Origin of the sequence: Burkholderia sp. WTPI3, assembly GCF_021483755.1 — a bacterium.
GTDB lineage: Bacteria > Pseudomonadota > Gammaproteobacteria > Burkholderiales > Burkholderiaceae > Burkholderia.
Genome location: NZ_JAGIXF010000023.1, coordinates 1 through 55,484, shown reverse-complemented (window position 1 = coordinate 55,484; position 55,484 = coordinate 1). Strand labels below are relative to the sequence as shown.

Genomic DNA, 55,484 nt, shown 5'->3' with positions numbered 1-55,484 from the left:
CCCGATCATGATGACGTCGGGTCCCGAACGTAGCATCGAGCGCAAAGCGCGATGGAACGTTATGTTGCCCCCGATCTGGCGCTGCTTGATCGGCCCGATGCCGCGCAGCGCGATCTCCACCGGGTTTTCGGCCGTGTCGATCGCTCGCGTACCGTCGTTCAGCACGCCCAGCATGGCGTTCAGCAGCGTCGTCTTGCCCGAGCCCGTAGGCCCTGTGACAAGTATCAGTCCGCTCGGCTCTCTCAGCGCGCGAAGAATCACGCGGTAGAGCGCATAAGACAGGCCCAGCTGATCGAGCTTTGGTGCGCGCTGGGAATCGAGCAACCGGTTGATGAACCCGTAGCCGTTATAGGTACGGGTGTATTCCACTCGGATATCAACCAAATAGGACGGCGCATCGTCAAACGGCTTGAGCCCGTGCCGAGCTGCGAACCGCGGTGGTAACTCCATTTCGAAGCGGGTTGATGCGATTTCGGGGGTCGATGCGCCCTGAGAGGTGCCGGTCAACTGGAACATCTTGTTTTCCCAGTGCCGCCCTTCCTTGCCCGGATACTTGAACATGAAGTTCACCATACCCCCCGGCAACCGAACGTGAACGTGGATCACGGGCGCGTCCCGATGCCCCCGTCCCTCGATATGGACGTCCTCGGCCCGCTCTATGATCGACCAGACAAAGAGGTTCCGGATTGCGAGTTCAATCGGCGCCTGTTCGTTGTTTCCTTCCCGGATCATCATGATGTTGCGTCGCTCATCGACCGAGAGTTCGTCGAGCCCGGCCACTTCCGGGATCTTCTGCAGCAGCATTCCGTCCTTAAATTCCATCGCTCGTCACCCCGTTCAGGTCTCTGCGCCGGACACTGTGTCGCGTATTCATTGCGTCGCAGAATTAAATTTGAGTCCGCAAGATAACTGATTATAATTAAGGTAACATGCCCTCTCAACAGAACGATGCACAACAAGGTCACGCGCTCACGGGGTTCACTTCGCCATCTGTCTGTCATGTGTCTGGTAGCGCTCACGGCTGAAGGAGCAAGCGCCCAGGTGCAGCCGCTCACACCGGACAACGTGAAGGGCTTTGCGGAGTCCACCTTCAGCTCGCCGGCGTTCAGCCAGCTCGAATCGAACTATCAGCAGCAGAACAAGTCCGTCATCCAGAGCGTGACGGACCAGGTCGTGGCGAGGGCGAAAGCGATGCTTCCCAAAGCGAAGGCGCTAGGAGAGCGTCTCAAGTACGGCAGCCACAACGTCGTCAGCAATGATGGCGAGACAATGATCGTGTGGATGATCGATGCTACCAACACGCCGATGCCTCAGCGGGGCGCGCTCCTGGCCAAGCTCGCAGCACTCGCCGACCAGAATGTTCCCGAAGCATTGACCTTCGAAGGCTTCGTCTCGGAGTACGGGCTGTTTGGGATTCCCCAGAATGTCCCGCGCGCGCTCCAGTTCTATCGTTCTGCCGCCGCGCTGAACTACCAACCGGCCATATACGATCTCGCCATTGCCTCGGCCTATGGCAAAGGGGAGCGTCCGGATCTTTCGAACGCACTCGGCTATCTCGCGCGCGCCTCGACGATCGCACCCGACAACTCGTACCGCATCTGCGGATTCGGCGCGTTTCTCAGCTACCGCATAGGCGATCGCGAGCAGGCGATGCGCTATGCGCGATCGTGCTGGTCCGATCTCGCTGGCATACCTCGGGCACTTTACGACGGCAGCGCAACCGAAAGCCAGCGCATCTCCTTGCTGCGGGAGTCGATCGCGACGGGAATCGATGACGGCTACCCTCTGCTCGAACAGGTGACCCGTCAGGCGGGCGCTGACCCGCAATATCTGGCGTGCAAGTACATGCTCGTCAATCGCTATCGCCGCAGCCTGAATGGCAACAATCTGCGCGACGACGCCATTAAGTGCTATCAGCAGAGTGGCAACGCGGCTGCCGACCCCAAGCAGGCACTGATCAGATACAACACGGTCGTGCCCGGGATCATCGGATTCGTGCCGACCGAGATTCGCGCGCTCGAAAAGGAACGCACGTCGAATCACTTTCACTATGCGTGGAGCGTGCCGTACCTGCCCTTCCGTCAGCAGGACGTCGATCAGTTCGCCCCATTTGTCAGCCATACCAAGCAATAAGGACGGGAATCAATGAGACTGACCATCTCAGCCATGGCCATCAGCTTGATCGCATTCTTGGCCGCGGATGTTGCGCACGCCGACGACTCACCCTCGAGTGTTTTTACGCAGGCGATCGTTGACGGGGCAGCTAGCGCGCCCCTCGCGAGCGACGGCAAGTTCGCACCTGCCATCGCCGCAATCAGGAAGCGGACCGGGGACAACGGGACCGTGGTGATCTTCGTTCGGAGGGTCGCTAAATTTGAGCAGCAGCCGCAGTGCGGACGCGTGGCCTATATCGTCGGGCAACCCAGCGCCCACGTCCTCTACTCGGACATGGCCGGCCAGTTCAACATATGCGCCGACGGCGACCCGCCGTTGCGTATGTGTAAGGGCCAACCGGACAAGCTCGTTCCGCCAACAGCCATCTGCCCGGACCTCTCCCGTCCCGTCGACACTCCAGAAGTGGCGGCCGCTATCCAGACCGCGATCGCCGCCGGCGGCATGACCCCGCAGCAGGCCTCGCAGGCCGTCCGCAGGGCGCAGACGAAGGCGGTGCCTACGAAGGCTGGAGCGTCGCAATGAAGCGCCTCCTGCCCTTCGTGCTCGCGCTTTGGATGTCGGCCGCCTTCGCTCAAAGCGCGTCCGACGTAGCCAACGGGACGGCCTTTGCAAACTCGATCGCGCCAACCTCGCCGCAGCAGATCGTTAATCCGTCTGGCGTGAACACAAGCACGTGGGGCTCGCAAACGGGTGTCAGCACTTCCGTGCCCTCCGGGCTCGGTGGCTTCTCCAATCCCAACACCACGTCTAACGCCCTCACTGCAGCCCAGAGCTCGAGCCTAGCGTCCTATGGACGTCAGGCCGAATCGTATTGCGCGAGCTACACCCCGGGGAGCGACCCCTACGAGAATCAGTATTGCGCCGCCGTCAACTTTCTGAACGAGCAGTGCATGACACCCACGACGGGCGAACAGTCGGTACTCGGCGCAACGGCGAGCCAGTTCGGCTCGTCTGCCAACTGCGCCGGCACCTATGGCGCCGGTCAGTCGCAGTATGGCTACGGGAACCAGGTCACCCCAAGCGACCCAATGTTCCAGGTGACCGGCAATCTGGCGAACACCGCGACCAGCACGCTCACGCAGAACTGCTCGAGCCAGACGGTCGTCACCCAGCCGGCGCAGTACGCGAACAACACCTGTGTCGTTTCAACGAACGAGGACGATAACAGTTGCTCGCAGTATCTGAGTGCGACGATTACCAACACCGTGACGCAGGCGATTTCGGTCGACTCGTGCCAGAACGGAGGCACGCTCGTCAATGGCGAGTGCCAGCACACCTACGTCTACGAGCCGTCCATCTCGTGCCCGGCCGGCTATGTGCAGGCCGGCAGTAACCAGTGCGTGCAGACCAATATCCTTGCGGGCACCGCCTCATGCCCATCGGGTATGACGATGGTGACGCTCACGAACACGGCCGGCCAGCAGTCCCAGGCTTGCGAAGGCCTCAACTTCCCGTTCAACGCCTGCCCCGCGACGTATGACGGCATGCCGCTCATTACCTGTGCCTTCACGGTCGGCTTTTACCTGCCGCTCGATTCGTGCCCGAATGGCTACACGTGGAACGGCAGCGAGTGCATCCAGACGATCACCGTCGGGGCGAACTACACCTGCCCGAGCGGTGGCTCGCTGCAGGGCCAGTCGTGCGTCTCGACTACCACCACCTCGCCAACGGTGACCTACAGCTGTCCGAGTGGCCAGTCGCTCAGCGGTACGAACTGCATCAAGCAATCTGTCACCACGACGTGGACGGATACCTGCACCCAGTACGAACAGAGTGCGGGCGTCTCGCTGCCCACGCCCACCAATTAAGGATACCTGCGTGACATCGAATCACCGTTCCTGGTTCCCGGCCGTGGCTACGCTCCTCGCACTGCTGACGCACCCACCGGCCGCGCTTGCGCAAACCTACGCGGCGGGTGCCTGCTCGCTGGTTCCCGGTTCCCAGACCTGCGTCGATACGACTCCCTGCAAGACTAGCCCAACCGGCCAGCAACTCTGTCTTTCGACCGCGTCGCTGCCTTCGGGTGCGCTGCAGGTGCCTTACAGCTGCTGGCAATACTCCTACAACTACGCGTGCCAGGGCACGACTACCGACACGTGCGCGCAGTACCGCAATGATCCGTCGTGCGGCGTCGTTAAAAGCGTCTGCAACGACACGATTGCAGAGACCGGCAAGTGCGACGAGTGGACCTACACCTACCAGTGCCAAACACAACCGCAGCAGACCGCGCAGCAACTTAACTGCACGAGCGGCTTATTCAATGACAGCGGGTTTCCGACGCCCGCGAACGGAAATAACTCGTTTTTGACCGGCGCCCTCGGCCTAGAGATGCTAGGCGAGGCGCAGACCTATACGGACGGGAACAGCATTTTTGCCGGCGTTGCCGAGAGCTGCCGCAAGGGATACGAAGGCATCCAGAACTGCTGCAAGAGCACGCCGGGTGCGCAATCAAACAGTGTCGTGATGTCGGCCGCGATCGGCGCAGCCGGATCGGTCGTGAAGTATGCCGGCGAGAAGCTGATCGATCTCGCTTCTCCGTATGTCTTCGACGCGATGTACACGAACGGCATTTTCACGCAGGCGCTGACCGAGAACTTCACCACGGCGTTCTCGCTGAACGCGGCGAACGGCGGCGGCACGCTTGGCACCAATCTCGCGGCCAATGGCGTGTCCGTGGGCGCCTTCGGCTTCACGGTTGGATTCGGGACAATGAGCGGCGGCCTGTTCGGCGCAAACATGCAGCTCGCGTCATTTGGGTCAGACGGCTACCTCGCCTTCAACCCTTATGTCTTCGCCGCTGAAGTCGCTATTCAGATCATCACGCAGCTCATGAACTGCTCCCAGGCGGAGCAGATGCTTGCCCTGCACAAAGGCGCGGGCTTGAGCACGTTCATCAACGAGACCTGCGCCAAGAGCGTGCTCGGGGCGTGCATCCAGTATGCCGACAATTACTGTTCGTTCAATTCGGTACTGGCCGAGATTATCAATATCCAGGGCAAGACGCAGTTGGGATTGCCGCTCGCGGGCTGCGGTGGACTCACGCCGGCGCAAATCAGCTCGATCGACTTTTCGAAGATCGACTTCAGTGCCTTCACGAACCAGATGATGCAGCAGGCCGAACAGAACCTGCCAACCAATATCAGCGGTAACTACACCCCGATCGAGCAGAACAGCTCGAGCGGGTCAGCACAATCCAGCACCAACTCCGTTCTCCCATCCTATCCATCGAACTAGAGCTGAACATGTCCAAATTCAAGCAGATCCTGACCAAGGTATTGACCGCGATCGGCGCGGTCGCACTTGTCGCATCGCTCGCCTTTTCTGGGCTCACTTATGTCCAGAAGCGCAACCTCGCCGCACAGTACAAGACCCAGTCCGACAAGCTCGCCACGCTGGACGGGCAGGTGAAGGCGCTTACCCAACAGAAGCAGGATGCCGAGGCAAAGGCCAAGTCGCTCGGCGACCAGCTCGCAGCGTTGCTGCCCGAAAACAGTTCGCTGAAGGAAAATATGGGCGCCTTTGCGGAGCAGGCCACCATATGCGAAAAGATTCGCCGGACCCTCAAGCTCGGAACCTGAAGAATGAGACCAACGAAAAAGACGTTACAGGCCTTAGTGGCCGCGCTCGCCGCAGCGTTACCGCTCGCGAGCAGCGCGCAGCCCGTTGAACTGGACACCCCTTCCGCACACATCATCGTTGTCCGGCCCATCGATCTCTGGTCTGGCGACACGTCCGCACAAGCTGACACCCTCGCTGCGCTACACGACCGTCAGGTATCGTACGACGTCGTCCTCGACGGCACACGCTACCGGGGAAGCCCGCTCGTGCTCCAAGGCGTGAGCGACAATCCGGTCACGCTCGGCGTGGAGGCGGACCTCAAGGCCCAGAAAACGGAGCTTGTGCGCAAGTCGGCGTATCTCTTTCACGTGCTCGATGCGACGCCACTGGTGCCGGCGGACTACCCGAAGTTTGCGAAGGCGCAGCTCGACTATCGTCAGTTGCTTGTTCTGCACGAAGGGGACCCGAACACCTTACCGTCGCGCGTGAGGGCGCGCGACATCGCGGGCGACGTGCTGTCGATCGGAGCACTCTTCATCCCCGGGCACGCGCTGGGCACCGCCGTTGGCGCCAACGCGATGATGAACTCCGGCTTCGCCGAGGAGATCGGAAACTTGCCGCGACCGGCTCGGGCAGCCATGATCCCTGCCGCACTCCCGACGCTCGACACCACAACCTACCAGCAGATCGATGTGCGGCGCGTTGACTTCAAGCCGGATACGCCAGGCGAAATCATCATCGCTTACAAGACGGCCAAGACCCCCGAGGTCGAACAGGAAGCTCTCGTCAAGGCGATCGTCACGCTCGCCGGCGCAGACACGACCCCGGATGCGGTAGCCGCCGCTCGCAAGGCAGATTTCGAGGAACGCGTCTCGATGTGGGACGCATGTGTTGCAAACGGTAATTGCCAAAAGGAGGCATCGAATGACCACTGAAGCAAACAAGGAAACGCTGAACCAGAAACTGGCTCGCAAGAACGCATGGCTGACCAAGCTCGCATTTGTCGCGATCGGTCTCGCCGTGGTGATCACGCTGGCCCGCGGTCACTTCTGATCGTGTCCGGAAGCGAAAACGGCCCGCTCAATGCGGGCCGTTTTTATGAGGCGTCCGTCCGGGGATCAGAACTGTAGGAGATTGCCGCGCGCCTGCTGCTTGTCGATCTCCCGCTCCTTGCGAGGCTCGGCCCCCACGGGCGCCTCGCGCACGCGGTCGGGACGCGACGTCTGGGTTTGCGTACGCGCCTGCTCTTGACCGACGTTCTTTCCTTGCATTGGCTGCGGCGCAGCCACCTTTTCGAAGTCGACCGCAGTGGTCTTTCCCACTTCCTTGCCGGCGTTCTTCAGCATCGCGTCGCGGGCCTCAGTGACGATCTCGGTGTTGTCGCGCGCGCGCGATGCCGCGACGTATGCCGCCTCGCGATTGAACACCTTTGCGCCGGTAAGACTGACAGCGATGATCTCGCGATCGTTCGTGGCGCCCTGCTCCTTGTACGAGGTGTGGGCGTAAGCGTGGTCAATAAACCGGATATCGTCATTTGTCAGATACGACTCGTCGCCGGTTGTGGTCCATCGAACCTTGGCGCCCTTCTCGTCGATGGACGTTATGACGCCTGGCGTACCGTTATCAATGCGCTTCAGCGCCTGTTCTGGTAGCCGAATGATCGCGCGCGTTTCGACCCGATCTCCGGCCGAGAACAAGCGAGTCTCGCGAACGGCGGGCGAAAAGTAGTCCTGTCGCTGCGGATTGATTTCGACTTCCTTGCCGAGACGGTTGACGGCGAAGACCCGATTTTTGTCGACGTCGTAGCGTGTGACACGCAACACATCGCCCCTCTCGACTCCAATCTCCCGATACGTCTTCCGGTAGATTAGTGTGTCCACCTTCTTTTCGCGAAGCATGACGGCGTGCCGCTGCTCGGCGCCGGTCAGCTTCGGATCGTCCAGATGCGGCTTCTCAAACCCCACTTGAGAGACGAGTCCGCGACTGGCGAGCAATGCGTGGATCTCGCTGTTGATGGCCTTGCGGTCGCGGTTGGTAATCGCGACAACGCCGACCCTCGGGTGTTCGACCCCGCGCTGCTTGAGTGCTTCCAGGTTGTCGAGGTAGCGCTCCGCGACCTTGACGGCGAGGTCCCCCTTCTCGACTTCGAGCATGTCGAGCATCCCGATCGCGTCGCTGTAGCGGCCTGCCTTCATTTCCATGATGGCCTGCTGCGACTGTGCGGTGGCATTGACAAAGCGGCGCGTCTCCTCCAGCACTGACACGTTCATGCCAGCTTTCTGCGCCTGCTCAAAAGCGCGGCCAGCCGCCACGCTGCCGTGTTGCTTCATGTCGCCCTGGAACACAACCCGCGCGCCGATCTCCCGCGCAAGACTCGCAATCTTTTCGGTGTCGAAGGCGCCGGTCAGGGACGATTCGTCCATCACGATCAACGTCTTTTTTCCGTCCACATTGCCGTACCGGCGGAGATTGGCAAGCTCAGCCTCCTTTACCAGAAGTTCGTGGCGCAACTCGGCGCCTGCGCTCTCCCGCTGGAGATAGAGGGTGTGGCGCGCCGCGATCGCCTCAACGGTCCCAACCTGCTCAAAGGTGGAAAGTCGCCGCCCGAGCGACGCGCCGACGTTGACCACCGCGCCCTTCACCGCGGCCCGCGCGCGCTCACCGAACGTCTCGGCCGACTGCCGGGCTTCCATCGCGTCGGCTCGCCGGCTCGCCGCTAACTCCGTCAACGCAGCGCCAATCGCATTGCGGAGATTGTCGGGCGACTTGAATACCTCGCCACGTTGATGGTCAAAGGTATAGCGGTTGGTCCCAAAGTCGATGTCTGAGCCCTTGACGCTCAACCGGCGTGACTCGAGGCGCTGGGCGTCGGTGTCGCGGATGGTCTCCCGGGTAGCGAGGGCCTCGCGCAACTCCCCAAGGCGCAGTTCGAGCGCGCGAATCTGCGTCTCCCGGGTTGCGAAGTAGGCGGCCACTGTGCTGCTTTTGATGCCGCTCGACGCTTCCAGCTCCTTCGCCGCAGCAGCCGACGTGGCCATCCCGATCATTTCCCATCCGGTGGCCTGCGTCACGTCGTTGGCGAAAGCGAGGGCCGCGGTCTTTCCCGTGCCGGCCTCGCCCTGGACACCCTGGAACGAATCCGGGTGCATGAGTACGTTGCGCGCCGCGATCACCTGTTCGTCCGAGAGCTTGAAGGGTTTGCCGGTCTCCTGCTCTTTCTTTGCCTCGAAGGCTTTCAGCGCGGCGTCGAACTCAGCCGGATTCGTGAGAATCACGTTGCCCTCGCCCTTTCCGGACTGGATGAATTCCGCGAGGCGCATCTCGCTGTCGATGGCGCGATGGGTCGTGTACAGCTCGCTCCCGTCCTCGGCGGTCCCGCGCGGCACGATCATGTGGTTTCGGATGTGCTGCTCGACGGCCGCTTCAACGTCTCCGATCATGCCTCGGCTGAAGCGCACGGCGTCGATTTCGAGGTCGATCAGCGAGAAAGACTGCTCGCGCTCTGTGAGGTGTTCGATCGCCCACGACACCGCTCGCATCGCCGCCGAGTTCGCCTCCAGCTCAGCGCCCTCGCGTGTCGCCTCGCGGGCCTGCGCCCCTCGTCCCGGTCGCATCGCCGTCCCTGACGGCGTATTTGCTTGCGAACCGGCCGGCGTCACGCCCATCTCAGCCGATCGTCCGTCGCTGCCGGCGCTTTGCTCGCGGACAGCCCTGCGGCTCCGTTCGAGAGCGGCCTGCACGACCGCGCGAACGTCGATCCCCGCAGTCCGTGCGGTGTCCTCCCAGATCTCCTGAAGGACCTCGCGCGGATGCTCCTGCTTCGCGGCCCGGCTATCGAGCTTCGCGACGCGCCGGGAATCGAAACTGGCCTCGCCCGGGTCGATACCGCGCTTCAGCAAGGCGTCCCGGACTTGTGCCGCTCGTGTGCTGTACGCTTCCACGTGCTCGCGGGTGAACCCCTTGATCTCGAAGTCGACGCCGTTTTCTGCGTATTCAAGTTCGTACCCGAGTGCCTTCAGCCCGCCGGCGAGCTCGGCCTTGTAGATTACGTCGCCCTGCGCACGCAGCTTCAGGAGCATGTCATTCGTCAGGCTCCGCCAGGTCTTGCGCTTCTCGTCGTACACCGCGGACACGATCACGTTGTGGCTGTGAATCTGTGGCTCGTTCTCCCGGTTGGTCTCGTGCAGAACGCTCGCATACAGGAGATTCCCAGCGCGCTCGTGCCGGTTTCGGCCGTTGTCGTCCTTCACCCGGATAATCGACGCGTGCTTCTCAAACCACTCCATCGTCCGGGCGTTTGCGACGAGGTGGGCGGCGACAATCCGGTCGTCCCCGCCGACGAGGCCGGCAATCGAGACGCTCTTCGGGGGCGCAACCGTAAAGTCCATCCCAGGACGCCGGTTCTCCCCCTTGGCGTTCCGCGCGAGGTTTTCTTCCTTGCCGGTCTCCGGGTTGACCAGCCTGCCGCTCAGAAACTTGACGAAATCCTCCTTCTCGACCGCCTCGCCCCGGATTCCAAGAATTTCTGCCGCTCGACCCTCCCAGCGAGCCGTTGCCCGCTCGTTTATATAGTAGTTATCGGCCTTCTGTCCTGCTTCCTGACTGAACGATTTATCGTGGTATCGGGCCGCGTCGCCTGCGCTCTTGATGTGTTGCATTGAGATCATGTCAGGCCCCGTCGCGGCCGTAAAAGGCGCTCGCCGTGAACCCGGTCTCGCCTGGATGCAGCGCAAGGTTCACGCTGACCTCCTCGCTGGAAAGACGTGCCTGATGTTCATATTCGTTCGCGGATAGCACAACGGTGCGAACGGTCTTACCGTGCGCCTGAAGGTATATCCTGAGATTCGGATAGAGCGAGGTGGGCTGATTGGCGGTCAGCGTCAGGCCAACCTTGGCATAGCCTGGACCGTGCTCAATGACGCGAAGTCCGGACACGGCCACCTTGACGATGCTTTCGCCCGGGGGCAGGAATTTGACCGCGCGGATGCCCGCGAGGTCCGCGTCCTGCAATACCGGTTCGCCTGTATCGTTGCCCGAGACCCAGGTGCCGGCGGCTGAGCGCAATTGAGGAAAAAAGACCCAGAGAAGCGCTATCCCTATCGCGGCGAATGTCAGCATCCATTTGATAAATAGGCCTTTCACTAGAAGAGCCCCCCCTCGTCATCGTTCTGGGTCGCCTGACCGGTGCCCGCCGCTTCCGCGACTGATTCCCGTCGCGCCTCGTCGGCCCGGACGATTTCCCCGGTTTCCATGTCTGTGACGACCCATTTTCCCGTAGCCTCGACCGCTTTCTTTGCTTCTGCTGCGCGTTCGGCCTCCGCCTTTTTCGCCTCGGCTTCGGCTCTCACACTGGCGAGCGCATCCTGCCCCTCGGCGACCTTAATCTTGAAGCGCGGATCTCGAGGCGGATCGTCCTGACGCGCCTTGAAGCGATTAGCGCGCGCCCACGGTCGATACCATTTCGGGAGCCAGTGCCGGTAATCCACGAGCGTTGATGGGTAGTCGCCGGCCATCTGAACATACGCGGTACAGTTCTTGAGCCGGCCGATCTTCGAGGGCATAACGAGCCACTTCTCCTGCTGCCCCTGATTGACCTGCCCCCCGTCGCGCCAGTCGGTTACGGCAATTGCATTGCCGTTGGAAACCACTTCCATGTCCATGCGTCCAAGTCGCCGCGCCATTCGGTCCATCATTTCGGGCTCGTTGGCACGAAGCATTACCGACGTGTTAAATCCGTTCATCAGCGTCCTCGCCCGCTCGTGCCCGATCGACGTTACGTACTGGGTATCCGCCTGGATACCGGTTACCACGCAGACGCCGTATTTCCGATGCGTCGCCTGCGTTTCGTCGAGCTTGATATCTCCAAGTACGTGCACTTCATCAAGGAAATACCAGTAGCGGTCATAGTGGACGATTTCCCGCTTGGCCGCGATGATCCCGAACGAGATCGCCAGCAGCAGTCGGTACAGCGGAGCGAACATCGCCTTCGTGTCGTCCGTGCTGACGATAAAAAAGCGCGCATCGTCGTCTGCCTCGAAAAACTCGCGCAACGTCCATTCACCGTCGGGCACCGCTGCGATGCCGTCCAGGTAAATTGCGATCGAGCTGATCACGCCCTGCCGTTGCCCTTTCGAATCGCCGCCGACAGCCGAGCTGGCCACGGACTCCTTGATCAGCAGTTCAAGCTCGTCATCCGGCATGGCCAAAATGGCCTCAGCGATGGTTCGGGTGTAAACCGCACCGCGCTGCCTCAACCGCAATGTCATGACGGAGAACAGGGCTCGGGCCGCATCCTCAAAGAACGCATTGGCGCCGTGTACGACGCCGGCCTTCGGCGGTAAAAAGGCGTGCGCAAGCGTGTTGGCGTCGTAGGTGTGTTGCAGCTCCTTAAAGATCGACCATCGAACCGATCCCAACATGGACGGATTGAAGAAGAAGTCCTTTCCCGGCCGATAGTAGGCGCGGAAGTATTCGCCGCTCTGGTCGTAAATGATGGCCTTGCGCTGGGCTGCAAAAACCTGTTGCATCAGGTCGTGGATGCCAAGCGACTTCCCGGTCCCCTGGGCACCCATGAACTGAATGCCCTGCATCGGCGCCGATTTCGGTAGCGCCACGTCGAGGATGGTGTACGGCCCCGGCTCCTCCTTCCTGACCAGCTTAGAAAGCTCCCGCGGTTCAACCAGCTCCTCGACGCCGTCGACCCGTTTGTTCTCCCGCGCGCGCTTTCCGAGACGGCTGAGCGACATCCAGACCGAGGCATAACCGAGCACGCCGCAGATGGCGCTCGCCAGCATCACATATCCAAATACCTGAACCTGCCGAGACAGATCGGCTGTCACCGTCCGGTATTGAGCCGGTGTTAGCAGCTGCACCTCCTCACCGTCTGCTTTGACGACCGTGAGGACTTCCGGGTCCCCCGACTGGTCCCGCAGCACCCACTTTCGGGGGGTGTCCGCATTGACCATGTGAGACATGATATTTTGCTTGACCACGTCGATGTCCCGCGGGGACAGACTTGCGCCCCAGAGCACGACAGGCACAACGACACCGGGAAGCGCCCCAGTCCAGAGCGACATTGAAACGGCATGCACCGTGAGCTTCACGCGGGTCAGAAATAGCGCCCTACCTGCGCCGGCGTTGGATATGACCTTGTCGATCATTCTGCCTCCCGGACATGAAGCTCGCCAAGACGCGCCTCGTCAACTAGCTCAAAGTGCGCCACTTCGCCTGGAAGAAGAGCCAGCAACGAGTCGGACCGTGCGCCGAAGCTGTCGCGCCAGCTGCGGTCGGCCATGCGGAGAAAATCGCATGCTCGCACCTGTCCCTTTCGGTCGATCAGAATCACGTCGCACGCGGACACCAGCTCGTCCTCGGGCCGACGATATTCGAAATACAGCATCGTCGACGCCCGGTCCCGTGAGGTATAGGTGCGGCAGGAAGCGTGGTATTCGCCGGCCTGAAGCTGCCCGGCGTGGTTGACTGACTGAAACTGGACTGGCAGAAACATAGCGTCACTCCCCGTTGAATTTCCCATCGTCGTACGCGCGATCGATATTGCGTCCCTGCTTGATCGCTTCGCGAATGTGACCGCGCACCTGGTCTTTGATGTTTTCGGGCATCGGGTTCGCCAGCCCCGGCGGAATGGCTGAGGAGGCGAGCGCCCCAGCGGTGAGTACGCTTTGCTTTTCCAGCGTGTTCTGGAGCCGGGCAACCTCGGCACGTAGCGTCTCGATCTGCGCAAGAAGAACCTCGTGCTTGCGGTCATAACCCGCAATGGTGTCGCGCAGGTACAGGCGGGCGAGCGCGTTATGAGTGATCTTTCGTCGCTTCGCCTCTTCCTTCAGGTGCTCAAACTCGTCCCAATCGACGCGGTAGTGAACTGACGGCTTCACGGTTGCTGGTCTCTCTCACTAGAAGTTGATTTCACGGAGAGTGGTGCATTTTGCACCACTATCTATCTCCCGGATTCTGTTCGAAATTCTACATTTTTATTTTACTCAGTGCCATGGATGTGTATTATTTTTGGTGCATGAAAAAGCGCGATAAATCATGTGCTTGCGATGGTTTTGACGTGTGCACGGTACGTGCGTAATGTCTGTCCTTCTGGGAGGGGCGGTTTTGGCTTTTCCTGCTGCAACGGAATATCGGGAAAAGGCGGGCCCCTACCCCGTCGGGGCATTCCGGGGAATTGATTTTTTGGCGTGAGGAAGCGAAGATGCACCGCGCACGCATTACGGAATGCCCCGACAACAACCTCACTATGGGATGAATGTGATGACCGAGAAAGTCAACTCTGACAAGAAGCCCCGTGGACGGCGACCGGCAGTATCGATCGCTGAGAGAATCGCCGAAACCGAGAAGCTGCTGGTGACGCTTCGGGAACAGCAGAGACGCGAGGAACGGGAAAACATTGAAAGGAACAGGAAGGCGATTCTCGATCTGTTCAAGGCCGAGCGTCTTGACCTGATACCGGTCGACGAATGGAAGAAGGTCGTGCCGCAACTGCGCGCACTCGTCGGCGCTGGATCGACTGGCGGAAGCCCGGCGACCAGTGCCGACAGTGCGCGCGCAGGACAGCAGGAGCAAGCCAAGGCCGCGTAGGGTTTTCCACAAATCCACGGCACCGAACGGACGGCCGCGATTGTCCATAAATCGCAGGAGCCGTCCGCCGCGGGAGTTGTCCACAACGGTGTTTGTTGTGGGCAACTCGTCACCGCGGGGTGCGGTGGAGCTTGTGGGAAACTCGGCGGTGTTAGCAGCACGGCGGTAGGAGCGAGACGGCGGCTGGGTGCGAAGGGTGCAACGGACGTTGCCGCCCGAGCGGCCAGCCGCCATTCCTTTTGTTCGGCATCCGCCGGCGATTGCGACGCAGGAGCAATCGCCCAGGCCAGCATGACCTATTCCGGGCGGGAAAAGGCCGGAATCACTTTAGCGGCGACATGGAACGGCACCGGCTGTCGCGCAACGAAGCCGCGCACGCGTATATCACGGCATGTTGGGTACAGTCGGCGTAGGAACGCGAAGCGTTCCGGAGCGTGGAGTCGCGAGCAGCGGCATTGCATCGCAATGCGCTGCGCAGCGGACTTTCGTTCGGGAGATCAGGCGAGAGGCGCGTGAGCGCCGGGAGCCGGATCGGACGGACCAGTTTTGAGCAATTCATTGCTCAAAACCGCGAGTGCTTTGCCCGGCGCGGGCGGGGTGGCTTCGAAGCGCAGCGCAGAAGCCGCCCCGCCCGCGCCGGCCGCAAAAAACCCACTCACCGAGACCGGTGGGCAGATTTTCGCATGCGCAATTTTTCGGCCTAGCCTAACCCTGCCCGGTATATCGCCTCGGCGCAGCGCGCGTCGGCAAAGCCTTTCTGCCGGCGCGACGCGAGCAACGGAGCGCCGCGAATAAGCTCCGGCATCAGAAGGTCTGGATAGGCATCGAATCCGGTCTGATACACCAGCTCGGCGGCCCGCGCGAGGTCGCTCTCGTCTCCATCTGGGCCGGTCGCGGCGGACTCGTCCGCAATGGTCGATTGCGCCCAAAGCACCCGCGCGACGAGCGCCTTCATGCGGCCGCAGGCCGCATCATTCTAGGGGGTTGGATGTCCGAAAGCGCCTGCGTCCCTTTCGGACTCCCGCGCAAGCGGGCGTATTGTTGGTCATGCCGCTTACGGCACTGGATGGCGGCGCTGCCTTGGCAATGCGGCCACGCCGAACCGTCACCCAGCCGTGCCCTTTGATCGACAGCAAGCCGGCTCGGCACTCGTGAATGGCGACGATGCAGAGTTCGACCGTCTTTGCGCTAAGCCCTGCATTCATACCTCAGTGCCCCCGATCCACTCTGAGCCGATAAATGCGTTTGCACCGAACGCCTCTGTAACGCACTCGCATGCTCGCGGACTGTCAAGCAGATCGACAACCCGCTCAATTGTCCACGCGCCGTCTGCGGGGATTTCGAGTAACGTCACGCCGGCCAGGTTGCGCAGAATGAGCGGCTGGATCACGTCAGCTGCGCTGCCGTCAGCCTGCAGACTTCCGTCAATCGTCGGAACGATCTTCACACCGCAGCGCGTCGGGTAGATCACGTGATTCTCCTTTTTCGCCTAGTAGCCCAGCCAGTCGAGAACGTCCTTGGCCGGATATTCGTTGCGGTCGCCAACCTCGGCGAGAAAGGCGGCGAAGGCGCCCTCGCAGTCGTGTTTCTCAATCTCGGCCTTCGCTTCATCGCGCGTAACAATCATCTCGCACGCGTCCTCGTAGATATATGCCGCCATGTCTAGTTCCTTCAAAACCGGTATCCGGTTTACACGGTTGATTTTGGCAAAAACTGCCTGCTCAAGACCGACCGCGTCAGTGTTGATATGTCAGCCGACCGTGGTTAGTGCCTCGTCGCTTTCTCAGCGACAACGTCGATCATCTGTGGACCATTCGGACCGCTTGCACAGACCTGACGCGTTCCATCCGGATAGTTCAGGATGTCGCCCAACGCCATTGGCACGTTCGCATAGACACAGCCAGTCTGTCCTAGTGCGGTGAGCTTCGCGCCCGTGGTAACTCCCGATTGTTCCGTGACAGAGTAGGTCGCCGAAAACGCGACGGCGGGTACAACGAACAGCATGGCGACAGCAAGTTTCTTCATCATTGAATCTCCTGGTTAAAAAATTCCGACTTGTTGCCTGTATTACGTGAGCGCGCCTTGCAGGGCTGCGACCTGCGCAGCAGTCAGGGTGGCTGCTTCGATTGCGTTCTCGCGGCGGAAAATCATCAGCGCGTAGACATCCGCGAGTGCGCGCGCCTCGACACAGAGCGTCGGGCTTTCGTTCTGCCCTTCCGGTGCCGGGTGACGCGCGCGCCAGATGTTGATTGCTCGTTCGATCTGGTCGATAGTGATTTTCGACATGTTGTGGCTCCCTATAACGCTGTCAGAATCCGACCTGGTCCCAATGTGCGACCATCTGCTGAAATGCACCACGTCGCCGTCTAAGGAACCGAAGCATTCGGGCGATGGACGCGCGTCTGAGGGCGTTCTGTTGCAGCGCGTGCGGACCGCCGCAATGCAGCTCCTCCTCTTCGTCGCGATTGCTAACCGCTTCAACCATATAGCCCTTCGCGATCGCGCGAAGAGCGGCATTGCCCCGGAAATGAATCGCAATCAGGTCAAACTCACGCCATGGCTCGTCGGCATCAAAGTGAAACGCATACAGCGCCAGATTCATACCGACCTCGTACCACTGACCTCGGCGCAGATACGGAATGGACATATCGTATCGGCTAGGAGGATGGCTGGCGGACCCGATAGACTCCTCAAGTTTCCGGTAGACCTTGTATGAGTAAGGATGTTGAACGGGATTGGGAATCGGCCGCTTCTCGTCGCGATTGCGATTCGGTCTGAATTTTCGATCGTCCATGCTTGGCTCCATCAGATGAGATGTCGGGCTGCCCCGGTCACCCGAGGCGGGATTCGGCTAGCGCTTACAGGGGCATTGGCGACCACTTGTTCGGGGCGTGGCGGTACAGCGTGACCCGCTTGGGCTTACCGTCGATAACCGTCTCGACACGAATGGCGCGCACGTCGTCTTCCTCCCGACGCCACCGATGCAGCACGCGGATTTCCGCGTTCAGGTCACAGCCCAGAAAGAAAGCGGCGATGCGGCGAAGAAGGTTCGATTTCATGTGTGCTCCGTGCGGTTTAAAGGTTTCAGGCTGACCGGGACCCAAGATTCCGAGTCCCTTCGTAGGGGTTGTTTCTGCCCGACCGGCAGCTGCTTCCGTGCTGCCGCCAGTCCCCTGAGTTCGTCGTCCCGGCGACATAAGGAGACCGCCGCCGCGGACGGGCAAGGGCGTGCCCGGAGGCCGCATGCGGAGCGCAGCCCGCAGGGCGAGCACCGAACGGGCGAGGACACGGCGAAGCGAACCCTTGCCTGGCCGTGGTGGTGGTCTACTGTCGCGGAAAGGGACGGCGAACTCAGGGGACTGGCGACGGTGGCGGCACGTCGCGCGAGGGCAGAAACGCCGCGCGGCGAGCGCCCATATGCGGCCGTAGGCCGCATCACTTCAGGGGGTTGGAAGTCCAGAAGGGGCTCTTGCCCCTTCTGGTCGGCGGAGCCGAAAGGCAAGCGATGAAAGCCCGCAGGGTCGAGACCCGGAACGGGGCTCGATGACCGGCCCGCGCAGCGGGCTGGGCACGCCGTAGCGGTTTCCGGGCTCTGCCCGGAAATGCCCCGCCCTGGGGTTTGAACTCGGCATGAGCATGCCGGAGCTGTGAGCTAGGTCCGGTACGTCGGGACGAATTGCTCCGTCAGCAGAGCCTGATAGACCGACAGTTGATGTTGCAGCGGCGTATCATCAAATCGCGACGGCGGCGTCTTTGACCTTGCCCGGCTCGATGGACATCGGCCAGCCGGGGAGTTTGCGGAGTGCGATGCAGGTAACCGCGCGACGCTGCACGTCTCCAGGAAGCTGCATCACCAATTCGGTGACGCAGGAGGAAAAGCGACTCGAACCTGCATGGTCGTCTTGACCACGCAGCTTTCGATGCCGACTTTTCCAATCCAGCGCCATTCCCTCAACCAGCAGCCTCATCGGCGTGTAAGGCTGCCCGTTGTGCTCGACGAGCAACAGTTCGGCACCGTGAAACGGAGTTGACTTGCGGCATTGCTCTAGCGCGTTTCATCAGCCCCCCAATTTGTAAACGCCGTGGATGCGGTGTAGTATGAACGTGCGATCATCGCAAGTGGTGATCGGGGAAAATAGCAAATGGCTAGTATTGTTCGCACATGAGCAAAGACACCAAGGCACCCAGCCGATCGGCCGATCAGTTCGTTGTCCGCCTCCCCGATGGGATGAGGGATCGCATCGCTGAAATGGCGAGGCGAAACAATCGTTCAATGAACGCGGAAATCGTTGCGCGCCTCTCTGAGTCCTTCCAAACGGCAGGAGCACGAGTTCTTGAATACGGTCCACAGATGACCGGCCTCCAGCTTGAAGTTGAAAAAGTGGAAGCCGAAAACAAGCATCTCACGGACCAGATAGAACTTATGCGACAGCTACTGGGAGTGCAAAAGGCATTGCTGAAAAACGCTGGCTCGTATCTTCAAGCGACAATTAAGACCTATCCGAAGGGCTCAAACAACGTGCTTGATTCGCTGTTAGAAATCTGGGCGCATTTCGGATCTGCACTTGAAAAAATGGACTGGAGCGAGATCGCCGAATCGACGAATGCAATCAATGAGACGGGGTCATTTTCAACGTGCTGCTGACACCACTGCGAGACACGCACGGGTAGCGATGCTTTCACGCGATCGGAGAGGAGCTGGGCGACACTCACGGCAACGTGAAGCGCACCGAGAACACGCGTGGACCCGGCTGCCGATTGCGCGCACGAGTCCATCCGTGGGCGTTCTGTCAGATCGGGTGGCATAGCGCGAATCTCGATTGGAAGTGCCGCTCAAACCCGGCTGCGCTATTGGCGTCGTTCCACTCGATCACCGCGTCCTCGCTGTTGTGGAGCGCACCGGCCTCGGTGTAGTTGATGCTGCCAGTCTGCACGCTTCGCCCGTCGAGGACCATCATCTTGTCGTGTGTCAGCCGGTAGGCGTCGACGGCGCAGACCGTCGCGCCGGCGCGCTGCAAGTAGGCTAGTCCACGACGGATGTAGCCATCGCGGTCGTTCGCGATGCTCTCACCGTAATCCACGACGACTGTCACCTGAACGCCGGCGCGGGCCTTGTCGGCCAGCGCCGCGAGGAGCGGTCGGTAGGTCATCACGTAGGGATTACGTGTATCGACTGACGGGCTGAGTAGACGCCGTACAGCACGAGCCCCATGCCGTCATCATCGGGAGAGAATGCGTACCAGTTGACACGCTGCGCGGGCGCGGCGGCCGTGTGTGAGAGGCGTGCCGCCTCGATCTGCGATGACCAGGGCGAAGACAGCGCCGGCACGCTGAAAGCGAGGCCGGACGCGGCGATTGCAGCTGCGAGCGCGAGTTTGCACATGGTTGGGTTGCTTCCTCCATGCTTTCCAGCTTATCGGCTTGTGCCACGATTACTTAATCAACTGCATCCCTGCAACCTTCGAGGCCGTCGCGTCGAAAGTAACCGTGTACTCGCACCCGGCTACATGCCCGGAACGCTCGATCAGGCAGTCCGCGAAATCCGCCTTTGCGGATGCAGCGAAAACGCGAAGGGCCTTTCGCACCGTGTCAGCACCTTCAACGACCAGTTCCTTGGTGCCGATCATCGAGTCGATGATGTCCTTCATCTGCTCGCGTTCGACGCCATAGCAGCGCCCAAGTACCCACACGACTTCGACCAGTGCGACCTGCGAAACGTACCCCGGCCGCTCGGTTGACAAGGACTCCATCAGCGCCGTCGCCTTCTTCGACTGAACGGCGTCGTCCTGTGCGAAGTAGCGGACCAAAACGTTCGTATCCAGTCCGATCATCGCGAGGATGCCCCTTGCTCGGCGATGGCCCGGTTCATGTCCTCGATCGACACCGGTTTCGCGGGCTTCTTCACGATGCCCTTGAGCGACGTGAGCGAGCGTGTGGCCGGGAAGACCTCATACCGGCCCGTCGCCTCGTTGAAGCTGAATTCGATCCGGTCGCCGGACTGCAAGCCAAGCTGATTGCGCACGTCCACGGGGATCGTGACCTGGCCCTTCGAAGTGATAGTTGCTGCTGTCATGGTGACACCTCCTATTCCTTACTTTAAGGTAAGGCAAGCAGAAAAGCAAGGGCTAACCACTGTCGCGGCACTAGGCGAGCGAAACTGTCGCTCTTCATCGATTTGAGCGAACGTTAGCAAAACTCTCGCGCTGTCGTCGGCAGCGCTCCGAGTAGCTCGGTCCGGTCGACGAGCGTGCTCGCGATCAGGTGCCGCGCCTTGCCCTCGGCCTGCCATACACTCAACGTGCAGCTGACAACGGTATCGGCCATGTGGACGATACCGATCTGGAAAATCGGTGTGAGCGGCAACGCGCGCAGCACGTCTCCCCGGGAATCGACCATGTAGCACTGCCATTCCGGGCGCACGTCTTTCGACACCTTTAGGGCCTTGACCTGCGGCTCGGTCGTGGTGGTAGTAGAGCCGTGCCATGTCGTTAGCTGTTGCTGTGCTGAGCTGCATCCCCGACAAGAGGGAACGGCAGGACGGTTTGAACGAGATCCGCGACGCGCGCGCGGCCTTCGGCCGTGGCGAGATCGTTGAAGTCGGTCGGCCGGTCTTCCAGGGAGACAAAGACGGGCGACACGGCGCGGCCGCGCAGCAGGCGTGCGGCCTCCTCTGCTGCCTCGACGCCCGTGTTGCGGGTCGTCAGCCGAACGTGCGGCTTGTCCGGGACCACTACGTCCAGCGTCAGGCCCCGAACCACGCCGCACACGCTTTCGAGCGACAGGCGGTATTTGCCCAGCTGGGTCAGATGCCACTGGCCGTCAGCGTGTGCGGCGTCGATCAGTACCTCGCGCGTCGCATTCCCTGCCCCGGCCAGCACCCGCACGGTCGTCGGTTTAGCATTGGGCGATCCGCCGATTTCCGCGATCTTGGCTAGCGCGCTTTCGAGGAAATACTGGTCGTTGTCGCCGCAGACGATTTTCGGCCGGTTCGCCGGCAGGAACGCAGCGAACAGCCGCGCGATTTCCACCAGGTTTCCCGCATCGAATGCGACGACCACTGGGAGCCCAGTCGCTTCGTGCAGGCTCGCGCCGGTGGCATAACCTTCAACGAAAAGCACGGCCGGAGCATTCGCGAGGTCGCGCGTGCGGCGCACGCCGATGAGGTGAAATGCGCCCTTCTTGCGGGCGTCGCGCACGAACATCTTGAATCCGTCTGGTCCGATAACCTGGGCAGTGAGGAACTGGTCATCGGTGTCCCGGCCAGGTATAACGAGATATGTCGCCTTGCTGCGCCGAAAGTCCTCCTTGTTCAGCAGCCCGGACATATCGTCCTTTACTGCGTTGGCCACGCGCACCCCGTACGCGCCGACGCCCTTACGCTCCAGATACGGATGGGCGCGCCCCGTGATCCTGGGAAGTTGGGTGAGGATTTTCAGGGACCGCTCGGCGACGCGCTGTTGCTCCCGGCGCACCACTTCGTCGCGCGCTGCCTGACGATCACGGGTCTGTGCCTCCAGTGCAGCCCGCTGTTCACGCGTCAATTTGGCTGCGTGATAGCGCCACGCTCCTTCCCCTCCGATGAAGTTGCGGATGTATCCGCGCGGTGCGCCGTCCATGTTCAAAACGTATCCGCCATGCGACCGCGGGCCGGAGCGCGTCTCCACCATTGCGCAATGCCACTTGCCATCCGCGATCAGGTCCTTCGGCACAAGGCCGTAGCTCCTCATCGCTTCGGCAAACTCGGCCAGCACGTCATCACGGTCGAAGCCCGCAGCGCGCAACGCTGCGTCGTCCACGATCCAAGGTGAAAACGGGCCTTTGTCGGCGGTCGACGGTATCCAGCAGACCCTCAGTTCCCGGTCCCATTCGGCACCAAGCGCGCACGCCTTCTGAATGTCCCGGCTCGGGACCGCGAGAAATATCCGCTCGCCGGCCGGCACCGCAGCAGCGCGGCTGGCGTTTGTGGGAGCCGACCTCCGCTGGGCGCGCGGGACAGAGCTAAGGAACTGCGCGACCGCGCGGTCCTGCATGGGTTTCGAACCGGTTGCCATGACTGAATACATGATGTGTGTCCTGCCACGTCTATGCTGCGTCGCGAACGCGCCACGCCCGGATCATCTTCAAAAGCTGTCGGTTGCTACGCAGCCTGCCGTCCTTTTTGCAGGCCGCGTTGTCGATCCACGTGCTCCCTGTCCAGTAGGCATTGCGAATAACCCCGGTAAAGAGGCGGACCTCGTACGTGTCCGGCTTCTCAGGCGCGGTCCACCTGTCGGTCCACTGGTTGCTGCGTTCGCTTTCCACCACGTCGCTACTCCCTGTCTTTGCCATACCGCTGACCGGGCCCCAAGATTCGGAGTCCCGGCGTTCCGGTTTTGCCGAGACGGCGGCTCCTGCCGAAGCTGCCGCCGTTCCCCTGAGTTCATCGTCCCGCGACTGTGAGAGGCGCGAAGCGCAACCGGTCAAGGGAGCAAGCGCGGGGGGCTGGGGCGGGCAGTCGCGGAGCGACAACACGGCCCCGCGCGCCTTGACCGGCTGTGCGACGTGCCTAGAGTCGCGCGGTTGGACGAGAACGAGGGGAACGGGGTGCGGAGGGGAATGGCGTCGAGGCGAAACGCTGCGCGGCGAGCGCCCTTCGCGCCTCCGGCGCGACACAACAGCGCGTCCGTCAGGACGAAGAGCGAAGCGATCGGGATAGGGGCAGGCCTCACGGCCCGACCCCTCCCACACCACCGTGCGTACGGGTCCGTACACGGCGGTTCGGATCAGTTAATCCGCGAAGGACCCACCGACGGAAGACCCAGTGACCGGAAGTAGCGATTAGACAGGGCCATGCTCAGCGCCGGGCTACAACTGAGACGCCATGCACTGTGTGGCGAGCCGGCCGTCTGGGCGGCAAGGTGGCGGCTCACGCCCCGCGCAACCAGTTCCTGGAATCGGGTCCGGCCACGTTTCCACTGCGTCCAGAGGAAGCAGCGGATACGACGTCGTATCCATTCATCCAGTTGCTGGAGTACACGAGGCGTTTCGCAGAAACCAAAGTAGCCGCGCCAGCCTGTCAGATAGCGTTTCAGCGTGCCGGTCATCTGGTCGACGCTGACCCCGCGCGTGCGTTGAGGGGCCTGTCAGATTTTTAGTGTGCCGAGGCCATGAGACGATAACGGAAATAACGTCCTATGACCGATGCAACCGTGACCAAGAAGAGCAAGAACCCGAAGGCGCCGAAGCTGTTCCCCGATGAGCTGATCGATCAACTGCTTGCCCAGGTGCAGAGCAAGGATGCCGAGTCGATCCTGGGCGAATCGGGCTTGGCCGGCCAGCTCAAGAAGCAACTGGCCGAGCGCATGCTCGCGGCCGAGTTGAGCCACCATCTGGAAACCGAGGCCGAGCAAGGCAAGGCGGGCAACCACCGCAACGGCACAAGCCGCAAGACGGTCCTCACGCCCAACGGCGAACTGACGCTGGATATTCCACGCGATCGGCAGGCGACGTTCGAGCCGCAGTTGGTCGGCAAGTATCAACGCCGGCTGCCGGGCTTCGACGACCACGTCATCAGCATGTATGCGCGCGGCATGAGCGTGCGCGAGATTCAGGGCCATCTGCTGGAACTGTACGGGCTGCAGGTGTCGCCCGATCTGATTTCCACGGTCACCGACGAGGTGCTGGCCGACGTCGAGCAATGGCAGCAACGCCCGCTCGAGGCCATGTATCCGATCGTGTACTTTGACGCGCTGCGGCTGAAGATCCGCGACGAAGGCACGGTCAAGAACAAGGCGGTCTATCTGGCGTTGGGCATCCGCGCCGACGGCCGCAAGGAAGTGCTGGGTTTGTGGATCGAGCAAACGGAAGGCGCCAAGTTCTGGCTGAAGGTCTTCAACGAGTTGAAGAACCGCGGCTTGCACGACATCCTGATCGCGGTGGTCGATGGTTTGCGCGGCTTCCCCGAAGCGATCGAGGCGGTCTATCCGGCCGCCCAAATCCAGACCTGCATCGTGCATCTGATCCGCAATTCGCTGAATCTGGCGAGCTGGAAGGACCGCAAGTCGCTGGCTGCCGCGATCAAGCCGATCTATCAGGCCGCCACGGCCGAGGCGGCGGCAGCGGCGCTCGACGCCTTTGCGCAGAGCGAGTGGGGGCGCAAATTCCCTACCGTCGCGGCCATGTGGCAGCGCCAATGGGAACAGGTGATCCCCTTCTTCGCCTATCCGCCCGAGGTGCGTCGAATCGTATATACGACGAACGCCATCGAGAGCATGCACATGCAGTTGCGCAAGATCGTCAAGAACCGCGGCCACTTCCCGAGCGACGAAGCCGCCAGCAAACTGCTGTTTCTGGCCTTGCGCAACATCGAAAAGGATTGGAAGATGCCGCCTATCACCTGGCGGCAAGCAGTCAATCAGTTCGCCATTCTGTTCGGCGAGCGATTCACCGCCGCCATCAGCTGAGATCTTTTAACCGACCTCAGCACACGAAATTCCTGACACGTCCGCGTTGAGTCAATTCCCGGATTCGCGCCTTGAAGCGAGCCAGCGCCTTGGGCGCGATGCGCCGCCTGACCTGTGCCTGCGCCGAGAAGGTAAATCCCAGAAACTTGCGCGTGTGTGGCCGCGCGACCGCACTCTTCGTCTCGTTGACCTTCAGCTTCAGCCTACCGGTGAGGTAGGCCTTCAGCCCCCCCATCACCCGCTGGCCTGCGCGTTCGCTGCGTACGTAGACGTTACAATCGTCGGCGTACCTCACGAAACGCAGCCCGCGTCGCTCAAGCTCCCGGTCAAGATCGTCGAGCAGCAGGTTGGATAACAACGGTGACAGCGGACCACCCTGGGGTGTCCCTTCGTCCGTTGCACCAACCAGTCCGTGCTCCAGCACGCCCGCCGTCAGGAACGAGCGGATCAGCGTCAACATCCGTTTGTCGCTGACACGCTTTGCTACCCGGCTCATCAGGATATCGTGGCTTACGCGATCGAAGAATTTCTCGAGATCCAGGTCTACAACCCAGCGATGCCCTGCCTGGATATAACCCTGTGCGCGTTCCACAGCCTGATGCGCCGAGCGTCCCGGACGGAAACCGTAACTGGAGTCCGAGAACGTCGGGTCCCACTGCCTTTGCAGTACCTGCAGTACCGCCTGCTGGACGAATCGATCAAGCGCAGACGGAATGCCGAGCTTGCGCGCGCCACCTCCGTCCGGTTTGGGTATCTCGACCCGTCTCACAGGTTGCGGTTTGTACGTGCCGCTCAGCAGCGTGGCCCGGATCGACGGCCAATGCTCCCGCAGGTACGCCGGTAACGCCTGAACCGTCATGCCGTCCACGCCCGGTGCACCCTTGTTCGCTTTCACACGCTTCAACGCCTGCTTCAGGTTCTCCCTTTCACAGACTTCTTCCATCAGCCGGTCACACGCCGACGGGCTTTCAGACTCGGGGTTCGCCGCCATAGGTTCAGCCCCTCGATCAACGGCGTGCGGGGCTTCACCCCTCTCTCCGTCATCAAGGACGCGATGCGTTTTCTGCTGCGCTCCCATGTCGAGTTCTCCGGCTTACTTGCCGCTCCTTTCCGTTTGGGCCTTCAGGCGTCGCCGCCCTACTATGCCCGCTGCTGACTCCTGCGCGGCGATCAACGCCCCTTGCGGTTCGTCCAGTCCTGATTCCAGGACACCGCGCAGGCCTCCCGAGGTAAGCTCAACCGCCTTCACCACACACCTGCCAGATCTACCACCCCGGACCTTGATGGTTGTGGACTTCGCGATCATTTGCTCGCTCGTCCGCCCGGGTAGGCCTCATATCTGATTTCTGTTCGTCAGGTCATGGCTTTGCTACACGCTTCCTTCAGACCCCGCCTCGCGACGACGCCCTTGCGTTTCACTAGTCCTTCGCCCCATCAGGCTGGACAGGGGACTTGCACCCCCAAGCTGTTGCGCATGCTCGGCGCACAAAAAAAGCCCCGCGCGAGCGGGGCAAACATGCTGCATCCGAGGGCCGTGTACTACCGCAGCATGCTGAGAGACGGCGCAACAAAGGGTGAGCTTTTCCGGGAGCGAAGCTACCGGACGGCGAGGCGCTGGCAGCCCCGACCGAAGGGAGAGGGGCGAGACTCCGCAGGAGGCTCGACGCCTAGCCCGTGAGACTTGTTCAGTCATGGCTGTTTCCACACGTTATTCCGCATACCCGCGATCTTCGGTTCGAGATATTGCGGAGCACGCGGCGCGGCAGCGGCCGAAGCTAAAGATCGAACGATGTGCCGACGCCGCCGCGTTAGCGGCGTGCGAGAGGTGCATCGTTCGATCACTGTTTTTTGGTTTCAAAGGGTCTCCACACGCTGTCTTTTGGCCCCGGTTGAGGGGCCACACCTTTATTTTAATCAGTATTTTCAATGAGTACAATTAAAACGCGATTCAGCAGCCCGCCGAGGGAGGGAGTTCCAAGGGGGAACCGTGACGGGGTTCCCCCTTGGTCGGCGAAGCCGAGTCCTCTCCTCGCTGCGTGAGTCGTCCGTGATGAGCGCCGTAGGGCGCGAAACGGACGGATCACGCAGCGCTGATTGGCGGCGCATTTTCCCAAACGGGGGCGAAAAAAAACCCGCCGGGGAAGGGCGGGGAAAACGGTCCGAAGACCCGAGGGAGAATGCGGTCTTACGCCGCGTGACGGACGCGAAGAGGCGTGTCGGGGTTGCTCGGAGGGAACGGCCACTTGCGCAGCGGTTCGTCATCGCGGTGCTGTGCTGGTTGTTCGCCGCCTCCAACGCTTTCAGTCGCAGCCTCGAACGCGACGGCAACGTCCGCCGCTTTCGGGAACGGCCACGGGCCGACCTCAACGCGAACCGGTTGCCCCATCGTCTCGTCATTAGCAATCGGATCGGTGCTGTCCGAGGCGAGCGTCGTTGCATCGTCGCCGTCGGATTCTTCCTCCTTATCGCGTCCGACATAGCGGCTTTCCTTCACTTCTGATGCGGCCATAAACTCGGGCAACCAGCCCTTACCTTCCAGCAGCTTCTCCGCAGCCTGAGCCGCTTCGGCTTTCTTCATCTTCGAGAGCCGCGCACCTTCCGCCTTCGACACGACTTCGCTCACGACAGCCACGATGCGGTCTTTCGAAACGTGGTTGAAATAGCTTTCACGCGTGGGTTGCCAGTACGCCGACAGGTTAAGATTGAGCGCGCCCGCAATCGCATTGATCGCGTTCGGCCCTTCCTCGCGCGAAACGCCGTTGATACTCAGCGACGTGCAGAGCGCGAGCAAGCTCAGAAGCCGGTCCTGCGGCTGCTCCAGCAACCAGCCAAACAAGTTATTGGGATTTTTCGGCAGCATCGCCTGACACGATTCCACGTAGGCGTCCATGCCGGTCGCAAGGGCGGATTCGGCAATCTCGGGGGCTGCCCTGTGCATGTCGTAGAACGCTTCCTTGCTGCTGATCTGAGCGGCGCTGAGGCAGTCGAGATCGTATCCCTTGACGAGATATTCGAGTGCGAGCTTGTGTACCAGCGTCACCAGTGCCACGTGGGGATTCTGCGAAAGCGCGGACCGCACCGCGGCCGTCCGATGCGCCGTGAGGTTGAGCAGGAGCTTTTCCGAATGGACGCCCTTCTCCTTGCGGATCAGGCTGCGGGGGACCGACGCGCCACTTTCTTCGAGTTGCGCGCGTGCCTGCGCGCGGTCCTCGCGGCGCACCAGTCCCCGGCAAACCTCCAGATCGCCGTTATGGTTGATGGTGACGACTGCTCCGCTCACCGCCATCTGTTCGGGCGTGAACGCGCCATCGCGATCTTCGATGGCACTGATCGCGGCATTCAGGCGATCACTCTCCCGCTCCAACGTCTCGAACTGCTCGTCGGTCAGGAAATCGGGATCACCTTCGTCGGTGTCGTACGACGCCTCAAGCCGCTCCTGAATCTCGTCCGAGCGTTTTTCCAGTGCGTCGAGTTCCGCCTGTTGCTCGGTGGTGAGAGGTGCCGGTTCTGGTGAGTCGGCGGGCTGCGCTTCGCAGCTGCCGCCGTTCCCCTGAGTTCGTCGTCCCGCGACGTTCGGAGCGAGGACCGTAGCCGCGTCAAGGAATCACGCGCGGGGGGCTGGGGCGGGATGGAGCGCAGCGACTGACACGGCCCCGCGCGCCTTGACGTGGCGCAGGCCGCAGCTACAGTCGCGGGAAGTGGACGGCGAACCAGGGGAATGGTGGGTGTCGGCAGCAGCAGCTCCGCGACGAGGCAGAACGCCCCGCGCGGCGAGCGCGCTATCCGAGCGGTGCGACGCCAGGAGCGCCGCTCGGCTGGAGGGGATGGCTCGCGCCGGGGCAAGTCCGCGGGACGCGGCGCGGCCCCAAGAGCGGTTTCGTCCGGTCACCGGGCCGCGGGCTCGCGGCTTGCGTGACGGCCGGCGACGCCGGCGGGCGCGCAAGGTGCAGCGGACCGGCTGGCCGTTGCCGAGGCCTCGGGCCCCGGCGCTGCACTACTAGGCTGCCGCTCTCAGCGTCAATGCACGCAAGCGGCGCATCGCATTGGCGTGATACGTCTCGTCGATCTCGATGCCGACGTAACGACGGCCTACCCGGTGTGCCGCCTCGCACGTCGAACCCGATCCGGCAAATGGATCGAGAACGATCGCATGAGGTTCGGAAAATGCCTCAATGATCCGAGCCAGGGCAGACACCGGCTTTTGCGTCGGATGCAACCGATTGCCCGAATACTCCCACGGCAATACGTCCGGCAGCGGGTCCGCTGGCATCGGTGGATTGCCCTTAGCCAACAGGAACGCGGACTCGTGTTGATACCGGACGTATCGAGCCTTCGATGCGTAGCTCTTCGCGAAGACCAGGTGCCCGACCACGCGAAATCCTGCCTGCTTCCATGCATCAAAAAAGCGGTCAACCTTGGTCCATCCGTAAAAGCTCACGCAAATGGTATTGCGTCGCATGATCCTGTGCATTTCGGCGAACGCGGGTGCGAGCCATTCGTCAGTCTTGTCGTTGGTGATTGATCGTCCAGACCGGTCCGTGAAGTTCACGAGGTACGGCGGATCAGTTACGATCAGATCAATGGATTCCGCCGGAATCGACGGCATAACGGAAAGGCAGTCGCCCAGAATCATTCGGCCCATAGCGCGCTCCATAGAAAGTGATGGGTTGAGCAGCACCGATGGGTGTGGGTGTTGGTGCTGCTCGGCGCTTGCGGGCGGGGTCAGCAAGGACAGGGTCAAGGGACGTGGAATAAACGGGCAAGCGGCGCGCGCCCGCTTTATGCCGCGAAAGCCCTTGAAGGCGTCGCCGGGCCTGCGACAATGTCTGCGCAGGCCCGGCGATGCCGGCCCTTACGCCGCGGACACCGAACGTGGGAGCCGTGCAGCGGAGCAGATTCGTCATCTGTTCGAGCCGCGATACGCGGCGAGCACGAGGGATGGCAAGCGCCGGGGCGGACGCCGCGAGAGGCGGCGGAGCCCCAAGAGCGTCGCCCCTGTTTCACGGGGCGACAGCCCCGCTGGCTTGCGCGCGCTCGCCGTTCCGTGGAGTGCAAGCCCATCACGCCCGCCGCTCTATGTAGCAAAAAAAAACCCGCCGAGGCGGGTTAGCTAAGACGTCGGACGAGCCGGGACAACTCCTAGCCGAAGTACCAGATGCTGCACCGGTGCAGCGCGTCGCGAATGAAACCAGCCCGAAACTCGGGTTCGAGCTCGTCGTTCTGGAGGATGCGCTCGAAGAGGTTAAGCAGCCGGACGCACGCTTCACCGACATGCGACTCGGCCGTGCAGTCATTGATCTCAGGCGCGAGATCACACCAAAACGCCGCATTGATATTGTCCGCGACAGTGCGGGTTCTGGGTTGCTGGCTCATCGACCTCCCCCCGCACCGCACGCAGTGCGGACACCAGCCGCAGCGCAGCAGGTGACGGCGGGTCTCCCTCTCTGCGACCGAAACCGGTGATGCTCGCATCCACATTGGTGGCGAAGAAGCGGACCACCGTCTGTCGCATCGGAGTGTCGAGAATTCCCGCCTCTGGATAGAGGCGGTCCAGCGTGGCCAGCTGGCTGAGTACGAGCCTGCTGATGTCGCCCCACGTCCTGCGCGGAGCGCATCGCCATGCGGTGAGGGCGTCCGTCACGATGGTATTGAGGATCACGCGGATCTGCGCGCACCGGACGGGTTCCTGCGTGCGCAGCGGCCATTTCCCGGGCAGCGTGACGCTAGGTGAAAGGGGTTGGTTCATCATGTTGATCCGAGATCGCGGGCACCTGCGTGGGTGCCCGCCGGTTAAGTCACGTTGTGGATTCCGCGGCTGCTCAGAGGTCTGCCCAAGCGAGGTCGGCCTTCGTATCGGTCCCGCCACCGAACAAGCGCTCGACCTGATAGCGGATTCGCTCACGGGCACCATCGATGATCAGGGTGCCGCGTCCGAAGTAGCGCCCGAGAAGCGCGCGTTGCTCGTCGGCCAGCAGCTTGCCGCGCCACTGACCATTCCAACGTCCGGTCCGGCTGACGAGGAACAGGCCGATCTTGGTGGCCAGTTCATGCGGATTCGGCTGCGCCGATAGCACGGGTTCGACGTCCCGGTCTACTGGCGCGAGACTCGCGTCGCGATAAGTGCGCCTGTACTTCGTCGGTCCGACAGCGAGTCCCCATTCAACCGTGTGCTGGACGCGCTGACGCGCTTCGGCAGAGCTGCGCGCGAGCGCCGAGTCATACGCATGTCCGCAGCGCGACTTGCGGATGTTGAAGAAGGGCACGCCAGGCCTCGATTCAAATCGTTCGACGTCGATCTGGTAGTGGCCGTGCTTGCCGCCGCCTTCCCAGCGTTCAACCAGTTGCGCTCTCATGCTGCCTCCACGCGGCGAGCGAACAGCATCAGCGCGATAGTCTCGAGACGCCCGACGGCGTCGAGAACCGATCCTCCGTCGTCCGCACGAACGGTGATGTAGTTGGACGCGTTCCGGGGGCGTCCTGCAGCGTCACGTGCGACGTGCACGATACCGACGCCTGCCGCGCGCATTCCGCGACGGGCGTACTCGGCGAACGTCGAGGCCTCGCCGAGTTCCTTCTCCATCTTTCGCATCCGCTCCTGCATACGCTCCATCTTGCGCACGGCAGCGCGAAGCTCGGTCAGTTCAGGGCCGACGCTGTTCAACACGACACGGTGACCAAATGCCGTCGCATGCTCGCGGTTCAGGAACGCTCGCAGTTCGATTGCGCCGGTAAACTCGTATCCGGTCGCGCTGACGACAGATCTCGGGATTTCACTAACGAGTTCAGTGACGCCTTGCCCTTGCTCGATGTACAGCAGGGCGTGCAGGTCAGGTTTCGTGTCGCGTCGGTTCATCGCATAGCTCCTTTGGTTTTTGCTGACCGGGCCCCAAGATTCGGAGCCCTTAGTAGGGGTTTCCTTTCGGCGGACGCTGAACCGGGTTGCAGCGTTGCCGCCGTTCCCCTGAGTTCATCGCCCTGCGGCCCAAGGAGCCTGAGAAGGCAGGGTGTCAAGGAGGCAAGTGCGGGGGGGTGGTGCGGGATGGAGCGAAGCGACTGACACGGCCCCGCACGCCTTGACGCACTGGCGCCGAGGGCTACGGTCGCCGTCATGGGCGATGACGGGGAGAGGCGCGTAACGCAGTTGGTGCGATCGCGCGAAAGGCCCGCGCGGGTAGCGCCTCATCGCGAAGCGACTGGAATGGGCGGCCCGCGCCGGGCGAAGCCCTGGAGCGGTCTCTTCACTTTTTCCGGGACGGGGCATTTGCAAGCGGCGTGACCGGCAACGCCGGCGCACGCGGCTTGCCACGGCCCGGCTGGATGCCTGCGGCGAAGCCCGCCGGAGCGGGACTGGCGCTAGGAACTCGCGAGGAGAAAGGTCGTCACGTGGGCGCGGGTGCGCATAATCACGGTCTTCGTTTCTCGCCAGCGCGTGCCGCCTTGACTGGATCGGCAACGCCCCCCCGCGCTTCGGTGTCGCTGGCATGGTTCTCAACGATCGGATATCCGGCCGCGGCGAGCTCGCGCACGTCCGCCTGGTTGATCGGTCTGTTCATTGAAGTCCTCTTCGTGTCCTGGCAAAATCGCCCGCCTTCGCAGGCGGGCGAGGCGGCGCTTCCGCCTATGCGGCTCGCTCGGTGATGAGCGCGTAGACGTCCTTGCCGTCGAGACTCACCGAACGTGTTCCGGTAAAGAGCGATTGGGACTTGCGCACCACTTCGCACTCGGCGATCTGGGCCAGTGCAACGAGGTCGTCCAGGCTGAGGGGCACGCCGGTAGACCTAATGCTGACGACACCTTTCGGCGGCTCACCATGCGTCCACGGCGTAATCTGGACGTCTATCGTCGCGATCCGCGACTCGCCACGCCACACGCCCGCGCCCTCGACGGTGTACCGGAACTGGCGCAGCTGCTCACGCAGTTGTGCGGCGCTGACAGCAGTCACGCTCGTGCGCCCCGCGTCGACCAGGTAACAGTCGAGCTCGCGCGTGAGACCGAGGGCCGCGTCCAGTTCCTCGTGCATCTTCGGATGGCGGCCGAGCTGGACCAGATGCGTACCGCTCACGCGCACCACCCAGCCGTACAGTCCACTCGCGCAGGTGCGCGTCAGGTACGCTCGATCATGCGTAAAGAAGTCGGCCCGATAGTGCAGAAGCCTGCTGTCGGGCGCTTCGACGATTCGGCTCATCGCCGCGAACACGCGCTCGACACGCGCGGCAACGGCCGAGGTTCTGCGTGCGCTCGCGATCGCGCCATGGGCGATAGACGCGGAGGAAAGGTCCAGTTCAGCTTGCATGCGAATCTCCTGCGGATGGAAAGAGGGAAAGTTGATCAGCCGCGAGATCCGCAGGATCTGCGGACAGGACTTCGGCAACCCAGTCCGGCTTTTCGCGCTCGCCCGCCCACGCTGCGGCGAACGTGGAAAGGCACGCCCGGCAACACTGCGCCCGGTAGGACGGCAACTGCACCGGGGCATAGACAGCGTGATGGGCCGGCCCATCGCCGCGCGGCGCGCCGCAAAGCGTCGTTCCGGCGAGAGGGCCGGTGTACGTGAGGTGGATCGGCGGCACATTGCCGATGGAGGCGGCCGGTGCATGCTGTCCCGCGCGGAAACGTTCGAATCCGCCTTGCTCGGCCTGACGGTGGCTGGACGCGTGGTTCGCCCGTTGCTCACTCGTGTATCGCTGGAAGGTTCGGCTCGCCGGGTATTGCTTGCGGTACTGTTCGAAGTCCATCATGTGCTCCTGTGTGGTGTGCTGACCGGGCCCCTAGATTCAGAGTCCCGGCGTAGAGTGGTTCTGCCGAGATAGCGGGCTGCGCTTCGCTGCTGCCGCCGTTCCCCTGAGTTCGTCGTCCCGCGACAAAACGTGCGAGGGCCGGCGCCGGGTCAAGGAGATACGCGTGGGGGTGGTGCGGGATGGAGCGCAGCGACTGACACGGCCCCGCGCGCCTTGACGCGGCAAAGGCCTGAGCTACGGTCGCGGGAAGTGGACGGCGAACGAGGGGGACGGGGATGTCGGCAGCAACTCACGCGCGAGGCAGAACGCCGCGCGGCGAGCGCCTTCTCGCGTAGCAAGCGGTAGCGCAGCGCAGCGACTTTTCAGGGGTTGAAGCGCAGGACGGCAGGACTGCGTGCGGCTCAAGGTCCGGCGCGCCGCTTGGTTGGACCGGCTTGCCGGGCCACGGCGCGGCGGCTGATGTGGGGGCAGGCGCCGGCTCAGAACCGTGCCGAGATCCTCGGTTCAATCAGGCTGTAGAGGACAGCGCTTTGCTCAGATGTGAGGCCGACGGTCAGCGCATGGTCGATACAACGGATCGCAAGGCTTCTCGCCTCAGGTTCGAGCGAACGGAGCGCGAAGAGGCTGCAAACCATGTCGGGGTGCACGATAGACGCGAGGACGTCGAGGAGCTGGTCATCCGAACCGGCAGTATCGGCCTGGAGAAGCGCGACCGCGTCGGAAATGGGCGAAGGAAGGGTAAGGTTCATGTGACGCCGAGTAGATGAGGTCGAAAGTATACTGGCCACGCGTCGAACTCACCACCGCTCACCCGCTTCCCGAAATCGCACTGGCTTACAAAATATACTCACAGTAATAAGTGATTAAAATTGTAAAAAGGTATTGCACGACTGCATGCTTGTGCGGTTTAATAGCTTCACCCCGATCGCTGGGGTACGAATGCAGTTCTCTTCCATGAAAAGGCAGTCGAAGGCCCGCGCAAGCGGGCCTTCGACTTTCTGGCGTCGTGTAACGCCGTCTCCACGAGAGTCGATCGAGTCCGGCCAGCAGCCGCTGGCACGGGCGTACGTGGCTGCGACCTCAAGCGATTCCGCGCCGATCGTCTTGCCGTCCGGCGCCCTGCCCTTGTCGAAATCCGAAGGCTCGGCACCCTGTGGCTGGGCCGCAAAATAGCCTGATTGCGTGCGGCCGCGCAATCCGTTTTCTACGTCGGGGCACCCCTACCCCTTCGCCCATGCCTTGCAGCCGCTCCTGCGGCCAGTACGCGGACCAGGCGGGCTAGATTGGGCCAAGGGGCGCCCCCTCACTGCCGTACTCGGGGTAGACGCTTGCGTACCGGTGAAGGTTCACGGCAAATGGCTCGCACACGAGCGCGTTGATTTACGGGGCGGTGAGCCGCCCCGTAAATCTTTTATCGCGCACTTAGGGATGCGCCGGGCCAGCGGCCCGGCGTAGCCCTTAGTGCCTGCCGCATATTGCCTGGCGGGAAGGTGGGGGTTTCGTTTCCCTAGCCCCGTAAAGGCCACGGTTCTTTTTGGGGGGTGGGGCCGGGTGGGTGGGGCCGGCTTTAGCCGGCGAACCCAGCACCGGGGGGCGGAGCCCCACTCGGTGGTGGAGCCGTCCCTGATCGCAGTTAAAACCAAGTTAAAAAAATAAACGGTTAACCGCGCGCGCGTTTACGGTTCGCAGAGCGCACGCCGGGCATGGTTTCCGGCGCCGTTGCGTGGTCCGATAGACACCACGCCGGTGGTCTGATAGACGCGTCGGCGGTGGTTCGATAGACGCGTGTGGTGGTCTGATAGACGCCTGACGGCGCAGGTTATCCACAGAATTGCATTGGGTGGCCCGATAGACGCGCGGGAAGTGGCTGAAAGTTCAGCGTTATGCACCCTGACTTCCGGCATTGATGCGTCTGCTTACCTTGTGCCGCAAGCGTTTCCAGGGAGTGGCAAAAAGCGGCGGTGCGCCGATAGACGCGCGCAGCGGTGGTCCGATGGACACTTTTCGCGGAAAAAAATCGTGCGCCTCGGTGGTCCGATAGACACTCGTTCGGGTGGCCCGATAGACACTCAGATTGCAGCCTACCCGCCGCTCAGAACAGCGAATCCTCGCCGTGCTCAACGGGAGTCTCGGCATCGACGGACCTGCGCCGCGCCTTTGGAGCCGGCGCAATGGCCAGGGATTCGGGCGGTAGCAGCGACAGGAAGGTACGGGCGACCTCGGGATCTCGGTAGGCCAGCCAGTCGTCGTACTGGTCCGGACGCAGGATGACTACGCCCCGCTTCTCGTTCGGAGTGCCGTCGGGTTTGAGATGCTTGTGGAATTGCCGCAGGAGGGGATGCTGGTCTGCATTCACCGTGAGCATCGTGAAGGAATGGGAGGTGTTCCCCTCCGGTTCGTCCCAGGCGCGCCACAAGCCCGCGACCGCAAGCGGCTCGCCGTCGGCAAGGCTGATCGCCCATCGCTCGGACTTTTGCTTCAGCACCGCCTTGATGAGTTCGTCGCGATTGGGGACGTCGAGATCGGGAAGCGGTGGGTATCGAGGCTCAAACACGCTTTCGGCCGGAACCAGGCAGAACTGGCAGGCCGCCCAGAACTTCGCGAAACTCGGCTTCGAGCCAACTGTCTCGCTACGTGCGTTCATGGTGTCGAAGTCGCGCACATGGGGAGGAATGCGCTTGCGCGGCTTCATCCCAAACGTGCCGAGCAGCGACTCGCGACCGCCGTCGGCTCCACGCCTGATGATTGGTGCGGGATAGTCGCGATAGGTCTCGTCCGGCCATTCGCCAAACGGCAGCTCGGCCTGGAAATGCTCGGCGTACCGGCTCCGCCTCGTAGGGACGTAGTTGACGCACACGGTCCGTGCCCTCCTTCGTCAGTCCGGGAATCATACTCCTGCGACGGCGGCCGCCGATGACGGCCGACCGTCAGATCTGCCCCCATAAGCCAATGCCGAATCCCCTCGCACTTTTGCGCGTGTGCGCTAGAATGGAAAACCTGTACATTTATACAGTGATCGAAAGCCGATGGAAGCCGCTCTTGCCAATCCGGAACTGATCCATGCTTCGCTCTGGCGGGCGTCGCAGCTTGCGCGCTCCGGCGCGCGCGGCATCGACACGGGCCATGCGGATCTGACCGCCGAACTGCCCGGTGGCGGCTGGCCCGCCGGGTGTCTCGTCGAACTGCTCGTCCAGCAGGCCGGGATCGGCGAGCTGCGCCTACTAGCACCCGTGCTGGGCCGCCTGGCCACGCGGCCGATCATGCTCGTCCAGCCTCCACACCATCTGCAGGCGCTCGCGCTCGCGTATTGGGGTGTAGATCCGGCCCGTTTCGTGACTATCCGTGCGCCCCGCACCGCCGATGCGCTGTGGGCCGCGGAACAGGCACTACGTGCCGGCACGTGTGGCGCCGTGTTGCTGTGGCAGGCGGCCACACGAGCTGACGCGCTACGTCGGCTCAATCTGGCAGCGCAGAGTGGTTCCGCGCTGTTTTTCATGTTCCGTCCGGTCACCGCCGCACGCAACGCTTCGCCGGCTCCGCTGAGGCTCGCGCTGACGCCGCGCCGGGATGGCGTCGACGTTGCATTCGTGAAGCGCCGCGGCCCTCAACTGGATAGGCCGTTGTTCGTGCCTTTGTCGCCCTCGCCGATATTGTTGAACCGTCATGTCAGTCTGGATCGGCGTGCATCTGCCGCACCTCACCCTCGAAGCGTTCCGGCCGCGGTGGCCAGCGCTGTCGCATGAAGACGCGCGTGGCCTCGTCGTCCTCGAGCGCGATCGCGTCGTCGCTGCGGACCGCGCCGCGCGGGAACTGGGCGTCGTCGCAGGAATGCGCCGCGGCGGCGTACTCTCGCTTGCGCCGGACGCCCAGATCCACGTGCGCGACGTCGCGCGGGAGGACGAGCTCCTGCTCGGCGTCGCCTATGCTCTGCTCCAGTTCACGGCTAACGTTGTGCGCGAGAACGAGCGCGTTGTGATTCTGGATGTGACAGGCAGTCTCCGACTGTTCCGCGGCGTTCGCGCCTTGCGACGACGTGTGCGCGAAACCATTTCGTCGTTCGGTGTGACGGGAGCAGTTTCCGTGGCGTCGTCCGGGCCCGCTGCGTGGATGCTTGCCCGAGGCCTGCGGGGTGGCACCGCAATGACCGCGCGGTCCCTGCGGCGCGCCCTGTCCCACGCGTCCATCCGCACCGCTCCGCCGGCGCGCAGTTATGTCGGGTGGTTCGACGAGCTCGGCTGCACGACACTCGCCGACCTGCAGCGGCTCCCGCGCGCGGGCCTCAAGAAACGCTGCGGCACCGCGCTGCTTGACTGGCTCGATCGGGTCACCGGGGATGCCCCGGCCGCGTACGAATGGTTGGAGACACCGCCGACGTTCAATGCGCGCCTCGAATTGCCCGATCGGGTCGAGCATGCCGATGCGGTGCTGTTTGTCGCGCGTCGGCTCATTCTGCAGCTGACTGGCTGGCTGTCGGCAAAGCAACTGGATATCACGCTGCTCGCGCTGTCGCTTGAACATGAGCGCGGCCGCGAGGCGATCGTGCCGACCGGGATCGAGATCGCGCTGGGCGCGCCCACACGCTTCGAGGAGCACCTCACGAGGCTAGTCAAGGAACGCCTGTCTCACGTCGAGCTTGTGGCGCCGGTGATCGCGGTAAGACTGGACGCGCGGCGTGTGCAGCCTGCCGCCGCACCGGCCGACTCACTGTTTCCTGAGCCGGGCGGCACGCCGCAGGATCATGCGCGCCTTCTCGAGCTGCTGAGCGCGCGGCTCGGCGCGGAAAACGTGCTCGGCCCGGCGCGGTTAGCAGACTTTCGCCCGGAAGTCGCAGCGCGGTGGACACCACTACAGGCCGCGGCCCGACCGTCGCCACTGCCGGAGGATTTGCCGCGTCCGGCCTGGCTGCTGGAACAGCCAGTCGAACTGCTTATGCGGGGACACCGCCCGTTTTACGGCACCGAGTTACGCATGGCGTCGCCAGGCGAGCGAATCGAGGTCGGCTGGCAGGACAACAACCTCGTCACGCGTGATTACTTCGTGGCCGAAGACGCGAACGGTATCTGCTACTGGGTATTTCAGGAGCGCGTTTCAACCCGCGACGAGCGTGAACCACGCTGGTTCCTGCACGGCCTGTTCGGATGACCGGCCATGAGCTCGCCCTATGGCGCACTGCCCCCGTATGCGGAGCTACAGTGCGCGACCAACTTCTCGTTCCTGCATGGCGCCTCGCGCGCCGAAGAGCTGGTTGCTCGTGCCGCCCAGCTTGGCTACAGCGCGCTCGCGATCACTGACGAATGCTCGCTTGCCGGGATCGTCCGCGCGCATGTCGAGGCGAAGTCTGTGGGTCTGCCGCTGATCGTTGGGTCACACTTCCAGCTCATCTCTGCCGACGGCACGCCCGCCCTCGCCTTCACCGCGCTTGCAATGAACCGCGAAGGCTACGGCAACCTCTGCGAACTGGTATCGCTAGGACGCACACGCGGCAAGAAAGGCACGTACCGCCTAGCACCGAGGGATCTCGAACATCCAGAACCGCCCTACTCGCACCTGCGCAGCCTGCCTGGGTGCGTAGCTATCCTGTCGCCCGCTTTCCCTGCGCGAGAGCAGCGGCTCGACGCCCAGGTGGAATGGTTCGCGCGCGTTTTCGGCGATCGTGCATGGATCGCGCTGACACTCCACGCGCGGGCGATGGACGATATTCATCGCGGCATCGTCGAGCTCGTCGCCACTCGCCATACCGTGCCGGTCGTGGCCACCGGCTGGCCCCTGATGCACGTGCGATCGCGCAAGCCCCTGCAGGACGTGCTGACTTCTATCAGGCTTGGGCGGCCTGTCGCAGAATGTGGGTACGACCTGGCTCCGAATGCAGAGCGTCATCTGCGGTCCAGATTTCGGCTTGCGAACGTTTACCCGGCAGGCGCGCTTGAGGAGTCCGAGCGCGTGGCGCGGCTCTGCACGTTCTCGCTCGACGAATTGAAGTACGAGTACCCCGACGAGCTGGTGCCGGCCGGCCGCGACGCGGCCGCATACCTTCGCGACGAGACTTATATCGGCGCGCATCGGCGGTTCCCGGACGGGATTCCGGTTGCAGTGCAGGCGCAGATCGAACACGAGCTGAAGCTCATCAACGAACTGAAGTACGAAGCGTATTTCCTGACGGTCTACGACATCGTTCGCTTTGCGCGCGCGCAGGGCATCCTCTGCCAGGGACGTGGTTCTGCCGCGAATTCGGCGGTCTGCTTCGCCCTCGGTGTGACCGAGGTTGATCCGGCTCGCTCCAACATGCTTTTCGAGCGGTTCATCAGCAAGGAACGTAACGAGCCGCCGGACATCGACGTGGACTTCGAGCACCAACGCCGCGAAGAAGTCATGCAGTACATCTACGCCAAGTACGGCCGCGATCGCGCAGCCCTGACGGCCGCAGTCACAACATACCGCCCGCGCAGCGCGCTGCGCGAGGCGGGGAAGGCGCTCGGCGTCGATCCAGCGATTGTCGATCGCGTCGCGAAGGCACATCACTGGTTCGACTCACGTGAGGATCTGCTGCAGCGCTTCGCCGAAGCCGGACTCGATCCCGAGGCATCGCTCAATCAGCAGTGGGCAGCCTTTGCCACGCAACTGCTCGGTTTTCCACGGCACCTGTCGCAACATAGCGGCGGGTTCGTCATTAGCCGCACCAAACTTTCGCGTCTCGTGCCGATCGAGAATGCCGCGATGGATGGCCGGACAATAATTCAGTGGGACAAAGACGACATCGAAGCACTGGGCATCCTGAAGATCGACATCCTCGCGCTCGGCATGCTGTCGATGGTGCGGGGCGCGCTCGAATTGATCTCGGAAAAGCGCGGCGAGCCATTCGAGCTGCAGGACATCCCGGCCGAAGATCCCGCCACGTACGACATGCTCTGCGATGGCGACAGCATGGGCGTGTTCCAGGTCGAGTCGCGGGCGCAGATGTCGATGTTGCCGCGTCTGCAGCCGCGGTGCTTTTACGATCTGGTGATCGAGGTCGCGATTGTGAGGCCGGGTCCGGTCCAGGGCGGCATGGTCCATCCGTTTCTTCGCCGGCGGCAGGGCCTCGAGCCCGTCACGTTCCCGTCCGAAGCGATGGAGAAGGCACTGAAGCGCACGCTGGGCGTGCCGATCTTCCAGGAGCAGGTGATGCAGGTCGCAATGCTTGCGGCCGGATTCTCTGCAGGCGAAGCCGACCAGTTGCGCCGGGCGATGGCGGCATGGAAGCGCAAGGGCGGCCTCGAGCCTTATCACGACCGGCTCGTGAGCGGGATGCTCTCGCGCGGCTACGATCGCGAGTTCGCCGAGGCGGTGTTTTCGCAGATAAAGGGCTTCGGCGAGTATGGCTTCCCTGAAAGCCACGCGGCGAGCTTCGCCCTCCTTGTCTACGCAAGCGCATGGTTGCGCAGGCACGAACCAGGCGTGTTCCTGACTGCGCTACTCAATAGTCAGCCGATGGGTTTCTACACGCCCTCTCAACTGCTGCAGGACGCCAGGCGCCGCGGCGTGCCTGTGCTGCCCGTCGACGTCACCGTCAGCACCTGGAATTCAACGATTGAAGGCGACACGACGGCCGCGCCAGTGCGGCTCGGCCTGTCGTTGCTGAACGGCATGCGCGAAGACGCCGCGGCACGCATCGAGCTCGCACGAGCCGTTCGTCCCTTCGTCGACGTCGCGGATCTGGCGCGCCGCGCGCAGCTCGATCGCCACGACCTGCAGGTCCTCGCGCGTGCGAACGCCCTGCGCACGCTGGCCGGGGCGAACCGACGCAATGCTCTCTGGCTGGCTGCGGCCGCGGCGCCCGATTGGGACCTGCTGCGCGACACTTCGCGTGACGATGCAGTGCCGGCGCTTGAGCATGCCTCGGAAGGTGCTGAAATCGTCACCGACTACCGGGCGATGGGTTTCACGCTCGGCCGTCACCCGCTCGCGCTGCTGCGCGATCGTCTGCGAATCGATCGACTACAGACAGCTGCGGAGCTCGCGTCGCTACGTTCCGGGCAGATCGCGCGAGCGTGCGGATTGGTAACGGTGCGGCAGCGCCCGGGTACGGCGAACGGAGTGCTGTTCATGACACTGGAAGACGAAACCGGGCAAACGAACGTGATCGTCTGGCCGGCCCTGCTGGAGAAGTATCGGCGGGAGGTCCTGGGTGCGTCGCTGCTGGCCGTCTACGGTGTGTGGCAGGCAGACGGCAAAGTGCAGCACCTGATTGCGAAAAGGCTGGTTGACCGGTCAGAGCTGCTCGGCAACCTGCCGACGTCGGCTCGCGAGTTTTGTTGATACCGGGGCGGGGCCGCTTCTCCATGTGGGCTCCCAGACTACGTTCCTTAGAAATCCGTTGACCTTAGTACTACAGTCGTAGATTTTTTACTATACTAACAATATTTAGTACTACTATATTTGAAAGCGATGCATTCGACGGCAAGAGCGTGGGAACGTGAACTGGAGGCGCTACACCTGCGGCTCGGAGAACTGTTCAGGCGCCCGGAGCCCCGACGTCGGTCTCTCGCTTACCTGAAGGGCCTGCTGGGCACAGTCGAGCGCAAGAACGGCTGGCAACTCGCCGAATGGATCGGCGAAGCAACGCCTGATGGCGTGCAGCACCTGCTCGAGCGGGCGCAATGGGATGCGCATGGCGCGCGCGATGTGCTGCGGGAGTACGTCGTTGAACAACTGGGCGAGCGTGACGCGGTGCTGATTGTGGACGAGACCGGTTTCGTCAAGAAGGGGCAGCACTCGGCCGGTGTGCAACGGCAGTACAGTGGCACGGCAGGCCGTATCGAGAACAGCCAGATCGGCGTGTTCCTCTGCTATGCCGGTCGCGGCGGCAGCGCGTTTATCGACCGCGAACTGTATGTGCCCAAGGCGTGGACCGATGACCGTGTGCGCTGCGAGGCAGCGGGCATTCCCGAGGCGGTGGAGTTTGCAACGAAGCCGCAGCTCGCGCGCAGCATGCTTGAGCGGGCGCTGGACGCAGGCGTGCCGTGCGGCTGGGTCACGGGTGATGAAGTCTACGGCGGCGACCGTCACCTGCGGCTGTGGCTCGAGTCGCGCGGCCAGTCTTTCGTAATGGCCGTCGCGAAGAACGAACCCCTGTGGTGGCAGGGTCCCGACTACGTACGGGCCGACCGGATCGCCGAAGCCTTGCCGGCACGGGCATGGCGACGCCTGTCAGCAGGTGCCGGCGCCAAAGGCGAGCGCATGTATGACTGGGCGCTCGCCCCACTGTGGCGTCTGCAGATCACCACAGAAGAGCGCCGCTTCGGGCATTACCTGTTAGTGCGGCGCAGCCTGGACGAGCAACGCGAGCATGCGTATTACGTCGTATACGCCCCTCGCAGCAAAGCCACACGGCAAACCCTAGTCAACGTCGCGGGCCGCAGGTGGGAAATCGAAACCGGCTTCGAGGCAACCAAAGGCGAATGCGGGCTCGATCAATACGAGGTACGCCAATGGCAGGGCTGGTACCGCCACATCACGCTGGCGCTGCTGGCCCATGCCGTGCTCGTCACCCTGCGGGTGCGCGCCAAAAAAAACGCCTGAAGATTCGGTGCCGCTCAGTGTGCAGGAGATACTCCGGCTATTGTGCCGCCTGCTATGGCGCGGCGCTCACTCCATCGAGTACGTGCTGGCTTGGTCGACATGGCGGCGGAGGCACCAGTACCGCGCCCAGCAGTGTCACTACCGGCGTCGCGGCTGCGCACCTCCTGCTTTGTTTTATCTACGGCTGTAGTACTAGTCAGAGGATGATTCGCTGGCAACTCCCATCGCAGGCATAAGGAAGGCCATGATTGCTGCAAAAACCCATACAGCCAATATCAGATACGGAACCATTCCGAGCAAACTCAGCGTAAATTCGGTTGCTCCACCATTTTGTTCCGCGGCCCAAACGTTCGCCATGTATGCGAAGCCAGCCATACCCGATGCCCCACCACCGAAGAGCGCGGGGAACCATACTCCCGTCCAAAAGCAACGTGCCAGCGTATAGAGAACAGACAGAGAAAAAATGATTACGTCTATGGCTGGTAGATTCATCACGAGGCTGCCCGATTTAGACAGACCCGCTATTACGGTGATAATTACGCCCAAAACAACTGCGCCACCCAAGGAAACCATAAATCCGGTTCCGATCTGGTTCCCTATGCTCATCTTATTGGGCTCACTCTGTTTAAGTTGTGGCATTTTTATCCATCTCCTTATCTCGTTAGGTGGGTGGCGTCCATTCCACTTTTCCTTCTTTCCTACGGTTAGTGTAAAAGGGCCCGGCTCAGTCGCTCGGGATTAGCTCGTATTGGGCATTGGCCTGTGCACCGGAATCCCATCGCCGCAGAGCGGAATACCATTTCAGCAGCTTCTTTGACAGCAGCTCGCGGTGAATACCGGCGACCAGCTGTTGGTCCTGTCGGCGGTTATCGCGATCGCAACGAAAGAAGACAACCATCGCCTTGTCGTCATCCAGCGCGATGTGGAACTCCGGCAGTTTGTCTGCCTCGATTGCTTCTATCAGGTCACGCCGGAAGTATTTAAGCGCCTGCGCGGAGCCGGACTTTTCGTGTAGTTTCTCCAGGCGGATCTTGAACCACAGCTTGTCGCCGCAGTGTTTCTTTGCCAGATCGTAAAGCCGGCGCTCGAGCCCTTGCCGGAGTCCGAAGTAACCGGGATGGATCATGAGCACGCGGCGGTTTTTCAGTAAGTCAAACGTCCATTCCGACAGGATTAATTCGACTTCAAGTGCCCCCTTCTTGTTGGCCGTGTACGAGATGACCTTGTACTCGTCGATCAGACCATATCCGGCGAGCGTCGGGTGGATGCCGTTCTCGTTCGCGCCAGGCCTGACGGAGTCGAAATTGGTCTCGATGGTGGTACCCCGCAGTCGCCGGCAGCTGTCGACGATGCGCTGATACGAGGCTCCCCCCGTACTCCGGTTGGTGTAGTTCAGGAAATCGCGGACCTTGAAGCGGATGCGTCGGGACACGGGCTGCCCGGCATCGGCCGCCTTGCAGATCAGCGTTGCCGCATATACGAGCAGGTCCTTGTCGAAAATATTCGCCGCACCAACCGCGCTAGGGAAACACTGATCAATTCGGCTTGGCGGTCATCGCTGACGAGGCCAAGGGCGTTGTAGAAAGAAGCTCACGGAACGGACCCACGACGATGCAGCGGCAGATCGGTTTTGCGGAAGCGGAAAGTGCGGGCAAGAAGCGGGTGACCAAGCGTCAACGCTTTCTGGCCGAGATGGAGAAGGTCGTCCCTTGGTCGCGGCTGCTGTCGGTGATCGGGCCGTATTACCCGAAGGGCGAGCGTGGCCGGCCGCCGATTGGCCTGGAACGGATGCTGCGGATCTACTTGCTGCAGCAGTGGTACGGGTTGTCGGACGAAGGGCTTGAAGATGCGCTCTACGACAGCATCGCGATGCGCGCCTTCGCGGGCATCGACCTGGCGCGCGAGAACGTGCCGGACGCCACCACGCTGTTGAAATTCCGGCGCCTGCTGGTCGAGCACGCACTGACGCGAAAGCTGTTCGACGAGATCGGCATCGAGTTGTGCGAGCGCGGGCTGATGATGAAGGAAGGCACGCTGGTGGATGCGACGATCTTCGAGGCTGCGCCGTCCACGAAGAACGCCGGGAAGAGCCGTGACCCGGAGATGCATCAGACGAAGAAGGGCAACGACTGGTATTTCGGCATGAAGGCCCATGTCGGCGTCGACGCCGACTCGGGTCTGGTGCATAGCGTGGTCACCACGGCGGCCAACGAGCCGGACGTATCGCAGGCCCACGCCCTGCTGCACGGTCATGAGCAGGAAGCGTTTGGCGATGCGGGCTACACCGGCGTGGACAAGCGCGAGGAGATGAAGGGCAAGACGGTGAAGTGGCACGTGGCGCTCAAGCGCGGAAAGATCAGGGCGATGCAGGAAGGTCCGCTGAAGGACCTCGTGATCGCGGTCGAGCGAACCAAGGCGCAGATCCGCGCCCGGGTCGAGCATCCGTTTCATGTCGTGAAGAACCTGTTTCGTCATCGCAAGGTGCGCTACAAGGGTCTAGCCAGGAACACGGCACAGCTGTTCAGTCTGTTCGCGCTGGCGAACCTGGTGATCGCGAAAAATCAGCTGTTGTCGACTCATGGGAGCAATCCGTCATGTGTGTGAAAAACGCGGGAAGTGAGGCCCGAATACGAGCGAAACTCACCTCGCATGTCGTCAAATTCCTACGTCAATCTGAAAATTGCAACCTGCCTCGTCCGTTATGCGGACGACAGGCTCATTGATCAGCGTTTCCCTAGGTATGATCCGCACGATCTGCTCGCCGTTCCTGTAGACCCGGTCTCGCGTGTCCTTGCCTTTCTGCAGCGAGAAGAGAGGGAATTCGAGAGAATGCAGATCCTCGCGCGGCTTCCACGTGGCCGCGAGCTGCTCGCCCTCGAAAAGCTCGAGCTGCTCGGCATCGAATTCTACGTCGTGAGGCGGGGCTGCCTCTGCAGCCGGTCCGTCGCGCAAGACGACGACGCTGCTGATGTCAGGGAGCTTTTCCCCCGGGAGACGCCTGTGCCCCGGAACTGGCCCTCGCAGTGAGTAGCTGCGTTCTTGTTCGACTGTACTCATTCTCTCCTGCAAACCCCGATTTCACTCCAGTTTGCTCGTCTGTGTCTGTAAGGCTTTGATGACAGACGTCAGAGCCGACTGGACCTTCTTTGTGTCTCTGGAGCGTTGCGCAGACGAGAGAAAAGCCTCGAGCGGCTCGATGATCGTGCTCGGCACCTCGAAGCCGTGCTTCAACCATAAAATCACATCCGCTTCCGGCAGATTCAAGGACAGCAGCCCTTCGTAGTAGCGCGTCACCAGTTGATTGACCCGCTGTCGGGTCACCGCGTAGGCCCGTGCGACGTCGGCTGCTGGCTCGCCGTTGACGATGACGGCGCGCGCTATATCCCGGCTGCGCTCCGTGAAGTGCTTTGTCCCGTATTCTCGTGCCTGCTCACGCATGGCGGCATCAAGTGCTGAAAAACTCTTAGCTGTAAGGCGGAAAGTTGCCAAGGTTGGTTCCGATAGGTTGACAGGCAACGGTAAGGTCCTGTCAGCCCTGTCCCGTTGCATTACAGCGTCCAGTTGCCCGGCGCCAGAGGATGAATTTCGCGTTCGGTATCGTACCCGAAGTCGTCTGGCAGGACGCCCGTCTTCCGGCTCGGATGCAGCCTGTTCAACAGTTCAAGTGGTCCACTCGAATTTAATTCAGCACTGAACCTGTTCAATATTCTACCTGCGGTTTCGGGTCCAATGCCAACCAGCGCCGAACCGGCCAGGTCAACGAAGGCGACGTACAATCGCCACTCTGTGTCCTCGGGGCTCACGCCAGCGGCCGCCAGGTCACGGTGCAGGGACCGCAGACGTTCGATCGCGCCCGTCCCGGTTTCGTAGATTTCCTCTACTCGCCAGATCACTGCATTTTTCGGATCGGCGCTCGATACCCGCTGCTGCCTTGGCCGTGCTGGTGGATTTGAGCGGAGGGCTGCGGCATCGTCGGAACCTTCGCCGGCGGCGTCGCGAAGTTCCGGAGCGGTTCGGACAGCAAGCTCGCTACTGGCATCAACGGTCCGTACCTCGGCGGCCGCTGCAGATACCGCAGGCTTGAGCGAAGCAGGTTGCGGTGCGGTTTCCTGCACCGACGTGGCCGCGTCACCGAGCGGCGAGGCAGGCGCATCCCCGGGGGGCGGTCCGGGCTGTCGCAGAGTGTTCAGCCGCGCCTCGAACGTCTGTCGCCCAATTTTCCGCCCTTCCCTCATCTCGGCTGCAATCTCGGCAGCAACGTCGGCGCTCACGCCCTCGATGTCATCCATCTTGTTTGCCGCTTCGATGTCGTCGAAGAGGTTCGCGTCAAACAACTCTCTAGTGATCGGGCCGTACTTCTGGAACCGCAGGTGTTTCGAGACCCACGATGCGCTGCGCTGTTTGCCGTTCGGAGCCGCCCAGATCCGTGCGGCCTCCTCCCGACCGAACCGCTCGACGTCAGCGGCCAGTCCGGTCGCGGTCTCCTTCAGGTTGAGTCCCTTGCGGTCGATGTTTTCCGAAACCTGGTACATACGGAGTTTCAAATCCGGGGTATCAGCCGGAAACACTTTGGCGGGGATTTCGGTCCACCCGTTCAGGATGCTTCCACGGACGCGCCGCTCGCCAGCGATCAATTCGAAGTCGGCCTCGCCCTTGATCTCTCTCAGGAGGACAGGCGTATGAACGTGGCCGACCACCTTCAGGCGCTCAGCGAAGTCGGCAATATCTGAGAAGTCGTGACGCACCTGGGGTTTGACGCGTATTCTCGCGACTTGTACTACCTGGCTCGTCGCGCCGGTCTCTTTTTCGATCTGCGCGCGGGCGGTTGCGGCACGGGTGAGGACTGACAGGGAGGAGAGAGTCCCGGTATTTGAGAGCTGCTGCATACGTGTACCTCTTCTTGCTTGTTTTACAGGCCGACTTTCCCGAATACGGCGTCGCAGAAGGCGCGCATTTCTCTGGCTGCCTTCCTGTCGCTCTCGCCGCGCTGATGCTTCCAGACCGGGTGAAAACTGGTATGGCGGACGCCGGCCCTGTCCTGGAGTTCAACGTCAAGTACGGCGCCTTCGAAGGTGTTTCGCACGGTAGTTCGCATTGAGAGGTCAGCGGCACGCCGCGGGTTTACTTTATTGAGCAGGACGCCTAGAAGTTCGAGCTCTGGATTCAGCTCGCGCTGCACCAGTTCGAGCTTCAGCGACATGCCGAGGAGACCGCTCATGCTGTCGATGTCCATATCGGTAGGTATCACCACGTACCGTGCACAGATCATTCCGCCGATCACCAGATTGCTCATCGTAGGCGGAGTATCGATCACGCATAGGTCATACTGCGACGAAAATCGATGGAGTGATTCACGCGCCGTAAGCGCACTGTCGAGTGGCCAGGTCAGCACATCGGCGAGCTCGGGCGTTGCACCGATGAGCGAAACGTTTTTCATGATCGGCATTGGCTCGACCGGACTGTCCGGTTGGTACAGAAGGTGTGCGCTCGCACTCGGCGCAATTTCCGGCAGGCCCATCTGCTCCCAGCTCAATGCGAAGCCGATCCGTTCAGCGTCTGGCTGCGAGAGTCTCTGTTGGTACAGAAGAGAATTGCTAAGGTTTCCCTGGGGATCGAGGTCCACCGCGAGAGTCCGCAAGCCACGCTCAATCGCAGAAAAAATTAGATGACGCGTGGTCGTCGTCTTTCCGACGCCGCCTTTACCGTTAGATATTGCGATGATCTTCATTATTTAGGCCTCACACGCGTGCGAGGCAGTCGACCGGCTGAAACACGCGGCCCAACGTGTAAAGGACAGCTAGCCAGTTTGCAGCGTAGAGGTTAACACGGGCCGACTCTGCATCGGTGTGCGGACTTGTAACACTGTAGTGACAGCCATCCTGAAAGCGGGTCACACGAGCCGTAGCGCTGCGTGTATCCACGTCGAAGCAGATCCACGACTGGCGACGCCCGCGGGCCGTCGTCTGGTCGTGCGCGATCTCCACCTCAAGATGCCCATTGCGAGCTTCGTCAATAGTGCAATGCACCGCCATATCTCCGACGATCCGAGGGGGAGCGAAGTGCGTGCGGCTCGCGTTCGATTCGAGGTTCGGAATCAGGTCGGATAGGAGTTGGAAGATGCGGGTCTGCACATTGTTCGACATGGAATTCTCCAATTCTTGTTGGCTCTCTGCCATTGATTCTCATCATCGGCTTCGACGTATCTGGATCATATTATTAAATATGTTGACGGTCAATGGATGTGGCGCAGCAGAATCAAGATAGCCCTGGATTGGGGGCTCCTCGTTAGATAGAATCTGGTCTGCACTGGAGACATGAAAGTGCGCGGCCAACCGTCACTGCGCGGGCTCGCCGGTCGCTCGTCCTAAAGAGCACTTGAACATAAATTAATCAGGTGTGGCGGTGATCAAATTTCGCATGCGAAACTCGAACGTAGGCGGTATTACAAGGGATCAGGAACAGATCGTGTCGCTCATTGATGCAGGGCTTTCTCGCCGCGAAGTCGCGGAGCGGCTGGAGATGTCGCCAGCGGTGGTCGGCCGGCAGATCGCGCGGGTACGCGAGAAGGTCCGCGCCGGTCTGTACGCTCCCCCTCCCCTGCCACTCGAAGCTGTATTTCCTACCGAGACGAGACCATGATCCGCTTTATCCTCTGCCTCTTGGGGCTGCTCTTCGTTCAGGCCGGGATCATGGGCCAGATGCAGCCCAAGTCCGGAGACGTGTTCACGAGCTTTGGCGACGGGCTGCGCGCGGCGGTTGCGTATGACACAGGTTTGGTCCAGCACGTCGAGAGCCTGTTCAAAACAGGCTCGTCAGCCCCATCTGTCAGCTGAATTACAGGGGGTGCATTGGATGGCCTGCGTAGCTAGTCCGAAGCGGTGGACGACGCGCTCGCGCGTCTGCAAACGGATCAGAGCCGAAACGAAGCGGCGTGACAACTTCACGCCTATTTTCTTCGCCGCTGTCTCTACAGTCTTCTTCGAGATTGTGTTCGTCGTGCTTTTCCACGCCGACCCGGAGATGCGCCTAATCAACTACGTGTTGTCTGGATTGCTCGTCTTTGGGGCTGTCGGCGTTGCGACTGACGCCAATGTGAACGCATAGGCGATGGATGCTGCGGCGCAGCATCCATCAACGGCAAAATACGGATACCCGATTTATCGAGACCTTCTTTTATCTCGATTGGTGCCGGGCCCGTCAGGCTGAGCCGCCCGCGGCCGTCTCCCAACTCGTCGAAGCGGGGGCCTGAGGGGAAGGGAACCCAGTCCATTATCGGAGCGCGCCTGAGTGTGCAGAGGGAAAGCGTTTCAGCATCTCACGCATGCGATGGACATGGGTCAGCGACGCCGGCCCTCCCTCACCGGTCTCTGGGGCGTTGTCGACATTGGCGATCCGGCTCGGCACCGCGTGTTTCTCCACTGGGGCAGATCCGAGAGGCCGCAGGCGCCCCTTTACGATGCCACGCGCGAGATCGAGAAGCGCTGTGCCGGCTGCGGACCGCGGGCGGCTTTCGTTCGGACAAACCACGGTTGCAGAGAGGGCGTCATCGCTGATTGTCACGCGAATTCGTGTCTCAGGGTCGAGGAGGATCTGGCCGGCGTGACGGTGTAGGGCGTCGGTCAGTTCGGTTTGCTCGGCCTCCTGGACGCGGGACCGCTCGACCTCGTCGCGGCGTTGCCGGGCCTGATAGCGGAAATCGACGGGTTTTGAAAGCAGGGCTCTCAGATAGGCGATAGGTGCAAATGCCTTCCGCAGGGGCTCCCAGCAGGATTCGACGACGTCCGATAGGCGCTTCCCGGCACGGGTGGCTTCGCCCATGAGTTTAAAGACGAGGTTCTTATTGAAACCCAGCGAAGTGAGGCGGATCAGGTCCGGAGGGAGGGCGCCTGGTTGTCTCTTTTGTAAAGAGGTTGGGTAAACCTCCCTGTATATAGCACCGTCTGCCACGGTGGCAGGCGGACTGGCCCCGCCGTTCTCTTGGGCGCCCAAGGAAGGCTTGGGCTGATCGTCGGCGCGGTGCTCGGGGGCTTCGTCAACGGGCGGGCGGACTGCGACCGCAGGCTCAACGAAGCCCAGCAGCAGGACGGCTTTTTCGGTCAGGTGGAGGTATGCCCGTCCAAATCGCCCCTCGGCGTCGATTCGTTGCTGGGGGGCTCGCACGATTAGGCCGGCGGCCTCGAGGTCGTCGAGGGCACGGTAGAACGTGCGCATGGACTGCATGGCCCGGCCAGTCAGCAGCGTACGGCGGGCGAAAATCGCAGCGTAGGGCCGGTTGGACAAGACGGTTCGGGCGAGGGCGGCGAGAACGGCGCGCGCGCGTGCTGAGAGTCCTTCCATGTGTGACGCGCGAAACGCGGCGCGGAACGTTGTCCAGGGAAGGTTGGTCGCATCGCAGCTGAATTCGGCTCGGGCCTGTGAATCCGCCGCGGAAATTGAGAGGGCGGTTGCGTCGGGGTGAGCTTCACCCTCGCCAGCAACTTGAGGTTGCGCGATAGACATATCCAGCGTCCATTTCAAAAAAATGGCTGGTCAACGCTTGACTGTCGATCGCGATCCGCTACACTCGGAGGTGTCCTATCTCTTCCGGTTCCAGCCGGTTGAGTGTAGCGGGCGAGGTTCCAGCCAAGCCCACATTCGCAAAGGCCTCGGTTCCAGCCGAGGCCTTTGTCTTTCCGGGGTCGTCTCAGCTCATCATCAGCTCCATAGTTGCTCGATTCCTAAGTGGTTGATTTTTCGGCGGTTACGACTCGTAAGTCCGATCAGGAAAACGTTGTTAAATTCCTAACCTCTTGTTTCTTAGGGATTTACGACTCGTAACACCTCACACGTCTCGTTCGTTCAACTTCGTCTCAATGAAGAGCCGAATCTCGTTCGCCCACTCGTCAGCCCGCTCCACCTCGGCCTTCAGCCTCACACCGATTACGCCGTTGCGTGCCGTGATCTCGCAGTAGCTTTTCCTGCCGACCTTCACGACCAGAGGCTGACCGTGTTGCGCCGCTTTCTGTCGCGCTGGCTGGACAGCCTTCACGGCATCTTTCTGAAGGAATTTCTCGTCGGCCACGAGCCGCCTCACCGCTTCAATGACCAATGCTGCGCGACCATCTGCGGCGGCCCGGGCGAGTTGTGTCGCCGCTTCAGCGCCAAGCCGTTCAGGGCGCTCAGCCAGGATCTTCTTGGCTTCGTCAGGAAGGCCCTCAAACGAGAAAATGCGGCTTACATGTGCACCGGACAGCCCGGCAGCAGAGGCCAACTCTTGGCGTGTCAACGCGTCCGCCCCTTCTTGGAGACGCTGAAAATTGAGATACTTCTCGTAGTCCGACAGCGACGGCGCGAACAAATTGGAATAGAACCCGAGCCGTTCAGCTAGCTCAGGGTCGACGTTCGTGACAATCGAGTCGATCTCCTCGAAGCCGAGCTCCCGATAGATTGCGACACGGTTGTTGCCCGCGTTGATGTTCCAGTCGCCATCCGGGCGCTCTTCCAACACAACAGGATTCGCGAGCGGATATTTAGCCAAATTGGCCTTCAGCTCAGCGTACTGTTCTGGCGTCAGCTTTCGCCTCCGTCCTTCGACCTCGTGCATACGAGCAACCGGTCTCTTCGCCCGCGAGGCCCGTTCAAGCTCTGCCTTCAGTTCGGCGATTTCCTGTCGCTGTTTCTCCGCCGTAGCCTGCAGCTGAAATAGCTGTCCCGGTGCGGTTCGGGGTTGCATAGGCTGAGTTTCAGCAGCCTTTCGCTGATCCTCTGCCGTGACACTGATTCCCTTCGCCTTCGCGGCGTGTTCTTTCATCCATGAAGCCATAGTTAGCTCCCTCTCGACCAGCTGGCCGATACCTTATCGTCCACCCGGTCCACTAGCTGATCGACCGGGTTTCGAATGCGCCTGAGCGTCTCGGCAGAGACGTCGCTATTCGCAAGATCGTAGAACGTAGAAAAACGCATGTTCGTGTTCCGGGCGAGATCAGTCTCGGGAATCTCAATCGGTAAGACCCGCGATCCGTAGATCTGCGTGATCCATCCTTGCAGAATCTGCGCCGCCGGTTTTGAGGTCATACGCGTTACGAGCACATCAACGAAATCGAACTCCTTTGATCGCTCGTCGCCGAACGCCTTCATCCCGTTGATCAAGTCAGCAAACAGGTGCCAAAATTGCACCATCGATGCAAATGAAAGCATGTCCGGCACGACCGGGACGATCACACCATCAGCAGCAAAGACCGCGTTGATCGTCAGGTAGCTGAGAGTCGGCGCCGTGTCGATGATGATGTAGTCGTACGCCTCTTTCAGTTGTTCGAGACCGTCATGCAGGACCTGTTCGAACCGAACGCCTTGATCGGTTGCGGATGCCCGCGCGGGCAGCATGAACTCGGCGTTGAATAGCTCAGTCGAAGACGGGATGATGTCCACGTTTGGCCAGTAGGACGGCACTGGTAACTGGGTCATGTCGAACGACTGGTCGGAAAGGTACGCTTCGATCAACGGCATGATCGTCTGCGACGCGTCGACCTCCGCGTGCGGGTTGATTCCGTAAAGCGTGGTTGCGCTGCCTTGGGGATCGAGGTCAATATGCAGAACTCGCCTACCGCGGCGCATTGCGAGCCCTTGGGACAGAAGGGTCGAAGTAGTGGTCTTCGTGACACCGCCCTTGAAGTTGGCGACGACAATTACCTTTGCTGGACCCTTTCGCTGCACCGGTTTGAGCGAGGCCTTCACCCAAGCAATGGTGTCTTCAACGGTGAAGGCGCGCGGCGCGCCGGGTTTGGATTGCGTGCCAGGCGGCAGCTCCCCTTTCTTCAAAACGTACGCCATCCGCTGCTTGTCGATGCCGCACATCTCTTGCAGTCGAGTGGAGGAAATGGGGGGGGGCACTTTTCGCGGGAAAGGCTCAAGCATCTCGTCGCGTATCTTCTGCAGCATGACGTCCGAGAGCTGAGCGAGCTGCATCAGATCTGCCGCTGTAGTTTTCCCCGGCGGCAGAAGTGTCGTCATATCCATGTTTACCATTCCCGTCGATTGGACCGAAAGAGAGTTCTTCGACCAGTACGGTCGAATTTCGTGAAGCGTAGCCTCCGCGAGAGGTAAACGCAAGTTAACTTTTGCGGGGACACTACGCCTGAAAACCTCGCCAAGACAGGGATTGGGCGGATTTCTTAAGAACTTGCCTGAGGTTTAGACGCCCGATTTCTTTTCGCATGCGAAAAAGAAGTCACCAATTAAGCGCGATCGGTTCAAGATCGCCCTTCCGGGCGCTCCGCGCGACCAAAGCGGGGGGCGAATGGAATCCAATGTGCGATGCGGTGAAGCAACGGCTCACGAGGCCAGTACGTCGCCCATCAGGCCGGCGGTGCTTCTGCCGCCTCGTCCAGCGCCGCATCAAAAAACGCCTCCACCGCGCGGTACTGACGCACCGCGTCGCCCTTCGTGTACAGGGTGGTAGTCTGCAGGCTGGCGTGGCCCAGCAGTTCACGCTCGTCGCGCAGGTCGGCGCCGGCGTCGAGTGCGTGGTTCGCGTGGGTATGCCGCAGCCAGTGCGTGCTCGCGCGTTCCAGATCCGCGGCGGCGCCCGGATAGGCGGGGCGGAGCAGGGCGGCGGCACGCTGGAAGATCGCCTTGTAGAGGCGGGCGAGCGCGTCGGGCGTCAGGCGCCGGCCGGTTCTCAGGTGAGCGATCAGCGGCGTGCGCTTCGGCGCCGTCTCGAGGGTGCAGGGCTCCGGTCGCCGCAGCAGCGACGCTTCCAGCTCGTCCATCAGTCGCGGGGGCATCGGCACCCGCCGCTCGCGCCGGCCTTTGCCGATCACCCGCAGCGTCCAGGCGTCACCGAGCGCCGCATCGAGCGCCTTGCGCGACAGCCCGTCCGTTGTCGCATTGGCCAGTTCCTCCCGCCGCAGGCCGGTGGCATACGCAAAGAGCAGCGCGAAATAATCGCGTTGCTGCGCGGCGGTGTACCCGGGCACCTCGAGCGGACGCCGCGTCGCCTGCAGCACGAAGCGCCACTGGGCGTGTGTCAGCGTGCGACCGGCCGTGTCGATCGCCGGCTGCGCAGTGTCCACCTTCTGCAGGCCGTGAAACGGGTTGACGCGCAGGTACTGTTCCTTGACGAGCCAGCCGCACATGGCCGACAGCCGTTTGCGAGCCGTTTCCCGGGCGCGGTCCGACAGCGGACCGGTGAACGGCCGCCAGGCCGGATCGAACCGCTCGATGCGGCCGCGGCCGATCCAGCGCTCGGCCGGCTGCGGATCGGCCAGAAAGCCGTTGACGTACTCGCCGCAGTCCAGCGTGTTGAGTGACGACAGCGGCTTGCGTTTCACAACGATGGCCCACAGCAGCAGCCGCTCGGCCTCGCCGCGGTAAGCCCGGCGCGTATGTGCGCTGCGCGCGCCGCGCGTTTCGATCCAGGCACGGATCGCATCGAGGT

Annotated in this window: 58 protein-coding genes and 3 pseudogenes (1 of these 61 running past the window's edge); 17 read left to right on the top strand and 44 right to left on the bottom strand. The window is 61.9% G+C overall.

The window, feature by feature from the left end; genetic code table 11:
* Window positions 1–804 carry the 5' portion of a GspE/PulE family protein gene (locus tag J7024_RS15230; RefSeq protein WP_049813600.1) on the bottom strand. The gene continues 708 nt to the left of window position 1, outside the view, so 804 of the gene's 1,512 nt are visible here — the first part of the coding sequence; its start codon is at window positions 802–804; its stop codon lies beyond the left edge, outside the window.
* A gap of 144 nt (window positions 805–948) precedes the next feature.
* Between J7024_RS15230 and J7024_RS15225 the strand changes: the two genes are divergently transcribed.
* From J7024_RS15225 to J7024_RS37165, 7 genes are read left to right on the top strand one after another with little or no spacing between them, the layout of a single operon-like run.
* A complete protein-coding gene (locus J7024_RS15225) occupies window positions 949–2,133 on the top strand; it encodes an SEL1-like repeat protein (protein ID WP_025496367.1) in 1,185 nt (394 codons plus the stop codon).
* Window positions 2,134–2,145: 12 nt separating this feature from the next.
* Window positions 2,146–2,697, top strand: coding sequence for a hypothetical protein (locus J7024_RS15220; RefSeq protein WP_234745238.1), 552 nt, complete (start codon window positions 2,146–2,148; stop codon window positions 2,695–2,697).
* On the top strand, window positions 2,694–3,983 hold the full coding sequence (locus J7024_RS15215) for a hypothetical protein (RefSeq protein WP_025496635.1): 1,290 nt from the start codon (window positions 2,694–2,696) through the stop codon (window positions 3,981–3,983). Before J7024_RS15220 ends, J7024_RS15215 begins: the two co-directional genes overlap by 4 nt.
* 10 nt (window positions 3,984–3,993) lie before the next feature.
* Window positions 3,994–5,409: a conjugal transfer protein TraN gene (gene traN / locus J7024_RS15210; RefSeq protein ID WP_025496634.1), complete on the top strand. Its 1,416-nt coding sequence runs from the start codon at window positions 3,994–3,996 to the stop codon at window positions 5,407–5,409.
* An 8-nt stretch (window positions 5,410–5,417) separates the two neighbouring features.
* Window positions 5,418–5,753: a hypothetical protein gene (locus J7024_RS15205; RefSeq protein WP_025496633.1), complete on the top strand. Its 336-nt coding sequence runs from the start codon at window positions 5,418–5,420 to the stop codon at window positions 5,751–5,753.
* Between the two features lie 3 nt (window positions 5,754–5,756).
* Window positions 5,757–6,668: a hypothetical protein gene (locus J7024_RS15200; protein WP_234745237.1), complete on the top strand. Its 912-nt coding sequence runs from the start codon at window positions 5,757–5,759 to the stop codon at window positions 6,666–6,668.
* Window positions 6,658–6,786, top strand: coding sequence for a hypothetical protein (locus tag J7024_RS37165; protein ID WP_268838347.1), 129 nt, complete (start codon window positions 6,658–6,660; stop codon window positions 6,784–6,786). The genes J7024_RS15200 and J7024_RS37165 overlap by 11 nt, the downstream gene beginning before the upstream one ends.
* Before the next feature lie 65 nt (window positions 6,787–6,851).
* On the opposite strand, the gene mobF is transcribed toward J7024_RS37165, so the two are convergent.
* Genes mobF through J7024_RS15175 form a run of 5 tightly spaced genes read right to left on the bottom strand, consistent with a single transcriptional unit; the run spans window position 6,852 to window position 13,625 of the window.
* Window positions 6,852–10,391 (bottom strand): MobF family relaxase, encoded by a 3,540-nt coding sequence (gene mobF / locus J7024_RS15195; protein ID WP_234745236.1) that lies wholly within the window; start codon window positions 10,389–10,391, stop codon window positions 6,852–6,854.
* A 10-nt stretch (window positions 10,392–10,401) separates the two neighbouring features.
* The gene (locus tag J7024_RS15190) at window positions 10,402–10,851 is read right to left on the bottom strand and encodes a hypothetical protein (protein ID WP_234745235.1); all 450 of its coding nucleotides are present in this window, start codon (window positions 10,849–10,851) and stop codon (window positions 10,402–10,404) included.
* A gap of 23 nt (window positions 10,852–10,874) precedes the next feature.
* Window positions 10,875–12,893: a type IV secretion system DNA-binding domain-containing protein gene (locus J7024_RS15185; protein WP_234745234.1), complete on the bottom strand. Its 2,019-nt coding sequence runs from the start codon at window positions 12,891–12,893 to the stop codon at window positions 10,875–10,877.
* Window positions 12,890–13,240, bottom strand: a complete 351-nt coding sequence (locus tag J7024_RS15180; RefSeq protein WP_234745233.1) for a hypothetical protein — start codon at window positions 13,238–13,240, stop codon at window positions 12,890–12,892. Before J7024_RS15180 ends, J7024_RS15185 begins: the two co-directional genes overlap by 4 nt.
* 4 nt (window positions 13,241–13,244) lie before the next feature.
* Complete coding sequence (locus tag J7024_RS15175) at window positions 13,245–13,625, bottom strand: hypothetical protein (RefSeq protein WP_234745232.1); 381 nt, start codon at window positions 13,623–13,625, stop codon at window positions 13,245–13,247.
* A 382-nt stretch (window positions 13,626–14,007) separates the two neighbouring features.
* Here J7024_RS15175 and J7024_RS15170 point away from each other — a divergent pair, with 382 nt between their 5' ends.
* Window positions 14,008–14,334, top strand: coding sequence for a hypothetical protein (locus J7024_RS15170; protein ID WP_234745231.1), 327 nt, complete (start codon window positions 14,008–14,010; stop codon window positions 14,332–14,334).
* Between the two features lie 700 nt (window positions 14,335–15,034).
* Here the strand turns inward: J7024_RS15170 and J7024_RS15165 are convergent.
* The 9 genes and pseudogenes from J7024_RS15165 to J7024_RS15130 form a co-directional block, all read right to left on the bottom strand.
* A complete protein-coding gene (locus J7024_RS15165) occupies window positions 15,035–15,289 on the bottom strand; it encodes a hypothetical protein (RefSeq protein WP_234745230.1) in 255 nt (84 codons plus the stop codon).
* A gap of 246 nt (window positions 15,290–15,535) precedes the next feature.
* Window positions 15,536–15,805: a hypothetical protein gene (locus tag J7024_RS15160; protein ID WP_234745229.1), complete on the bottom strand. Its 270-nt coding sequence runs from the start codon at window positions 15,803–15,805 to the stop codon at window positions 15,536–15,538.
* 18 nt (window positions 15,806–15,823) lie between these two features.
* A complete protein-coding gene (locus J7024_RS15155) occupies window positions 15,824–15,994 on the bottom strand; it encodes a hypothetical protein (protein ID WP_234745228.1) in 171 nt (56 codons plus the stop codon).
* A gap of 104 nt (window positions 15,995–16,098) precedes the next feature.
* Window positions 16,099–16,362: a hypothetical protein gene (locus J7024_RS15150; protein ID WP_234745227.1), complete on the bottom strand. Its 264-nt coding sequence runs from the start codon at window positions 16,360–16,362 to the stop codon at window positions 16,099–16,101.
* A gap of 39 nt (window positions 16,363–16,401) precedes the next feature.
* Entirely contained in the window at window positions 16,402–16,620 is a 219-nt protein-coding gene (locus J7024_RS15145; protein WP_234745226.1) for a DUF3717 domain-containing protein, read from the bottom strand.
* Between the two features lie 22 nt (window positions 16,621–16,642).
* Window positions 16,643–17,128 carry a hypothetical protein gene (locus tag J7024_RS15140; RefSeq protein ID WP_234745225.1) on the bottom strand — a complete coding sequence of 162 codons (486 nt, stop codon included), beginning with the start codon at window positions 17,126–17,128 and terminating at the stop codon, window positions 16,643–16,645.
* Between the two features lie 64 nt (window positions 17,129–17,192).
* On the bottom strand, window positions 17,193–17,393 hold the full coding sequence (locus tag J7024_RS15135) for a hypothetical protein (RefSeq protein ID WP_234745224.1): 201 nt from the start codon (window positions 17,391–17,393) through the stop codon (window positions 17,193–17,195).
* A 593-nt stretch (window positions 17,394–17,986) separates the two neighbouring features.
* Window positions 17,987–18,175 (bottom strand): annotated as a pseudogene (locus J7024_RS37510) (hypothetical protein); the annotation flags it as partial.
* Window positions 18,141–18,302, bottom strand: a pseudogene (locus J7024_RS15130) (hypothetical protein); the annotation flags it as partial. The pseudogenes J7024_RS37510 and J7024_RS15130, both read right to left, overlap by 35 nt.
* 194 nt (window positions 18,303–18,496) lie before the next feature.
* Between J7024_RS15130 and J7024_RS37340 the strand changes: the two are divergent.
* Window positions 18,497–18,979, top strand: a complete 483-nt coding sequence (locus tag J7024_RS37340) for an Arc family DNA-binding protein (RefSeq protein ID WP_278498460.1) — start codon at window positions 18,497–18,499, stop codon at window positions 18,977–18,979.
* 145 nt (window positions 18,980–19,124) lie between these two features.
* Here the strand turns inward: J7024_RS37340 and J7024_RS15120 are convergent, their stop codons facing one another.
* The 7 genes and pseudogenes from J7024_RS15120 to J7024_RS15090 all read right to left on the bottom strand — a co-directional run.
* On the bottom strand, window positions 19,125–19,484 hold the full coding sequence (locus J7024_RS15120; protein WP_234745257.1) for a phospholipase D-like domain-containing protein: 360 nt from the start codon (window positions 19,482–19,484) through the stop codon (window positions 19,125–19,127).
* A complete protein-coding gene (locus tag J7024_RS15115; protein ID WP_234745223.1) occupies window positions 19,484–19,717 on the bottom strand; it encodes a hypothetical protein in 234 nt (77 codons plus the stop codon). The genes J7024_RS15120 and J7024_RS15115 overlap by 1 nt, the downstream gene beginning before the upstream one ends.
* 49 nt (window positions 19,718–19,766) lie before the next feature.
* Entirely contained in the window at window positions 19,767–20,165 is a 399-nt protein-coding gene (locus J7024_RS15110; RefSeq protein WP_234745222.1) for a PIN domain-containing protein, read from the bottom strand.
* Window positions 20,162–20,407 (bottom strand): AbrB/MazE/SpoVT family DNA-binding domain-containing protein, encoded by a 246-nt coding sequence (locus J7024_RS15105; protein ID WP_234745221.1) that lies wholly within the window; start codon window positions 20,405–20,407, stop codon window positions 20,162–20,164. The genes J7024_RS15110 and J7024_RS15105 overlap by 4 nt, the downstream gene beginning before the upstream one ends.
* A gap of 113 nt (window positions 20,408–20,520) precedes the next feature.
* Window positions 20,521–20,766 (bottom strand): hypothetical protein, encoded by a 246-nt coding sequence (locus J7024_RS15100; protein ID WP_234745220.1) that lies wholly within the window; start codon window positions 20,764–20,766, stop codon window positions 20,521–20,523.
* 56 nt (window positions 20,767–20,822) lie between these two features.
* The gene (locus J7024_RS15095) at window positions 20,823–22,397 is read right to left on the bottom strand and encodes a DUF5710 domain-containing protein (RefSeq protein WP_234745219.1); all 1,575 of its coding nucleotides are present in this window, start codon (window positions 22,395–22,397) and stop codon (window positions 20,823–20,825) included.
* A 699-nt stretch (window positions 22,398–23,096) separates the two neighbouring features.
* Window positions 23,097–23,432, bottom strand: a pseudogene (locus tag J7024_RS15090) (group II intron maturase-specific domain-containing protein); the annotation flags it as partial.
* Between the two features lie 75 nt (window positions 23,433–23,507).
* On the opposite strand from J7024_RS15090, the gene J7024_RS15085 reads away from it, so the two are divergent.
* Window positions 23,508–24,776, top strand: coding sequence for an IS256 family transposase (locus J7024_RS15085; RefSeq protein WP_025647994.1), 1,269 nt, complete (start codon window positions 23,508–23,510; stop codon window positions 24,774–24,776).
* Between the two features lie 16 nt (window positions 24,777–24,792).
* Here the strand turns inward: J7024_RS15085 and ltrA are convergent, their stop codons facing one another.
* From ltrA to J7024_RS15025, 12 genes are all read right to left on the bottom strand, one after another.
* On the bottom strand, window positions 24,793–25,854 hold the full coding sequence (ltrA, locus tag J7024_RS15080; protein ID WP_341459148.1) for a group II intron reverse transcriptase/maturase: 1,062 nt from the start codon (window positions 25,852–25,854) through the stop codon (window positions 24,793–24,795).
* 1,107 nt (window positions 25,855–26,961) lie between these two features.
* Entirely contained in the window at window positions 26,962–28,140 is a 1,179-nt protein-coding gene (locus J7024_RS15075; protein ID WP_234745217.1) for a hypothetical protein, read from the bottom strand.
* Between the two features lie 633 nt (window positions 28,141–28,773).
* Window positions 28,774–29,418: a DNA methyltransferase gene (locus J7024_RS15070; protein WP_234745216.1), complete on the bottom strand. Its 645-nt coding sequence runs from the start codon at window positions 29,416–29,418 to the stop codon at window positions 28,774–28,776.
* Between the two features lie 669 nt (window positions 29,419–30,087).
* Window positions 30,088–30,525, bottom strand: a complete 438-nt coding sequence (locus tag J7024_RS15065) for a hypothetical protein (RefSeq protein ID WP_234745215.1) — start codon at window positions 30,523–30,525, stop codon at window positions 30,088–30,090.
* 70 nt (window positions 30,526–30,595) lie between these two features.
* Window positions 30,596–31,129, bottom strand: a complete 534-nt coding sequence (locus J7024_RS15060) for a hypothetical protein (protein ID WP_234745214.1) — start codon at window positions 31,127–31,129, stop codon at window positions 30,596–30,598.
* Entirely contained in the window at window positions 31,126–31,629 is a 504-nt protein-coding gene (locus J7024_RS15055; RefSeq protein WP_234745213.1) for a hypothetical protein, read from the bottom strand. The genes J7024_RS15060 and J7024_RS15055 overlap by 4 nt, the downstream gene beginning before the upstream one ends.
* Before the next feature lie 550 nt (window positions 31,630–32,179).
* Window positions 32,180–32,329, bottom strand: coding sequence for a hypothetical protein (locus J7024_RS15050; protein ID WP_234745212.1), 150 nt, complete (start codon window positions 32,327–32,329; stop codon window positions 32,180–32,182).
* 65 nt (window positions 32,330–32,394) lie between these two features.
* Complete coding sequence (locus J7024_RS15045; protein WP_234745211.1) at window positions 32,395–33,069, bottom strand: hypothetical protein; 675 nt, start codon at window positions 33,067–33,069, stop codon at window positions 32,395–32,397.
* Window positions 33,059–33,508, bottom strand: coding sequence for a hypothetical protein (locus J7024_RS15040; protein ID WP_234745210.1), 450 nt, complete (start codon window positions 33,506–33,508; stop codon window positions 33,059–33,061). The genes J7024_RS15045 and J7024_RS15040 overlap by 11 nt, the downstream gene beginning before the upstream one ends.
* Before the next feature lie 482 nt (window positions 33,509–33,990).
* On the bottom strand, window positions 33,991–34,260 hold the full coding sequence (locus tag J7024_RS15035) for a hypothetical protein (protein WP_234745209.1): 270 nt from the start codon (window positions 34,258–34,260) through the stop codon (window positions 33,991–33,993).
* Window positions 34,261–34,374: 114 nt separating this feature from the next.
* Window positions 34,375–34,707 carry a hypothetical protein gene (locus J7024_RS15030; protein ID WP_234745208.1) on the bottom strand — a complete coding sequence of 111 codons (333 nt, stop codon included), beginning with the start codon at window positions 34,705–34,707 and terminating at the stop codon, window positions 34,375–34,377.
* Between the two features lie 896 nt (window positions 34,708–35,603).
* A complete protein-coding gene (locus J7024_RS15025) occupies window positions 35,604–36,368 on the bottom strand; it encodes an SOS response-associated peptidase (RefSeq protein ID WP_234745207.1) in 765 nt (254 codons plus the stop codon).
* Between the two features lie 169 nt (window positions 36,369–36,537).
* On the opposite strand from J7024_RS15025, the gene imuA reads away from it, so the two are divergent.
* The 4 genes from imuA (at window position 36,538) to J7024_RS15005 (ending at window position 43,069) form a co-directional block, all read left to right on the top strand.
* The gene (gene imuA, locus J7024_RS15020) at window positions 36,538–37,254 is read left to right on the top strand and encodes a translesion DNA synthesis-associated protein ImuA (protein WP_234745206.1); all 717 of its coding nucleotides are present in this window, start codon (window positions 36,538–36,540) and stop codon (window positions 37,252–37,254) included.
* Window positions 37,175–38,653 (top strand): Y-family DNA polymerase, encoded by a 1,479-nt coding sequence (locus J7024_RS15015; protein ID WP_234745205.1) that lies wholly within the window; start codon window positions 37,175–37,177, stop codon window positions 38,651–38,653. Before imuA ends, J7024_RS15015 begins: the two co-directional genes overlap by 80 nt.
* 6 nt (window positions 38,654–38,659) lie before the next feature.
* A complete protein-coding gene (locus J7024_RS15010; protein ID WP_234745204.1) occupies window positions 38,660–41,806 on the top strand; it encodes an error-prone DNA polymerase in 3,147 nt (1,048 codons plus the stop codon).
* Window positions 41,807–41,935: 129 nt separating this feature from the next.
* Window positions 41,936–43,069: an IS701 family transposase gene (locus tag J7024_RS15005; protein WP_442861903.1), complete on the top strand. Its 1,134-nt coding sequence runs from the start codon at window positions 41,936–41,938 to the stop codon at window positions 43,067–43,069.
* Between the two features lie 192 nt (window positions 43,070–43,261).
* On the opposite strand, the gene J7024_RS15000 is transcribed toward J7024_RS15005, so the two are convergent.
* Window positions 43,262–43,708: a hypothetical protein gene (locus tag J7024_RS15000; protein ID WP_025496679.1), complete on the bottom strand. Its 447-nt coding sequence runs from the start codon at window positions 43,706–43,708 to the stop codon at window positions 43,262–43,264.
* An 85-nt stretch (window positions 43,709–43,793) separates the two neighbouring features.
* Complete coding sequence (locus J7024_RS14995; protein ID WP_278500188.1) at window positions 43,794–44,609, bottom strand: replication initiator protein A; 816 nt, start codon at window positions 44,607–44,609, stop codon at window positions 43,794–43,796.
* A gap of 71 nt (window positions 44,610–44,680) precedes the next feature.
* Between J7024_RS14995 and J7024_RS14990 the strand changes: the two genes are divergently transcribed.
* Both J7024_RS14990 and J7024_RS14985 read left to right on the top strand, forming a co-directional pair.
* Window positions 44,681–45,673, top strand: a complete 993-nt coding sequence (locus J7024_RS14990; RefSeq protein ID WP_007182917.1) for an IS5-like element ISBmu23 family transposase — start codon at window positions 44,681–44,683, stop codon at window positions 45,671–45,673.
* A gap of 45 nt (window positions 45,674–45,718) precedes the next feature.
* On the top strand, window positions 45,719–46,096 hold the full coding sequence (locus tag J7024_RS14985; protein WP_234745203.1) for a hypothetical protein: 378 nt from the start codon (window positions 45,719–45,721) through the stop codon (window positions 46,094–46,096).
* A gap of 51 nt (window positions 46,097–46,147) precedes the next feature.
* On the opposite strand, the gene J7024_RS14980 is transcribed toward J7024_RS14985, so the two are convergent.
* The 4 genes from J7024_RS14980 to J7024_RS14965 are packed head-to-tail and all read right to left on the bottom strand — an operon-like array spanning window position 46,148 to window position 49,212.
* Window positions 46,148–46,558: a TrfB-related DNA-binding protein gene (locus J7024_RS14980; protein WP_029675812.1), complete on the bottom strand. Its 411-nt coding sequence runs from the start codon at window positions 46,556–46,558 to the stop codon at window positions 46,148–46,150.
* Window positions 46,559–46,617: 59 nt separating this feature from the next.
* On the bottom strand, window positions 46,618–47,955 hold the full coding sequence (locus tag J7024_RS14975; RefSeq protein WP_234745202.1) for a ParB/RepB/Spo0J family partition protein: 1,338 nt from the start codon (window positions 47,953–47,955) through the stop codon (window positions 46,618–46,620).
* A 23-nt stretch (window positions 47,956–47,978) separates the two neighbouring features.
* Window positions 47,979–48,797 carry a ParA family protein gene (locus J7024_RS14970; protein ID WP_234745201.1) on the bottom strand — a complete coding sequence of 273 codons (819 nt, stop codon included), beginning with the start codon at window positions 48,795–48,797 and terminating at the stop codon, window positions 47,979–47,981.
* Window positions 48,798–48,807: 10 nt separating this feature from the next.
* On the bottom strand, window positions 48,808–49,212 hold the full coding sequence (locus J7024_RS14965) for a hypothetical protein (protein ID WP_025496661.1): 405 nt from the start codon (window positions 49,210–49,212) through the stop codon (window positions 48,808–48,810).
* 492 nt (window positions 49,213–49,704) lie between these two features.
* On the opposite strand from J7024_RS14965, the gene J7024_RS14960 reads away from it, so the two are divergent.
* The gene (locus J7024_RS14960) at window positions 49,705–49,902 is read left to right on the top strand and encodes a hypothetical protein (RefSeq protein WP_025496663.1); all 198 of its coding nucleotides are present in this window, start codon (window positions 49,705–49,707) and stop codon (window positions 49,900–49,902) included.
* A 436-nt stretch (window positions 49,903–50,338) separates the two neighbouring features.
* Here J7024_RS14960 and J7024_RS14955 read toward each other — a convergent pair whose 3' ends face one another.
* The 4 genes from J7024_RS14955 to J7024_RS14940 all read right to left on the bottom strand — a co-directional run.
* Window positions 50,339–51,568, bottom strand: a complete 1,230-nt coding sequence (locus J7024_RS14955) for a Replication protein O (protein WP_234745200.1) — start codon at window positions 51,566–51,568, stop codon at window positions 50,339–50,341.
* Window positions 51,569–51,890: 322 nt separating this feature from the next.
* On the bottom strand, window positions 51,891–52,859 hold the full coding sequence (locus tag J7024_RS14950) for a ParB/RepB/Spo0J family partition protein (protein ID WP_234745199.1): 969 nt from the start codon (window positions 52,857–52,859) through the stop codon (window positions 51,891–51,893).
* A 14-nt stretch (window positions 52,860–52,873) separates the two neighbouring features.
* The gene (locus J7024_RS14945) at window positions 52,874–54,064 is read right to left on the bottom strand and encodes a ParA family protein (RefSeq protein ID WP_234745198.1); all 1,191 of its coding nucleotides are present in this window, start codon (window positions 54,062–54,064) and stop codon (window positions 52,874–52,876) included.
* A 338-nt stretch (window positions 54,065–54,402) separates the two neighbouring features.
* On the bottom strand, window positions 54,403–55,484 hold a 1,082-nt coding region (locus J7024_RS14940), incomplete at its 5' end, for a tyrosine-type recombinase/integrase (RefSeq protein WP_234745197.1).

What these genes read in the sequence shown, in the direction of transcription:
- J7024_RS15120 (WP_234745257.1), bottom strand. Translation starts at nt 19,484, where the DNA reads ATGACCTACCGACCGCTCCTCGCGGCGCTGGCCGACAAGGCCCGCGCC.
- J7024_RS15095 (WP_234745219.1), bottom strand. Translation starts at nt 22,397, where the DNA reads ATGTATTCAGTCATGGCAACCGGTTCGAAACCCATGCAGGACCGCGCG.
- J7024_RS14985 (WP_234745203.1), top strand. Translation starts at nt 45,719, where the DNA reads ATGTCGTCAAATTCCTACGTCAATCTGAAAATTGCAACCTGCCTCGTC.
- J7024_RS15225 (WP_025496367.1), top strand. Translation starts at nt 949, where the DNA reads ATGCACAACAAGGTCACGCGCTCACGGGGTTCACTTCGCCATCTGTCT.
- J7024_RS15180 (WP_234745233.1), bottom strand. Translation starts at nt 13,240, where the DNA reads ATGTTTCTGCCAGTCCAGTTTCAGTCAGTCAACCACGCCGGGCAGCTT.
- J7024_RS15050 (WP_234745212.1), bottom strand. Translation starts at nt 32,329, where the DNA reads ATGAACAGACCGATCAACCAGGCGGACGTGCGCGAGCTCGCCGCGGCC.
- J7024_RS14950 (WP_234745199.1), bottom strand. Translation starts at nt 52,859, where the DNA reads ATGAAAGAACACGCCGCGAAGGCGAAGGGAATCAGTGTCACGGCAGAG.
- J7024_RS15105 (WP_234745221.1), bottom strand. Translation starts at nt 20,407, where the DNA reads ATGACAGCAGCAACTATCACTTCGAAGGGCCAGGTCACGATCCCCGTG.
- J7024_RS14945 (WP_234745198.1), bottom strand. Translation starts at nt 54,064, where the DNA reads ATGGATATGACGACACTTCTGCCGCCGGGGAAAACTACAGCGGCAGAT.
- J7024_RS14955 (WP_234745200.1), bottom strand. Translation starts at nt 51,568, where the DNA reads ATGTCTATCGCGCAACCTCAAGTTGCTGGCGAGGGTGAAGCTCACCCC.
- J7024_RS15155 (WP_234745228.1), bottom strand. Translation starts at nt 15,994, where the DNA reads ATGGCGGCATATATCTACGAGGACGCGTGCGAGATGATTGTTACGCGC.
- J7024_RS15215 (WP_025496635.1), top strand. Translation starts at nt 2,694, where the DNA reads ATGAAGCGCCTCCTGCCCTTCGTGCTCGCGCTTTGGATGTCGGCCGCC.
- J7024_RS15065 (WP_234745215.1), bottom strand. Translation starts at nt 30,525, where the DNA reads ATGATGAACCAACCCCTTTCACCTAGCGTCACGCTGCCCGGGAAATGG.
- J7024_RS14960 (WP_025496663.1), top strand. Translation starts at nt 49,705, where the DNA reads ATGATCCGCTTTATCCTCTGCCTCTTGGGGCTGCTCTTCGTTCAGGCC.
- J7024_RS15010 (WP_234745204.1), top strand. Translation starts at nt 38,660, where the DNA reads ATGAGCTCGCCCTATGGCGCACTGCCCCCGTATGCGGAGCTACAGTGC.
- J7024_RS15135 (WP_234745224.1), bottom strand. Translation starts at nt 17,393, where the DNA reads ATGAAATCGAACCTTCTTCGCCGCATCGCCGCTTTCTTTCTGGGCTGT.
- J7024_RS15005 (WP_442861903.1), top strand. Translation starts at nt 41,936, where the DNA reads ATGCATTCGACGGCAAGAGCGTGGGAACGTGAACTGGAGGCGCTACAC.
- J7024_RS14975 (WP_234745202.1), bottom strand. Translation starts at nt 47,955, where the DNA reads ATGCAGCAGCTCTCAAATACCGGGACTCTCTCCTCCCTGTCAGTCCTC.
- J7024_RS15170 (WP_234745231.1), top strand. Translation starts at nt 14,008, where the DNA reads ATGACCGAGAAAGTCAACTCTGACAAGAAGCCCCGTGGACGGCGACCG.
- J7024_RS15220 (WP_234745238.1), top strand. Translation starts at nt 2,146, where the DNA reads ATGAGACTGACCATCTCAGCCATGGCCATCAGCTTGATCGCATTCTTG.
- J7024_RS15040 (WP_234745210.1), bottom strand. Translation starts at nt 33,508, where the DNA reads ATGGACTTCGAACAGTACCGCAAGCAATACCCGGCGAGCCGAACCTTC.
- J7024_RS37340 (WP_278498460.1), top strand. Translation starts at nt 18,497, where the DNA reads ATGAGCAAAGACACCAAGGCACCCAGCCGATCGGCCGATCAGTTCGTT.
- J7024_RS14965 (WP_025496661.1), bottom strand. Translation starts at nt 49,212, where the DNA reads ATGTCGAACAATGTGCAGACCCGCATCTTCCAACTCCTATCCGACCTG.
- J7024_RS15115 (WP_234745223.1), bottom strand. Translation starts at nt 19,717, where the DNA reads ATGTGCAAACTCGCGCTCGCAGCTGCAATCGCCGCGTCCGGCCTCGCT.
- ltrA (WP_341459148.1), bottom strand. Translation starts at nt 25,854, where the DNA reads ATGGGAGCGCAGCAGAAAACGCATCGCGTCCTTGATGACGGAGAGAGG.
- J7024_RS15140 (WP_234745225.1), bottom strand. Translation starts at nt 17,128, where the DNA reads ATGGACGATCGAAAATTCAGACCGAATCGCAATCGCGACGAGAAGCGG.
- J7024_RS15165 (WP_234745230.1), bottom strand. Translation starts at nt 15,289, where the DNA reads ATGAAGGCGCTCGTCGCGCGGGTGCTTTGGGCGCAATCGACCATTGCG.
- J7024_RS14970 (WP_234745201.1), bottom strand. Translation starts at nt 48,797, where the DNA reads ATGAAGATCATCGCAATATCTAACGGTAAAGGCGGCGTCGGAAAGACG.
- J7024_RS37165 (WP_268838347.1), top strand. Translation starts at nt 6,658, where the DNA reads ATGACCACTGAAGCAAACAAGGAAACGCTGAACCAGAAACTGGCTCGC.
- J7024_RS15145 (WP_234745226.1), bottom strand. Translation starts at nt 16,620, where the DNA reads ATGTCGAAAATCACTATCGACCAGATCGAACGAGCAATCAACATCTGG.
- J7024_RS15190 (WP_234745235.1), bottom strand. Translation starts at nt 10,851, where the DNA reads ATGCTGACATTCGCCGCGATAGGGATAGCGCTTCTCTGGGTCTTTTTT.
- J7024_RS14990 (WP_007182917.1), top strand. Translation starts at nt 44,681, where the DNA reads ATGCAGCGGCAGATCGGTTTTGCGGAAGCGGAAAGTGCGGGCAAGAAG.
- J7024_RS15150 (WP_234745227.1), bottom strand. Translation starts at nt 16,362, where the DNA reads ATGATGAAGAAACTTGCTGTCGCCATGCTGTTCGTTGTACCCGCCGTC.
- J7024_RS15035 (WP_234745209.1), bottom strand. Translation starts at nt 34,260, where the DNA reads ATGAACCTTACCCTTCCTTCGCCCATTTCCGACGCGGTCGCGCTTCTC.
- mobF (WP_234745236.1), bottom strand. Translation starts at nt 10,391, where the DNA reads ATGCAACACATCAAGAGCGCAGGCGACGCGGCCCGATACCACGATAAA.
- J7024_RS15205 (WP_025496633.1), top strand. Translation starts at nt 5,418, where the DNA reads ATGTCCAAATTCAAGCAGATCCTGACCAAGGTATTGACCGCGATCGGC.
- J7024_RS15110 (WP_234745222.1), bottom strand. Translation starts at nt 20,165, where the DNA reads ATGATCGGACTGGATACGAACGTTTTGGTCCGCTACTTCGCACAGGAC.
- J7024_RS15085 (WP_025647994.1), top strand. Translation starts at nt 23,508, where the DNA reads ATGACCGATGCAACCGTGACCAAGAAGAGCAAGAACCCGAAGGCGCCG.
- J7024_RS15200 (WP_234745237.1), top strand. Translation starts at nt 5,757, where the DNA reads ATGAGACCAACGAAAAAGACGTTACAGGCCTTAGTGGCCGCGCTCGCC.
- J7024_RS15015 (WP_234745205.1), top strand. Translation starts at nt 37,175, where the DNA reads ATGTCAGTCTGGATCGGCGTGCATCTGCCGCACCTCACCCTCGAAGCG.
- J7024_RS15000 (WP_025496679.1), bottom strand. Translation starts at nt 43,708, where the DNA reads ATGCCACAACTTAAACAGAGTGAGCCCAATAAGATGAGCATAGGGAAC.
- J7024_RS15185 (WP_234745234.1), bottom strand. Translation starts at nt 12,893, where the DNA reads ATGATCGACAAGGTCATATCCAACGCCGGCGCAGGTAGGGCGCTATTT.
- J7024_RS15045 (WP_234745211.1), bottom strand. Translation starts at nt 33,069, where the DNA reads ATGCAAGCTGAACTGGACCTTTCCTCCGCGTCTATCGCCCATGGCGCG.
- J7024_RS15060 (WP_234745214.1), bottom strand. Translation starts at nt 31,129, where the DNA reads ATGAGAGCGCAACTGGTTGAACGCTGGGAAGGCGGCGGCAAGCACGGC.
- imuA (WP_234745206.1), top strand. Translation starts at nt 36,538, where the DNA reads ATGGAAGCCGCTCTTGCCAATCCGGAACTGATCCATGCTTCGCTCTGG.
- J7024_RS15070 (WP_234745216.1), bottom strand. Translation starts at nt 29,418, where the DNA reads ATGGGCCGAATGATTCTGGGCGACTGCCTTTCCGTTATGCCGTCGATT.
- J7024_RS15055 (WP_234745213.1), bottom strand. Translation starts at nt 31,629, where the DNA reads ATGAACCGACGCGACACGAAACCTGACCTGCACGCCCTGCTGTACATC.